The organism is Acinetobacter sp. ANC_7655 (assembly GCF_056784015.1).
This window is the reverse complement of record NZ_JBWYJB010000010.1, coordinates 57,672-115,342: the sequence shown is the minus strand read 5'-3', so window position 1 is coordinate 115,342 and position 57,671 is coordinate 57,672. Positions and strand designations below refer to the sequence as shown.

At 39.1% G+C, this 57,671-nt stretch carries 57 protein-coding genes, 2 tRNA genes and 1 pseudogene (2 of these 60 cut by a window edge); 20 read left to right on the top strand and 40 right to left on the bottom strand.

The features are described 5' to 3' along the window. From AC1M9N_RS11295 to def, 3 genes are all read right to left on the bottom strand, one after another. Positions 1–1,180 carry the 5' portion of a TonB-dependent copper receptor gene (locus tag AC1M9N_RS11295; RefSeq protein ID WP_481954789.1) on the bottom strand. Its footprint begins 866 nt before the window's first position, so the window shows 1,180 of its 2,046 coding nt (coding positions 1–1,180); the start codon lies at positions 1,178–1,180; its stop codon lies beyond the left edge, outside the window. Positions 1,181–1,250: 70 nt separating this feature from the next. After that, on the bottom strand, positions 1,251–1,706 hold the full coding sequence (locus AC1M9N_RS11290) for a DUF2946 domain-containing protein (protein ID WP_481954788.1): 456 nt from the start codon (positions 1,704–1,706) through the stop codon (positions 1,251–1,253). Positions 1,707–1,792: 86 nt separating this feature from the next. After that, on the bottom strand, positions 1,793–2,323 hold the full coding sequence (gene def / locus AC1M9N_RS11285; protein WP_035268228.1) for a peptide deformylase: 531 nt from the start codon (positions 2,321–2,323) through the stop codon (positions 1,793–1,795). Between the two features lie 122 nt (positions 2,324–2,445). Here def and AC1M9N_RS11280 point away from each other — a divergent pair, with 122 nt between their 5' ends. The 3 genes from AC1M9N_RS11280 to tsaC are packed head-to-tail and all read left to right on the top strand — an operon-like array spanning position 2,446 to position 5,426. Next, complete coding sequence (locus AC1M9N_RS11280) at positions 2,446–3,597, top strand: LysM peptidoglycan-binding domain-containing protein (RefSeq protein ID WP_481954787.1); 1,152 nt, start codon at positions 2,446–2,448, stop codon at positions 3,595–3,597. A gap of 14 nt (positions 3,598–3,611) precedes the next feature. Beyond that, complete coding sequence (dprA, locus tag AC1M9N_RS11275) at positions 3,612–4,808, top strand: DNA-processing protein DprA (RefSeq protein WP_481954786.1); 1,197 nt, start codon at positions 3,612–3,614, stop codon at positions 4,806–4,808. A 48-nt stretch (positions 4,809–4,856) separates the two neighbouring features. Then, the gene (gene tsaC / locus AC1M9N_RS11270) at positions 4,857–5,426 is read left to right on the top strand and encodes an L-threonylcarbamoyladenylate synthase type 1 TsaC (RefSeq protein WP_035268223.1); all 570 of its coding nucleotides are present in this window, start codon (positions 4,857–4,859) and stop codon (positions 5,424–5,426) included. A gap of 385 nt (positions 5,427–5,811) precedes the next feature. Here the strand turns inward: tsaC and AC1M9N_RS11265 are convergent, their stop codons facing one another. Next, the gene (locus tag AC1M9N_RS11265) at positions 5,812–6,720 is read right to left on the bottom strand and encodes a DMT family transporter (protein ID WP_481954785.1); all 909 of its coding nucleotides are present in this window, start codon (positions 6,718–6,720) and stop codon (positions 5,812–5,814) included. Between the two features lie 340 nt (positions 6,721–7,060). On the opposite strand from AC1M9N_RS11265, the gene AC1M9N_RS11260 reads away from it, so the two are divergent. The 4 genes from AC1M9N_RS11260 (at position 7,061) to AC1M9N_RS11245 (ending at position 10,122) form a co-directional block, all read left to right on the top strand. Next, positions 7,061–7,582, top strand: coding sequence for a hypothetical protein (locus AC1M9N_RS11260; RefSeq protein WP_092767874.1), 522 nt, complete (start codon positions 7,061–7,063; stop codon positions 7,580–7,582). Positions 7,583–7,697: 115 nt separating this feature from the next. Beyond that, on the top strand, positions 7,698–8,240 hold the full coding sequence (locus tag AC1M9N_RS11255) for a glutathione peroxidase (protein ID WP_481954784.1): 543 nt from the start codon (positions 7,698–7,700) through the stop codon (positions 8,238–8,240). A 194-nt stretch (positions 8,241–8,434) separates the two neighbouring features. Next, positions 8,435–9,019, top strand: coding sequence for a hypothetical protein (locus AC1M9N_RS11250; RefSeq protein ID WP_481954783.1), 585 nt, complete (start codon positions 8,435–8,437; stop codon positions 9,017–9,019). Positions 9,020–9,108: 89 nt separating this feature from the next. Continuing rightward, complete coding sequence (locus AC1M9N_RS11245) at positions 9,109–10,122, top strand: pirin family protein (protein WP_481954782.1); 1,014 nt, start codon at positions 9,109–9,111, stop codon at positions 10,120–10,122. 6 nt (positions 10,123–10,128) lie between these two features. Here the strand turns inward: AC1M9N_RS11245 and AC1M9N_RS11240 are convergent, their stop codons facing one another. Next, positions 10,129–10,578, bottom strand: a complete 450-nt coding sequence (locus AC1M9N_RS11240; protein ID WP_035268213.1) for a hypothetical protein — start codon at positions 10,576–10,578, stop codon at positions 10,129–10,131. Positions 10,579–10,671: 93 nt separating this feature from the next. On the opposite strand from AC1M9N_RS11240, the gene AC1M9N_RS11235 reads away from it, so the two are divergent. Further along, positions 10,672–11,118: an AAA family ATPase gene (locus tag AC1M9N_RS11235; protein WP_035268211.1), complete on the top strand. Its 447-nt coding sequence runs from the start codon at positions 10,672–10,674 to the stop codon at positions 11,116–11,118. Between the two features lie 35 nt (positions 11,119–11,153). On the opposite strand, the gene AC1M9N_RS11230 is transcribed toward AC1M9N_RS11235, so the two are convergent. The 11 genes from AC1M9N_RS11230 to AC1M9N_RS11180 all read right to left on the bottom strand — a co-directional run bounded on the left by AC1M9N_RS11230 (position 11,154) and on the right by AC1M9N_RS11180 (position 21,369). Next, the gene (locus tag AC1M9N_RS11230) at positions 11,154–12,521 is read right to left on the bottom strand and encodes an NAD-dependent succinate-semialdehyde dehydrogenase (protein WP_481954781.1); all 1,368 of its coding nucleotides are present in this window, start codon (positions 12,519–12,521) and stop codon (positions 11,154–11,156) included. 646 nt (positions 12,522–13,167) lie between these two features. Beyond that, complete coding sequence (locus tag AC1M9N_RS11225; protein ID WP_035268205.1) at positions 13,168–13,587, bottom strand: F0F1 ATP synthase subunit epsilon; 420 nt, start codon at positions 13,585–13,587, stop codon at positions 13,168–13,170. A 26-nt stretch (positions 13,588–13,613) separates the two neighbouring features. Further along, positions 13,614–15,008 (bottom strand): F0F1 ATP synthase subunit beta, encoded by a 1,395-nt coding sequence (atpD, locus tag AC1M9N_RS11220; protein WP_035268203.1) that lies wholly within the window; start codon positions 15,006–15,008, stop codon positions 13,614–13,616. Positions 15,009–15,034: 26 nt separating this feature from the next. After that, positions 15,035–15,904 (bottom strand): F0F1 ATP synthase subunit gamma, encoded by an 870-nt coding sequence (gene atpG / locus AC1M9N_RS11215; RefSeq protein ID WP_035268202.1) that lies wholly within the window; start codon positions 15,902–15,904, stop codon positions 15,035–15,037. Positions 15,905–15,993: 89 nt separating this feature from the next. Continuing rightward, a complete protein-coding gene (gene atpA, locus AC1M9N_RS11210) occupies positions 15,994–17,538 on the bottom strand; it encodes a F0F1 ATP synthase subunit alpha (RefSeq protein WP_035268197.1) in 1,545 nt (514 codons plus the stop codon). 47 nt (positions 17,539–17,585) lie between these two features. Further along, a complete protein-coding gene (locus AC1M9N_RS11205) occupies positions 17,586–18,122 on the bottom strand; it encodes a F0F1 ATP synthase subunit delta (protein WP_035268194.1) in 537 nt (178 codons plus the stop codon). An 11-nt stretch (positions 18,123–18,133) separates the two neighbouring features. Continuing rightward, complete coding sequence (locus AC1M9N_RS11200; protein ID WP_035268191.1) at positions 18,134–18,604, bottom strand: F0F1 ATP synthase subunit B; 471 nt, start codon at positions 18,602–18,604, stop codon at positions 18,134–18,136. A 38-nt stretch (positions 18,605–18,642) separates the two neighbouring features. Further along, on the bottom strand, positions 18,643–18,897 hold the full coding sequence (gene atpE / locus AC1M9N_RS11195; RefSeq protein WP_035268188.1) for a F0F1 ATP synthase subunit C: 255 nt from the start codon (positions 18,895–18,897) through the stop codon (positions 18,643–18,645). Positions 18,898–18,977: 80 nt separating this feature from the next. Next, the gene (gene atpB / locus AC1M9N_RS11190) at positions 18,978–19,853 is read right to left on the bottom strand and encodes a F0F1 ATP synthase subunit A (RefSeq protein WP_035268181.1); all 876 of its coding nucleotides are present in this window, start codon (positions 19,851–19,853) and stop codon (positions 18,978–18,980) included. A 111-nt stretch (positions 19,854–19,964) separates the two neighbouring features. Beyond that, positions 19,965–20,357: an ATP synthase subunit I gene (locus AC1M9N_RS11185; protein WP_035268179.1), complete on the bottom strand. Its 393-nt coding sequence runs from the start codon at positions 20,355–20,357 to the stop codon at positions 19,965–19,967. A gap of 169 nt (positions 20,358–20,526) precedes the next feature. Then, positions 20,527–21,369, bottom strand: a complete 843-nt coding sequence (locus tag AC1M9N_RS11180) for a metal ABC transporter solute-binding protein, Zn/Mn family (protein WP_481954780.1) — start codon at positions 21,367–21,369, stop codon at positions 20,527–20,529. 138 nt (positions 21,370–21,507) lie between these two features. Between AC1M9N_RS11180 and AC1M9N_RS11175 the strand changes: the two genes are divergently transcribed. Genes AC1M9N_RS11175 through znuB form a run of 3 tightly spaced genes read left to right on the top strand, consistent with a single transcriptional unit; the run spans position 21,508 to position 23,570 of the window. Continuing rightward, positions 21,508–21,999 carry a transcriptional repressor gene (locus AC1M9N_RS11175; RefSeq protein WP_035268172.1) on the top strand — a complete coding sequence of 164 codons (492 nt, stop codon included), beginning with the start codon at positions 21,508–21,510 and terminating at the stop codon, positions 21,997–21,999. After that, the gene (znuC, locus tag AC1M9N_RS11170) at positions 21,978–22,766 is read left to right on the top strand and encodes a zinc ABC transporter ATP-binding protein ZnuC (protein WP_035268168.1); all 789 of its coding nucleotides are present in this window, start codon (positions 21,978–21,980) and stop codon (positions 22,764–22,766) included. Before AC1M9N_RS11175 ends, znuC begins: the two co-directional genes overlap by 22 nt. Positions 22,767–22,769: 3 nt before the next feature. Beyond that, positions 22,770–23,570, top strand: coding sequence for a zinc ABC transporter permease subunit ZnuB (gene znuB / locus AC1M9N_RS11165; RefSeq protein WP_481597755.1), 801 nt, complete (start codon positions 22,770–22,772; stop codon positions 23,568–23,570). Positions 23,571–23,691: 121 nt separating this feature from the next. Here the strand turns inward: znuB and AC1M9N_RS11160 are convergent, their stop codons facing one another. After that, entirely contained in the window at positions 23,692–24,084 is a 393-nt protein-coding gene (locus AC1M9N_RS11160) for a hypothetical protein (RefSeq protein ID WP_481954779.1), read from the bottom strand. 33 nt (positions 24,085–24,117) lie between these two features. Further along, positions 24,118–24,738 (bottom strand): LysE family transporter, encoded by a 621-nt coding sequence (locus AC1M9N_RS11155; protein ID WP_481589356.1) that lies wholly within the window; start codon positions 24,736–24,738, stop codon positions 24,118–24,120. 159 nt (positions 24,739–24,897) lie between these two features. On the opposite strand from AC1M9N_RS11155, the gene AC1M9N_RS11150 reads away from it, so the two are divergent. Beyond that, complete coding sequence (locus tag AC1M9N_RS11150) at positions 24,898–25,818, top strand: Dyp-type peroxidase (RefSeq protein WP_481954778.1); 921 nt, start codon at positions 24,898–24,900, stop codon at positions 25,816–25,818. A gap of 62 nt (positions 25,819–25,880) precedes the next feature. On the opposite strand, the gene AC1M9N_RS11145 is transcribed toward AC1M9N_RS11150, so the two are convergent. The 4 genes from AC1M9N_RS11145 to AC1M9N_RS11130 all read right to left on the bottom strand — a co-directional run bounded on the left by AC1M9N_RS11145 (position 25,881) and on the right by AC1M9N_RS11130 (position 33,700). Further along, positions 25,881–26,567, bottom strand: coding sequence for a hypothetical protein (locus tag AC1M9N_RS11145; RefSeq protein ID WP_481954777.1), 687 nt, complete (start codon positions 26,565–26,567; stop codon positions 25,881–25,883). 10 nt (positions 26,568–26,577) lie between these two features. Further along, positions 26,578–28,524, bottom strand: a complete 1,947-nt coding sequence (locus tag AC1M9N_RS11140) for a peptidoglycan DD-metalloendopeptidase family protein (RefSeq protein WP_481954776.1) — start codon at positions 28,522–28,524, stop codon at positions 26,578–26,580. A gap of 16 nt (positions 28,525–28,540) precedes the next feature. Next, entirely contained in the window at positions 28,541–31,843 is a 3,303-nt protein-coding gene (locus tag AC1M9N_RS11135; RefSeq protein WP_481954775.1) for a type VI secretion system Vgr family protein, read from the bottom strand. 156 nt (positions 31,844–31,999) lie between these two features. Next, positions 32,000–33,700, bottom strand: a complete 1,701-nt coding sequence (locus AC1M9N_RS11130) for an NAD-dependent malic enzyme (RefSeq protein WP_481592185.1) — start codon at positions 33,698–33,700, stop codon at positions 32,000–32,002. A 297-nt stretch (positions 33,701–33,997) separates the two neighbouring features. Here AC1M9N_RS11130 and AC1M9N_RS11125 point away from each other — a divergent pair, with 297 nt between their 5' ends. From AC1M9N_RS11125 to AC1M9N_RS11115, 3 genes are all read left to right on the top strand, one after another. Continuing rightward, positions 33,998–34,600 (top strand): hypothetical protein, encoded by a 603-nt coding sequence (locus AC1M9N_RS11125; RefSeq protein WP_481592184.1) that lies wholly within the window; start codon positions 33,998–34,000, stop codon positions 34,598–34,600. A gap of 268 nt (positions 34,601–34,868) precedes the next feature. Further along, entirely contained in the window at positions 34,869–36,659 is a 1,791-nt protein-coding gene (gene argS, locus AC1M9N_RS11120; RefSeq protein WP_481954774.1) for an arginine--tRNA ligase, read from the top strand. Between the two features lie 132 nt (positions 36,660–36,791). Further along, the gene (locus AC1M9N_RS11115; RefSeq protein ID WP_481954773.1) at positions 36,792–37,400 is read left to right on the top strand and encodes an SPOR domain-containing protein; all 609 of its coding nucleotides are present in this window, start codon (positions 36,792–36,794) and stop codon (positions 37,398–37,400) included. 47 nt (positions 37,401–37,447) lie between these two features. On the opposite strand, the gene AC1M9N_RS11110 is transcribed toward AC1M9N_RS11115, so the two are convergent. The 4 genes from AC1M9N_RS11110 to AC1M9N_RS11095 form a co-directional block, all read right to left on the bottom strand. After that, the gene (locus tag AC1M9N_RS11110) at positions 37,448–38,059 is read right to left on the bottom strand and encodes an alpha/beta fold hydrolase (protein WP_481954772.1); all 612 of its coding nucleotides are present in this window, start codon (positions 38,057–38,059) and stop codon (positions 37,448–37,450) included. A 5-nt stretch (positions 38,060–38,064) separates the two neighbouring features. Beyond that, positions 38,065–38,703 carry a glutathione S-transferase family protein gene (locus AC1M9N_RS11105; protein WP_481954771.1) on the bottom strand — a complete coding sequence of 213 codons (639 nt, stop codon included), beginning with the start codon at positions 38,701–38,703 and terminating at the stop codon, positions 38,065–38,067. Between the two features lie 136 nt (positions 38,704–38,839). Continuing rightward, a complete protein-coding gene (locus AC1M9N_RS11100) occupies positions 38,840–39,238 on the bottom strand; it encodes an OsmC family protein (protein WP_481587720.1) in 399 nt (132 codons plus the stop codon). A gap of 22 nt (positions 39,239–39,260) precedes the next feature. Beyond that, positions 39,261–40,211, bottom strand: coding sequence for a pirin family protein (locus AC1M9N_RS11095; RefSeq protein WP_481954770.1), 951 nt, complete (start codon positions 40,209–40,211; stop codon positions 39,261–39,263). Between the two features lie 266 nt (positions 40,212–40,477). On the opposite strand from AC1M9N_RS11095, the gene AC1M9N_RS11090 reads away from it, so the two are divergent. Then, positions 40,478–41,431 carry a DUF2971 domain-containing protein gene (locus tag AC1M9N_RS11090; protein ID WP_481954769.1) on the top strand — a complete coding sequence of 318 codons (954 nt, stop codon included), beginning with the start codon at positions 40,478–40,480 and terminating at the stop codon, positions 41,429–41,431. Between the two features lie 46 nt (positions 41,432–41,477). Here AC1M9N_RS11090 and guaA read toward each other — a convergent pair whose 3' ends face one another. Both guaA and AC1M9N_RS11080 read right to left on the bottom strand, forming a co-directional pair. Beyond that, entirely contained in the window at positions 41,478–43,046 is a 1,569-nt protein-coding gene (gene guaA, locus AC1M9N_RS11085) for a glutamine-hydrolyzing GMP synthase (protein WP_481589363.1), read from the bottom strand. Positions 43,047–43,279: 233 nt separating this feature from the next. Continuing rightward, positions 43,280–43,695: pseudogene (locus AC1M9N_RS11080) on the bottom strand (DoxX family protein). 198 nt (positions 43,696–43,893) lie between these two features. On the opposite strand from AC1M9N_RS11080, the gene AC1M9N_RS11075 reads away from it, so the two are divergent. Then, complete coding sequence (locus tag AC1M9N_RS11075) at positions 43,894–44,541, top strand: DedA family protein (protein ID WP_035268957.1); 648 nt, start codon at positions 43,894–43,896, stop codon at positions 44,539–44,541. 73 nt (positions 44,542–44,614) lie between these two features. Here the strand turns inward: AC1M9N_RS11075 and AC1M9N_RS11070 are convergent, their stop codons facing one another. From AC1M9N_RS11070 to AC1M9N_RS11050, 5 genes are all read right to left on the bottom strand, one after another. Next, positions 44,615–45,205 carry a LysE family translocator gene (locus AC1M9N_RS11070; RefSeq protein WP_092767920.1) on the bottom strand — a complete coding sequence of 197 codons (591 nt, stop codon included), beginning with the start codon at positions 45,203–45,205 and terminating at the stop codon, positions 44,615–44,617. A 199-nt stretch (positions 45,206–45,404) separates the two neighbouring features. Continuing rightward, complete coding sequence (locus AC1M9N_RS11065) at positions 45,405–45,794, bottom strand: hypothetical protein (protein ID WP_481593780.1); 390 nt, start codon at positions 45,792–45,794, stop codon at positions 45,405–45,407. Positions 45,795–45,829: 35 nt separating this feature from the next. Then, on the bottom strand, positions 45,830–46,666 hold the full coding sequence (locus AC1M9N_RS11060) for a ParA family protein (RefSeq protein ID WP_481954792.1): 837 nt from the start codon (positions 46,664–46,666) through the stop codon (positions 45,830–45,832). A 79-nt stretch (positions 46,667–46,745) separates the two neighbouring features. Continuing rightward, on the bottom strand, positions 46,746–47,138 hold the full coding sequence (locus AC1M9N_RS11055) for a SirB2 family protein (protein ID WP_481954768.1): 393 nt from the start codon (positions 47,136–47,138) through the stop codon (positions 46,746–46,748). Between the two features lie 26 nt (positions 47,139–47,164). After that, positions 47,165–47,473, bottom strand: a complete 309-nt coding sequence (locus AC1M9N_RS11050) for a BolA family protein (protein WP_481954767.1) — start codon at positions 47,471–47,473, stop codon at positions 47,165–47,167. 227 nt (positions 47,474–47,700) lie between these two features. On the opposite strand from AC1M9N_RS11050, the gene AC1M9N_RS11045 reads away from it, so the two are divergent. From AC1M9N_RS11045 to AC1M9N_RS11035, 3 genes are all read left to right on the top strand, one after another. After that, positions 47,701–47,773: transfer RNA gene (locus tag AC1M9N_RS11045), tRNA-Gly, on the top strand. Positions 47,774–47,820: 47 nt separating this feature from the next. Further along, a tRNA-Gly gene (locus tag AC1M9N_RS11040) sits at positions 47,821–47,896 on the top strand. Between the two features lie 272 nt (positions 47,897–48,168). Beyond that, positions 48,169–49,539: a phosphohexomutase domain-containing protein gene (locus AC1M9N_RS11035; RefSeq protein ID WP_481954766.1), complete on the top strand. Its 1,371-nt coding sequence runs from the start codon at positions 48,169–48,171 to the stop codon at positions 49,537–49,539. A gap of 40 nt (positions 49,540–49,579) precedes the next feature. Here AC1M9N_RS11035 and galE read toward each other — a convergent pair whose 3' ends face one another. The 7 genes from galE to AC1M9N_RS11000 form a co-directional block, all read right to left on the bottom strand. Further along, the gene (gene galE, locus AC1M9N_RS11030; RefSeq protein ID WP_481954765.1) at positions 49,580–50,599 is read right to left on the bottom strand and encodes a UDP-glucose 4-epimerase GalE; all 1,020 of its coding nucleotides are present in this window, start codon (positions 50,597–50,599) and stop codon (positions 49,580–49,582) included. Further along, entirely contained in the window at positions 50,592–52,265 is a 1,674-nt protein-coding gene (pgi, locus tag AC1M9N_RS11025; protein ID WP_481954764.1) for a glucose-6-phosphate isomerase, read from the bottom strand. Before pgi ends, galE begins: the two co-directional genes overlap by 8 nt. Then, entirely contained in the window at positions 52,265–53,521 is a 1,257-nt protein-coding gene (locus AC1M9N_RS11020; RefSeq protein WP_481954763.1) for a nucleotide sugar dehydrogenase, read from the bottom strand. Before AC1M9N_RS11020 ends, pgi begins: the two co-directional genes overlap by 1 nt. A gap of 13 nt (positions 53,522–53,534) precedes the next feature. After that, entirely contained in the window at positions 53,535–54,413 is an 879-nt protein-coding gene (gene galU, locus AC1M9N_RS11015) for a UTP--glucose-1-phosphate uridylyltransferase GalU (RefSeq protein ID WP_481954762.1), read from the bottom strand. Between the two features lie 51 nt (positions 54,414–54,464). After that, positions 54,465–56,339, bottom strand: a complete 1,875-nt coding sequence (locus AC1M9N_RS11010) for a polysaccharide biosynthesis protein (RefSeq protein ID WP_481954761.1) — start codon at positions 56,337–56,339, stop codon at positions 54,465–54,467. A gap of 64 nt (positions 56,340–56,403) precedes the next feature. Beyond that, complete coding sequence (locus AC1M9N_RS11005) at positions 56,404–56,925, bottom strand: PglD-related sugar-binding protein (RefSeq protein ID WP_481954760.1); 522 nt, start codon at positions 56,923–56,925, stop codon at positions 56,404–56,406. After that, positions 56,918–57,671, bottom strand: the 3' portion of a protein-coding gene (locus AC1M9N_RS11000; RefSeq protein ID WP_481954759.1) for an MraY family glycosyltransferase. It continues 245 nt past the right edge of the window; the window shows 754 of its 999 coding nt (coding positions 246–999); the start codon falls outside the window, past its right edge; the stop codon is at positions 56,918–56,920. Before AC1M9N_RS11000 ends, AC1M9N_RS11005 begins: the two co-directional genes overlap by 8 nt.

Sequence of the window (57,671 nt, the reverse complement as noted above, 5' to 3'; positions counted from 1 at the left end):
TATGATCATTCAATGGATATGATAATTCAGTGAACCCACCATAAGATTGAAACTTCATATCCTCTGTTAGTGGAGTATTCATCATTGGCATGCTTGAATGATACATTCCACCAGCATGTTGATTATTCTGAGTATCAACACCCGTAATGAATATTGCTTTATCCCACTCCATCGTTGTGGCTAAACGTGCATTTAAAGTACGACGTGTCACATTCATAGCCCGATCTGCGCCATCGACATCACGCAAACTAAAATTATCCATCACATGATCATTAAAGTTGTAATTGACTTGCGCCTCAACTTTTTTGACTACCTCTGAGAGATTCTTTTTCTCAAATCTTAATCCCAAGCTCTCGCGGGCAAATTTAGAACCATCCATATCTCGCCCAGCATATACAGCCTCACCATCAGCCTTACCGCCAGTTAACTCGATCCATGTATCTGCATTAGGTGTCCAGCCCAATGCTAAATCTGCATTCCATCGTTTCCAATCTGATGGTACGGTCGCCCCATTACCATCTTGATAACTATTTGAGACTGATCGGTTGCTATTGATTCGAATATATTTTTGTTCATCTCCTACCGCTGCCTCAATATTTTGGTCTAAACGCCCAAAAGAGCCCATTAATACACTTGCCTGACCTCGATAATTTTTTTCATCATTCAATTGTTCTGGGCGTCGCTCGAAAATCACTGTTGCTGCTGAACCTGTGTTGGCGTACTGGACAGTTTGGGGACCTTTAATCACCGAGATTCGATCATAGCTCTCAGGTGAGATATACGAAGTCGGTGAATCCATACGACTCGGGCATGCGCCTAAATTTTCAGTTCCATCTGTTAGAATTTTGATTCGTGATCCAAACATTCCACGAAAGGTCACATCACCGTTCGTACCTGCACCACTATTTACGCTGCTAAACCCTACAATACTTTGTAAGTAATCTGCGCCATCCGACGCAGGAATAGGCTGAATGGGTTGCTTCGGGTTTACCCGTACAATCAAGCCATTAGCATCATTACCTTGTAGAGCTGTAGCAGAAATTGGCGCTAAGTTCGTCATGTGTGTATCAGGTGTTGGATTTGAAGCTGTAGATTGGACTTCAGCAAATGAAGTTTGCGCAATAAAGGCAATGGAAATCGCAGCCGCTAGTGGCTGTAAATAGAATTTTGGCTGAGCCATGATATATTCACTCAAAATTTAAATATGACAATGCTAGAGTCATTCAAGACCCTAAAAATAAAGACAATATTTAAGAAAAGAGTGGCGGTGCCCGACCTTGAGGTAAAAGGAATAAACGCTGTAAGTCGAAATAAATATGTTTGAACGCTTTTTGGAAGACGATCAAACGTATATTTAAACGTACAAAAATTTCTTTAACATTCAGCTCAGGTGGCAAAATCAAATTACCAAATACAGTACAGTATTGGCATTGATGGTTTGGGTCATGATGATCGTGCCCACTATGCGAGGATTCAACATAGCGCTTAAACTCATGATGTTCATGTAACGCATGTGAAGTGGAAACATGATGAGCGTGATGAACGAGCGTGGTAAGACCAGAATGACTAGGTTGTTCGAATAAGGCACGGGTGATCGTTTCGCAGACCGGCGCAATTTGGTATTGCGCTGGAAGCAAAGGCTGAAGAAAAACAGCGATCTGTAATAATACTGCTGCGAAACTCAGCAGCAACCCATTGCGGAACAAATTGTCATTCCAAATAAAATTTGAGCAATTATAACAAAGCCCAATCGAAATTGGGCTTTATCAACATATTTAAAATTCTTAGAGAATTAACGCTTTACAGCAACTTTTTCTTTTTGACGCTGACGAACGACTTTTTCTACCTTTTCACGCGCTCTTTGGCGTTTTAAAGGAGATAAATAATCAACAAATAATTTTCCGTTCAGATGATCCATTTCGTGCTGGATACATACTGCCAAAAGACCATCAGCTTCTAATTCAAAAGCTTGCCCTTCTAAGTTAATTGCGTCAATTTTGACGCGTGACGGACGCTCAACTTTATCGTATATTTGTGGAACTGATAGACAACCCTCTTCATAAGGTTGGGTATCTTCAGTTAATGGGGTGACTTTAGGATTAATAAAAACCATCGGCTGATTTTTATCTTCAGACAAGTCCATGACGATAAGCTGAATATGATGATCAACTTGGGTTGCAGCTAGACCAATACCTGGTGCTTCATACATGGTTTCAAACATGTCTGCAGCAAGTTGACGAATTTCATCCGTCACTTCCTCTACAGGTTTGGCAATAGTACGCAAACGGGGATCAGGAAAACTTAAAATTGGTAATAAGGCCATGCTGCTCCTCACCGGCTATGCCATTGATCTTAAAAATTAAATGAAGTTAATGCTTCATCAAATAATACGTGTAATATGCGTATTATAGCGCAAATAGATACATAATTTTAGGAATTATGATAATGAAAAAGGTTTTCAATGGCATGGCTTTTTCACATGCTCTGGGGTTAAAGAAACATTGCCTTTCACTTGCAATTTGCATAAGTGCGGGCTTGTTTACCGCGCAAATAACACAAGCCAGTCCAAATGTAAGCCCACCATCGATTAAGGCTGGTGCTCCTCACGTTTATGTGGTCAAAAAAGGCGACACTTTGTGGGATATTTCAGGTAAATTTTTGCGCTCACCTTGGCGTTGGAAAGAAATTTGGGCATCCAATAAACATGTCAAAAATCCACACTGGATCTACCCGGGTGATCGCTTACTACTCTGTACATTAGATGGGCGTCCACTGATTGGTAAAGATGAAGGTGACGGTTGTGAAGGCGTTATTCGTCGTCATCTTGGTGCTATCAATCTAAAACCTCAAGTACGTGTAGAAAGCTTAGGGAATACCATTCCAATTATTCCCTTGGATGATATTCAACCTTGGCTAGAAAGAAGTATCATCGTTGCGCCTGATGCTTTGCAGAGCACACCTTATATTCTCGGTTCGGCAGATCGTCGTATCGTTGCTGGGGAAGGCCAAACAGTTTATGCACGTGGTCACGGGATTAATCCTGGACAAAGCTACGGTGTTTATCGTGAAGCTGAACCGTATGTTTTCTTAGATGAAAAAGGGAAAAAGTACACAGGTGCACTTGAACTGATTGAGGTAGCTACTGCAGTCGCTGTTGCCAACGAAAATGAAATTTCAACTTTAGAGCTTAAACAAAGTTTTAATGCCGAAGTTCGTCGCGGTGATTACGTTTTACCTAAATTTCAAAATGAATTACCAAGCCTCTTCTATCCAACGGCAACAACGGATATTCAGCCAGGCGGTCAAGTGATTCGTGTTATGGGCTCTATTGGTACAGCAGCTCAACATAGTGTTGTCACAATTAACCGAGGAAACGTTCACGGTGCAAAAAATGGTCACGTGTTAAGTATTTTCCAACAAGGCGAAGTGGTTAAAGATCCGAAGACCAAAGAAAATATTCAACTGCCTAATCAGCGTGTGGGCAATTTAATGATTTTTAAAACTTTCGATCAATTAAGTTACGCTTACGTGCTAGACAGCGCACTCCCAATTAAAGTGGGTGCTGTATTAGAACCATCACCAATGGTTGAAAATTAAAATTAGGTGCAGATATGTTGAGCGAGATTAACGACCATCAGTTGGCTTATATTAAACTCTGGTATCTCGTTCAACATTCACTCAGTGCTTATCAAAAACTTGTTCAGCATTTTGGTTCAGCTCAAGATGCTGTACAGCAAAATCATCTACATCAATGGCATCAGCTCAACTTACATAAAAACCATATCGAGCGTGCATCTCAATTTTTCTCTGATCAACAGCAACAAGAATTTGAGCGAATTCTGTATCAAATTCATCAACATTCTGATTTTATGCTCACTGAGCAAGATCCAGACTATCCTCAGCAATTGATGCCCTATCATGACCGCCCCCCAATTTTATTTGGGAAAGGTAAAGCACAGCACTTGTCTGAAGCACAAATTGCCATTGTTGGAAGCCGTAAACCAAGTCCACATGGCAAACAAGTCGCATATGATTTTGCGTATTATCTGAGTGATCAAGGTTTTTATATCACGAGTGGATTAGCACAAGGGATTGATGAAGCAGCCCATCAAGGTGCTTTGCAACATGGCAGAACAATCGCCGTTATCGGTACAGGATTAGATTTAATTTACCCATCACAAAATCGCCCATTACATGATCAAATCTTGAAGCAGAACGGGACCATCATTTCTGAGTTTTTACCCGGTACAAAACCGCTTCAGCATAATTTTCCACGCAGAAATAGAATCGTAAGTGGCTTAAGTTTAGGGATATTGGTGGCCGAAGCTCAATTGGGCAGTGGTTCATTAATTACGGCCCAAGCTGCTGCAAATCAAGGTAAAACGACCTTTGCAATTCCAGGTCATATTTATAGTGAATTTCATCAAGGTTGCCATCAGTTGATTCGTGAAGGTGCCATCTTAGTTGATCATCCTGAGCAGATTATTGAAGATTTAGCCCTGCCGACTCAATGGCAGCATCATCAAGCATCACTGTCACGAAAAAACAATCCTAATGAATTCCAAAATGACGAAATAGCTCATTCAGTAGACCGTCCAAAGTTAAGTAAGCATGAGGATGATGAGCATTCGATTCCTATACATTTGTTAGCTGTATTTCAACAATTAGATTGGGTTGGTCGCGATCTCGATCAAATTGCAGCAACCCTTGATTTAGACACCGCGACACTCACCAGCCACTTGATGGAGTTAGAACTTTTAGGACGCTGTATTCAACAATCTGGGTTATACCTACGTTGCCGTAATTAAAATTAAGGTTCACAATAGTCTTTTCAATCAAGAGAATGGTGAACGCTTATGTTAACAACCTCAGTTGCTGAGGCTGCTCAATGTCTAAAACAAGGTCAAGTTTTGGCTTATCCTACAGAAGCAGTATGGGGCTTAGGTTGCGACCCTTTTAATGAAAATGCTTTTAAAGAAATTTTAAGATTAAAACAACGTCCTATCGAAAAAGGGGTGATCTTATTGGCTGGTCAAGTCAGTCAGGTTGAACATTTATTATCAAAGCTTCCTCAAGACCGCCGTGATGCGGTGATTGAAAGTTGGTCACAAACATCTTATCAAGATCGCGCCACCACATGGCTTCTCCCAGCTGATGAGCAAATACCACTTTGGATTCGAGGCAAACATCCTAAGGTTGCTATCCGAGTCACCAACCATCCTCTTTGCATCGCACTGTGTAACGCATTTGATGGGTTCATTGTTTCAACCAGTGCAAATCCTGCTGGTTTAGACCCCGCTCGCTCATTGCAAGAAGTCAATCAGTACTTTGGTGCTGAATTAAATTATTTAAATGGAGATTTAGGCCTGAGCCAAGAACCTAGCCGAATATTAGATGCAGAAACAGGTGATGTCATTCGCGCTTAAAAAGCATGATATGCTGAGACTTAAAACTTATTATTTAAGACAAAAAAAAGCTCAGTCATAAAGGTATTGACTGAGCATATAAAAGGATGTGCTAATCACATCCAGAGGGTTCAGAAATTCATCTGTACAGAAAAAGAGTGTATTATCGCTTTCTCTGCAGTACGCATATTATGCTACAAAAAAAAATATTACACAATTACTAAGACTTAGAGTTTCAAATCATCATTTTTCTTATAAAGATTAATTACTAGTTCAATTGATATAATTAAGTACCTATTTTTAATTATTAATTTTACTTTTTAAAAAGCCTAATGATAGTTAATTTAGATCAATAATCTTTTATAGATTTTAAGTATAATAAAAAAATAAATCAATTGTCTGTTTTTTAAACACTCTTAGCCTTTATGAATGAAGTTTTTTTCTGTGCTAAAGCAATACCTATCAAAATCACGATTCCGCCTAAACTGTGATAAATCGTCCATGCTTCTTTTAACCAAACATAAGCAATGATGGCGGTAAAGATTGGCATTAAGTTCATAAAGATGCTGGTTCGATTTGGGCCTAAATGTTGAACAGCCAACATCCATACTAAGGGCGCAATAATCGAAGGGAAAATTCCCGCATATAACACACTTAAGCCGTTATTCAGATCAATTGCATCGAGCCCCAATACCGCAACGAATGGTAAGTGGTACAACACTGCAAAACCAATCTGAATATAAAGACTAATCATTAAAGGGAGCTCGAGTTGCCACTTTTTGAGAAATACACCATAAAAAGCATAGAAGAATACCGCGACGATCATAATCATGTCGCCCCAATGCCCACCCAGATGCATCAGTGTATCTAGACGCCCCTGGCCGATGACATAAATCAGCCCGATAAATGATAAAATACTACCCACCACTGCAAATCGAGTTGGAAACTCTTTTAAAATCATCAGTGAAACAAAAATGGTGAAAATTGGGATAAAGGCATTAATTATGCCCATATTGGTTGCAGTTGTGTAATGTGCTGCGGTGTAAGCCAACCCCTGATAAAGCACCATACCAAATGCACTCAGCACTGCTAATTTCACTATATTTTGTCTTACCAGATTCCGCTGTTTGATGACTTTAGGCAGGATAAAGGGTGTTAAAATCAAAAAGGCAATAATCCAACGATAAAAACTAATACTGACAGGTGAAATATACTCTGCAACATATCGTGTAATGGCTATATTCAACGACCAAATCAATACAGCAATGACTGGCAATGTTAAAGCCCAGAGCAAATGCTTTTTTTCAAATGTCATATTTTCATCCTAATTTTTATTTAATCGTTAAGATCAAGTTTTCATCAATTTTTAGACTTTTTCATTCCATGAAACACACTCCCCTTCATTGTTAATGACTGCAGAACAGCCATCTAAGTCTAAGATTTTTACTTAAAAAATTAAGTAGAGTGCTGTTCTATTTTAAAACACTTTTCACTTTTTTACAGGGATTCCTCTACAAAACAACACTAGAAGCTGTGTGTGAGCTATGAGATCGTAAATGCTTGAATTTTCCCATCAACGGGTTAACTGAATATTTTTTAATGTGCTTCATCGTGAATGTGAGTGCATTGAACCGAGCATATAAAAAGGATAAATTATGAAAAAACTTCTCATTGCATCACTATGCACTACAGCTGTTTTTCTAACCGCTTGTGATAAAAAGTCTAACGATCAATCCTCACCTACTGCCGCTGAAACAGTTCAAAGCAATACATTAAGTACCAATGTAAATGCAGATATTCAACATGACTTAGATTTACTGGATCAAATTTCAAATACAAAAGCTCAAGAGGCTTTGGCATTTCAAAATGAAGTGACGCAAGCTGCGCAAAACAATAACAAAGCTGAATTAGACGCAGTGGTTGAGAAGATGGATAACTATGTGGATCAATTTAATGATGATCTCGACAAACTTGCGCTCAAAAGTACTGAAGGTGCATCTCTTCGAGATAAAATGAAAGAATCGAATGAGCTTGGATTGGACCTCGCAGAAGCAGGTGTTAAAGAAAAGCCTGATATGAATGAAATCACTGAACTACAAAAGAAAGCTGTTGAGTTACAACAAAGCTTGTTACAGGACATGCAGAATCTTAAAAACCAAGTCGGGACAAAATCTTAACTCATAAAGCAGGCCGTCAGGCCTGTTTTTTTCACTGTAGACACCTTGGTGAGATCTATATGCCATGGTATTTTCAATCTACATATTTTAAGTACTTTATGATTAGGACATTGAAATGGCTTCAGTTTATAACATTCCAGTAAATACAATTCAGGGGCAGCCTGTTGATTTATCACAATACGAAGGCAAAGTATTATTGATCGTGAATGTAGCGTCTAAATGTGGCCTTACACCTCAGTACGAAGGTCTGCAAAAACTCTATAGTGAAAAAAAACAACAAGGATTCGAAATTCTTGGTTTTCCTTCCAATGACTTTCTTGAACAAGAACCAGGAAGCAATGAAGAGATTGAACAATTTTGTTCAGTAAATTATCAAGTGGACTTCCCTCTTTTTGCGAAAGTTCCAGTGGTTGGGGAGAATAAACATCCGCTATATAAAACTTTAACAAACGCCATTCCAGAGCGTATTGGTGAGGGGCCTTGGTGGAAAGATCTGGTTGATTATGGTTTAACGCCTAATAATCCCCCTGAAGTATTATGGAATTTTGAGAAATTCTTAGTTTCAAAAACAGGGGAAGTCGTTGCTCGTTTTGCACCAGACATCACTGCAGATGATGCGCGTATTGTTGATGCAATTAATGCTGAACTGGCGAAATAATCTCATCAAGATCAAGTGACGATCTTGTCACTTGATTATTTCTTATTCAATTCAATAAATATCTTCATTAATCTGTCAAAATCATAAGTTACTCTTTCACATCAAAATTTTTGTTATTGCTTTGCAAATATTCAGATTTAACTCATATTTGTATCGTATCTTGGAATGAAGTGATTAACGATTTGGTTTTATTAATGAAAGTATTTCAAAGCATTGTTACCCCTTTTGCATTATTTGGCTTCGGTGTCGTGATGTTAGGTTGTCAGCCGCAACCACAACCCGATCAAGAAAAGGAATCAACAGCAGCTAATGCTGAAGAATCTTCTCCTGTCCAAGTCACTGATCCAGCTGACTTAAAGTCAGGCAATATGTTTTATATTGTACGTGATGTGGCAGATGTACAACTGAAAGCAGGTCGATACATTGAGCAAATTCAACAGCTACAATCTGATTTAGAACAAGCTGTAAATAATAAAGATCCACAAAAGTTAGATCAGTCAGTGCAAAGTTTGAAATCTCAATTACTAGGATTTAATGAGGCATTGACAGGACTTGACCTAAAAAGCCAAGAAATTTCCCAGATTCGTTCTAATATTTTAACGGCAAATGAAAATGTATTAGCTTCACCATTACTAAACGGCCAAGTGAATTTAAACAACATCGATTTTGCAGCTTTAGAAAAGCAAATGGGTAATATCCAAGGTGAAATGGTGAAATTAGCCAATATGCTTTTGACTCAGTCCGGATCACCTACAGAAAATAATCAAGCCGAGGATTGATATACATTATTCTCACAAAATAGAGATGGTGGAGTGAGTGATTTGTCTTTAATTTGGATCTTAAATAATTCAAATATCATGGAGTCGGCATGTCTACCTCACCCATCTATAATATAACTCCTATTACTTTTCGTTTAGATTTAAAAGATCCTTTCATCTTTACTGCTCATCATATTGATCACTACCCTGCCGGGAATGCTGAAATGGGACCAGTTCATCCTGCAATCAATCAAGAATTCAATATGTATTATGGTAATGTCGTCCCTGGCTTTCCCGAACATCCGCACACGGGTTTTGAAACCATTACTTTGGTGGAACAAGGTTATGTCGACCATTTTGATTCCTTGGGGAATGGTGGACGATATGCTGCGGGCGATGTGCAATGGCTAAGTACGGGAAATGGTGTTGAACATTGTGAAATGTTCCCGTTAATTCATCAGGATCGAGAGAATCCTTTTGAATTATTTCAAATTTGGTTTAACTCATCTCCAGAACAAAAAAAACAACCTGCTGATTACAAAATGTTTTGGCGTGAACAAATTCCACATGTGAAAGCAACTGATCACCAGTCTCGCAGCATTGATGTACGAGTTATTTCAGGACAATATCAAAATCAAAATGCATTAAGTCGCCCACCACATTCTTGGGCAGCTGCAGCAGAAAATAAAGTGAATATATACTTAATTACTTTAGAAGCTGGCGCACATCTTGAAATTCCAGCTACCACCGCGACCTCCACTCGATTTGCTTACTTCTATCAGGGTTCAACTTTAAATATTGCTGATTCAACCATTCAATTCAAACATCTTGTAGAGCTTAAAGCTGACACCGAAATTCAACTTGAAGCAGGTGATCAAGAAGCGAGAATCTTATGGTTAGAAGGTGAACCTATTGGTGCACCAGTTGCAATGCGAGGGCCTTTTGTATTGAACAGCAAAGAAGAACTTGATGTTGCATTCAAACGATATCGTGAGACCCATTTTGGTGACTGGCCTTGGCCAAGCGATGCTCCAACGTTTTCACGTGAAACACCTCGTTTTGCCAGCTATGAAGGTGGTAAACGCAAGGAATATCCTGAACAAATGAGTTCAGATGGGGCTTAACAAGGTTTAAATATTACAGTATTCATCTTTGCCCAATGCTCGTTTAATATCCTGTTCAAAACGCGCATTGGGAAAAGGATAACGTTGAGGCAAATACAAGGTAAATCTTGTCAATGTAGGTGATAACTTTTCTACAGTTGCCTTATGAACATACTCACCACGTTCTGTTCGAGCAAATAGGGTTGCCATTTCAATATGCTCTTCAAGCTTATTTTCAGTAAAGACTAGGTCATCATCACGTGTGAAACCGATACATCGACGATATGCTTGTCTCAGATTTTGAAATACGCTGAGATAATCCAACTCGATTTCAGCACTTAAACCATTTTTATACGAGTTGGCAACCAAGGCCGCTTCAGTAGGTTCATTGGGCTGACTTAAATAATAATTTTGACATGCGGTGAGCTGACTGAAGGTGAATATGCTTAGCGCGATAATTAGACTTTGACCATACATTATTTTATTTGGATTTATTAGACTTATACCTGAATTGTAGCAAAGTCTAAGCCGTGATTTAATTCAGCTTTATACTTTTAATGTAATTGAACCATGCAACTGATCATCTTCACTGGAGTTCAAGCTTCGGGCAAATCAAGCTACTATCTTTTACATTTGGCACATTCACATTTAAGAATTAACTTAGACATGCTAAAAACTCGCCATCGGGAAAACATGATCTTTGAAACCTGTCTAGCCTCTAAAACCAAAACGGTGATCGACAATACCAACCCAACTAAAGCAGATCGCGCTCGTTATATTCGACGTGCCAAAGCAGCAGGTTTTGAAGTGATTTCATATTACTTTGAAACAGATTTGAAAAGTACGCTAGAACGCAATGGTCAACGAAGCGGTAAAGCCAATATTCCTGAAGTCGGTGTTCGAGCAACATATAAGAAGTTAGAAGTACCTGATTTTGAGGAAGGGTTTGATGAAATACATCATATTAAGATAAAAGGTGCAGGTGAATATCACCATTTAATCTTAGACTCCAAATAATAAAGCGACCCGAAGATCGCTTTATTTCAAAGACTCTATTGTTTCACCACCACTAATTTTTTTTGTACAAATTCATGAAAACCTAAATCTGCCAGTTCATGACCATAACCAGAATTCTTTACGCCACCAAATGGTAATTCTGGAGCAGTATCCGTTAACCAATTGATCCACACCATTCCTGTTTCAATTCTCGAAGCTAATTTTTTTGCACGCTCTATGTCTTGAGAGTGAATGACACCCCCAAGACCATAATTAGAATCATTGGCGATTTCAACGATTTCATCCTCATTTTCCGCAACATAAATCTGAGCAACTGGCCCAAAGAATTCTTCGTACCAAGCCTCATTATCTCGACTAATATTTTCTAAAATTGTCGGCTCATAGAAATAACCATCATGATCAATTGCTTTTCCACCAATAACCAATGATGCACCCTGCTGAACTGCTTTATCCACTTGTTTAATCAAGTTTTTAAGCGCACTTTCCGATGAGAGTGGTCCCAGTGTGGTACTACGGTCTAATGGGTCGCCAATTTTCAGCGCTTTAAATGCTTCAATTAAACCCGTTCTAAACTGATCAGCGATGTCTTTATGCAAAATAAATCGTTTTGCTGCAGTACACACCTGCCCTGTATTATTTACACGTGCTTTACAACCAATCTCAATCGCTTTGTTTAAGTCCGCATCATCCAGCACGATAAAGACATCATTCCCACCCAATTCAAGCGTAGACTTTTTAATGTGTTTGCCTGCTTGCGCAGCGACCGCACCACCCGCTCCTTCTGAACCAGTTAATGCAACACCACGCACACGTTTGTCTGCAATAATATCTGAGACTTGATCGGTATTGATAAATAGATTAGTCCAAACACCTTTAGGCGCTCCTGCTTCTAATACAAGTTTTTCAAATGCTTCAGCACATTGCGGAACGATACCTGCATGTTTGGCCAATACTGGATTTCCAATACCACAGTTTGGTGCAAATACACGGACCAATTGATAAAATGGGAAATTCCATGGTTCGACAGCCATGATAATACCTAATGGATGATGCTCCACCCAAGCTTCACCTAACTCAGTTTTATAGGGGACTGATTTCAGAAATTGTTCAGTATTTTTTGCATAGTACTCAGCAATTTGAGCACAGGATTCGATTTCACCTTCACTTTGCTCAATGAGCTTACCCATATCTAAAGTAATGAGTTTGGCTAATTCACTCTTTTTCTCTCTAAATAATGCTGCCAAACGTTGTAAAACTTTTACGCGATCATCTACATTTTTTACCCAATCTGATTTAAGAATAGATTCGGCTGAATCCAAAGCACGATCAATATCTTGTTGTTGGTGTGATGGATATTCTTTGTATACAGTATTGGTAAATGGGTTAATGGATTGATAACTCATAATTCTTCCCTTCATGCCAATAAATTTATTAATGCTTTGGATCAAAACAATCCTTCATTATCAAACATGAAAATAATTTATTACCCTCATGCTTACTTATCCAAGCTATCATTAAAATCTTTGAAAAAGGATGAATATTACACAATCTCTCAGTCTGTTACTTAACTATTGAATTTCAGATAACATTCATAAAAAAACCACCCTTACAGGTGGTTTTTCAATCTTGAACTGTCTTTTATTGAGCGAGGTTTTTGATTTGATTTACCATTATGAAATTAATTTTTTTTCTCAGAAAACGAATTAGTGATTTTAAATCATGTGTTTTTCTAAAAAAGTTCGGATTTTCAATTAACTGATACATGAAATAAAATGCTAGAAAAAACTTAGAAATATCTGAAATGAAATGTAAATTTCCTTGTGTCAAATTAGATATTGCTAAACACATAAAAAAAACTAACTGTAACATTAGTACAATTATTGAAATTATTTTTATGACAGGATTATCCACAATAGAATCATTGATTGTTTTCATTGTAAAACCCTTAACTTATTATCAGTAAATTATGTTTAGCACAAGTTTTTCAAACTTACAATAACCCATAAAAAAACCACCCTTTCGGGTGGTTTTTCAATCTCGAACCCTCTCTTATTGAGCGCGGTTTTTGATTTTGCGGATGGTTTCCAACTGTGCAGCTGTTTCTGCAAGCGCAGCCAAAGCAGCAGCAGCGTCCAAATCGCTCTTTTGATTTGCTAACAAAGTTTCAGCATTTTTACGTGCTTCAACGATTGCAGCTTCATCTAAATTTTCTGCACGGACTGCAGTATCTGCAAGAACCGTAACAACGTGCGGTTGAACTTCAAGAACACCACCAGATACATAGATTAATTCTTCTGTACCATTCTCCAACTGAACGCGAATCGCGCCCGGTTGAAGTAAAGTTACTAGTGGAGCATGGCCAGGCATAATACCTAACTCACCACCAGCACCTTTAGCAATTAGCATAGTTACAGTGCCTGAGTACAAAGACTCTTTAACACTTACAACGTCACATTGCATAGTCGCCATGAGAACCTCCTAAATTAGGTAGCTAATTAAAGTTTCTCGGCTTTAGCAATAACTTCGTCAATACCACCAACCATATAGAACGCTTGTTCTGGGATGTGATCGTATTCACCAGCTAGAAGACCTTTAAAGCCACGAATAGTTTCTTTAAGCGGTACAAGTTTACCAGGAGCACCAGTAAACACTTCTGCTACGTGGAACGGTTGAGAGAAGAAACGTTGGATCTTACGTGCACGGTATACAGTAAGCTTGTCTTCTTCTGACAATTCGTCCATACCAAGAATTGCGATAATGTCTTTCAATTCTTTATAACGTTGAAGAACGTTTTGAACTGAACGAGCGATTTCGTAATGCTCAGTACCAACAACTAATGGATCTAATTGACGTGAAGTAGAGTCAAGTGGATCGATCGCAGGGTAAATACCTTGTGAAGCGATGTCACGGCTCAATACAACTGTCGCATCTAAGTGAGCGAACGTAGTCGCTGGAGATGGATCCGTTAAGTCATCGGCAGGTACGTATACAGCTTGGATAGATGTAATCGAACCAGACTTAGTAGAAGTAATACGTTCTTGAAGAACACCCATCTCTTCTGCAAGTGTCGGTTGGTAACCTACTGCAGATGGCATACGGCCTAGAAGTGCTGATACTTCAGTACCTGCTAGTGTATAACGGTAGATGTTGTCTACGAACAATAATACGTCACGGCCTTTACCGTTTTCGTCTTTTTGATCACGGAAGTACTCAGCCATAGTAAGACCAGTTAACGCTACGCGTAAACGGTTACCTGGTGGCTCGTTCATCTGACCGTAAACCATTGCTACTTTGTCAAGAACGTTAGAGTCTTTCATCTCGTGATAGAAGTCGTTACCTTCACGAGTACGCTCACCAACACCAGCGAATACAGATAAACCTGAGTGCGCTTTAGCGATGTTGTTGATCAACTCCATCATGTTTACAGTTTTACCAACACCGGCACCACCGAACAGACCAACTTTACCACCTTTAGCGAACGGGCAAAGTAAGTCAATGACTTTAATACCAGTTTCTAAAAGGTCAGTAGAAGCAGCTTGTTCTGCATAAGAAGGCGCTTGACGGTGAATCGGTAAACGCTCTTCAGTTGCAACAGGACCAGCTTCATCGATCGGGCGACCAAGAACGTCCATGATACGACCAAGCGTCGCTGGACCAACTGGTACAGAGATCGGAGCGTTAGTGTTAGTTACGTTCAAACCACGCTTAAGACCTTCTGTAGATCCCATCGCAATTGTACGTACAACGCCGTCACCAAGTTGTTGCTGAACTTCTAATGTAGTTTCAGTGCCATCAACCTGAAGAGCGTCATAGATCTTAGGAACACTGTTGCGTTCAAACTCGACGTCGATAACCGCGCCGATGATCTGAATGATACGACCGCTACTCATTGCTGTCTCCTCAATTCAAAATAATGTTAAACGGCAGCGGCACCACCAACGATCTCAGAAATTTCCTGAGTAATCGCGGCTTGACGCAGCTTGTTATAAATAAGTTGTAGGTTCTTGATCAATTCACCCGCGTTATCCGTTGCAGCTTTCATTGCAACCATACGAGCAGATTGCTCACACGCGATGTTTTCGATCACACCTTGGTATACCACAGACTCGATATAACGAACCAATAAACCATTTAAAAGCTCTTCAGCTTCTGGTTCATAAATATAATCCCAACCGTATTGGCGGTTAAGAGTCTTGTCATCTTCAGCAGCTGCTAAAGGAACAAGTTGTTCGATTTTTTGATTTTGAGTCATGGCATTCACAAAGCCGTTAGACACCAAATAAATGCGATCTAATTCGCCTTTATCGTATGCATCCAACATGACTTGTACAGAACCAGACAACTGTTCAAGACTTGGAGTGTCACCCACTTGAGTGGTTGCACCAAGTACTTTACCGCCGTAGTTTTTAAAAAACGAAACCGCTTTTTGACCAATCAAAGCAAATTGAACTTCAATTGACTGCTCTTGTTGCTGTTGAACGTGTTTTACCACTTTCTTGAACAAGTTAATGTTCAAACCACCAGCAAGACCGCGATCTGATGACACGATGATATAGCCAACGCGCTTAACTGGGCGTTCAACCATATAACGATGTTTATATTCAGGGTTCGCTTGTACTAAATGAGCAATTACACGGTGCATATTTTCGGCATACGGACGGCCCTGAGCCATGCGCTCTTGCGCACGACGCATCTTAGAAGCTGCTACCATCTGCATCGCGCGAGTAATTTTCTGCGTGCTTTTGATACTAGCTACTTTGGCGCGAATTTCTTTTAAATTTGCCATACGCTTAACCTAGTATTCGAAGGCCCTTTCGAGCCCTCGAAGGTTGATTCCGTGAACCAAACCGACACTAAATTTCAACAGTTTGAAAATTAGTAAGTTTGAGTCGCTTTAAAGCTTTCAATACCAGCTTTGAATGCTGCTTCGATGTCTTTGTTCCAATCACCAGTTTCATCGATCTGTTGCATTAACGCAGCATGTTCAGAACGGAAGTAAGAAATTAATGCAGCATCAAAGTCTACAATTTTCTTCACTTCTACGTCAGCCATGTAGCCTTCGTTAGATGCATATACAGAAACAGCTTGGTCAGCAATTGAATATGGAGCATACTGTTTTTGCTTCATTAATTCAGTTACACGTTGACCATGCTCAAGTTGCTTACGAGTTGCTTCATCAAGGTCAGAAGCGAACTGAGCAAACGCAGCCAATTCACGATATTGTGCTAAAGCAGTACGGATACCACCAGACAATTTTTTGATGATCTTAGTTTGAGCAGAACCACCAACACGAGATACAGAGATACCCGCGTTCACAGCAGGACGAATACCTGCGTTGAATAATGATGTTTCTAAGAAGATCTGACCATCAGTAATCGAAATTACGTTCGTTGGTACGAATGCAGATACGTCACCCGCTTGAGTTTCAATAATCGGTAATGCAGTTAATGAACCAGTTTGGCCTTTAACTTCACCGTTAGTGAATTTCTCAACATAGTCAGCAGATACACGAGAAGCACGTTCAAGTAGACGACTATGAAGATAGAATACGTCACCTGGGTAAGCTTCACGACCTGGTGGACGGCGTAAAAGCAATGAAATTTGACGATACGCAACTGCTTGTTTAGATAAGTCATCATAAATGATTAACGCATCTTCACCGCGGTCACGGAAGTATTCGCCCATTGTACAGCCAGAGTACGGAGCAAGGAAAAGCATTGCTGCTGGATCCGCTGCCGCTGCTGCTACAACAGTCGTATACGCCATAGCGCCAGTTTCTTCTAACTTACGTACAACGTTTGCGATAGTTGATTGTTTTTGACCAACTGCAACGTAGATACATTTAATGCCAGAATTCTTCTGTGCGATGATCGCATCGATCGCCATTGCTGTTTTACCAGTTTGACGGTCACCGATGATTAATTCACGTTGGCCACGACCAACTGGAATCATTGTATCAACTGATTTATAACCAGTTTGTACAGGCTCATCTACCGATTGACGCCAAATTACGCCTGGTGCAACTTTTTCAACTGCATCAGATAATTTTGCATCAATTGGGCCTTTACCATCAATTGGGTTACCCAAAGCATCTACTACACGGCCTAAAAGTTCTGGACCAACCGGAACTTCTAATACACGACCTGTACAACGAGCTTTTTGACCTTCTTGAAGGCTTAAGTAGTTACCTAAAACAACGACGCCCACTGAATCCTGTTCTAGGTTCAGTGCCATACCGTATAAGCCGCCGTCGAATTCGATCATTTCACCGTACATTGCATCAGCAAGGCCGTGAATACGCACAATACCGTCGGAAACCATAACAATGGTTCCTTCGTTCTTAGCGGTCGCGCTGGTGTCCAGATCGCCGATACGCTGTTTAATGAGCGCACTGATCTCGGATGGATTCAGTTGTTGCATTGCGCTATACCTCAATCTTTATTAAGTTCAGTCTTCTTTTTACGCAATTATGCAAGAAGACGAGTCCGCATTTTTTCAAGCTTATTAAGCGCAGAATCATCTATCACTTGGTCGCCTGCACGAATAACAACACCCGCGATTAACGCTGGGTTAACTTCTACTGAAACATTTACAGCTGCGTTGAAACGTTTCTCTAACGCAGATGCAAGTAATTGCTCTTGTTCAGCAGAAAGTGGTAATGCAGATTCAATCACAACATCTACCACATTGTTATTTTGTGATTTAAGAAGTTCGTACTCTGCTTCAATCTCAGGTAACAAAGTTAAACGATCATTTTCAGCCAAAAGTGTCAAAAAGTTAGACACTTCAGCAGTTTGATCTGCACCTAAAACCTTAGCAAATAAACTTACTTGCTCCACAGGAGTAAGCTCAGGGCGACTCAAGTAAGCGGAAAATGCTTCATCTTGCACCGCAGCACTAAGCACTTGTAACACATTTGACCAATTGTCAGTTGCACCTTGCTCAGAAGCGAAAGCAAATGCTGCTTTAGCGTACGGGCGTGCTAACGTCAAGAGTTCAGCCATAATCGCCTCGCTTAAAGTTTAGCAGCCAGCTGAGTAAGCATGGCATTGTGAGCTGCTTCATCAACTTGTTGGTTCAGAATTTTCTCTGCACCAGCAACAGCAAGAGCTGCAACTTGTTGACGTAATTCTTCACGAGCAGCATTGATCTCTGTATCAACAGCTTCTTTCGCTTGTTGACGAATACGCTCACCTTCAGCAGATGCTTGAGTACGAGCTTCTTCAACCAATTGAGCCGCACGACGGTTCGCTTGTTCGATCAATTGAGCCGCTTGTGCTTTCGCTGCATCTAATTCAGCTTTAACTTGAGCTTGCGCATCTGCAAGATCAGCTTTCGCCTTTTCAGCTGCATTTAAGCCATCAGCAATTTTACGCTGACGCTCACTAATCGCATTGATTAGTGGAGGCCAAACGAATTTCATACAGAATGCGACAAAGATCGCAAACGCAATCGCTTGACCAAACAGAGTATAGTTAATATTCATTGCTATTCCTCAAATAGTTGATTTCGGAATTTAGCTAATTAACCTACTAGGCCGATGAACGGATTTGCAAAGATAATGAACAAACCAATACCAACACCGATCATAGGCACAGCATCAAGAAGACCCGCGATTAAGAACATACGAGTTTGAAGTTGTGGAGCCAATTCTGGTTGACGAGCAACAGCTTCAAGGAAGCGACCACCTAAAAGACCAAAACCGATCGCAGTACCTAAAGCACCGAACGCGATTAAAAGAGCAGCTGCAACAGCAGATAAGCCAACTACTAAATCCATGAAAAAATCCTCAGAGGTTGAGTTTAAATCAAACAAAAAAACTTTAGCCCAACTACATAGTGTAGTCGAGCAAATATTAATTAATGCTTCTCGCTAGCCATACTCATATACACGATCGTTAACATCATGAAGATGAATGCTTGTAACGTGATAACAAGAATATGGAAGATTGCCCAAGGCACAGACAACGCCCATTGAATCCAGAACGGTAATAATGCGATCAAAATGAAGATCAATTCACCCGCATACATGTTACCGAACAAACGGAGAGCCAATGAAATTGGACGCGCGATAAAAGTTACTAATTCAAGAAGAATATTTACTGGAATTAATAATGCTTTTAAAAATGGGTTACTTGGATTGAATGGGTTAAGCGCAAATTCTGCACCGAAACCGACAAGACCTTTTTCACGGATACTATAGAAAATAGTTAACGCAAATACTGATAACGCCATACCAAGGGTTACGTTAGGGTCAGTAGAAGGAACGATTTTGAAGTAAACATGATGCGGGTCGATACCGAATAGCCCACCAATTATGTGTTGAGCTGTATAAGGAATCCAGTCAACAGGGATAAGGTCCATCAAGTTCATGAGGAAAATCCACACGAAGATGGTAAGAGCTAGAGGCGCGATTAAACGTGATTTACCATGAAAGGTATCACGAACACTTGAGTCAACAAACTCAACGATCATTTCAATTGCAGCCTGGAACTTGGTCGGAACACCAGAGTTTGCAGCTTTCGCTACTAACCAGAACAACAAACAGAAAATGACGCCAAGGCCGATTGACCAACCCATAGAATCCAAGTGAATAGCAGTGAACCCCATCTCTTTCGCTTCTTCAGCAGTCTCAGCTAACTTCCACGTACCATCTGGTGCTTTACCATAGGTCATGTTCGTTAAGTGATGCTGAATATACTCAGACGAGGTAAGGGTATGTTCTTCAGCAGCCATAAATCACACCTGGTTAATGTCAAATACAAATTAGAGTTAACGAATATCGCGTGCTGCTTGATATCTCGTTAAACATCTAAAAAACTTTTCAATTTTTCGTTGCAATTCAACTCATTTTGATAGACGCGACGCCCAAAAAGGTGCGACCCACGACATGGTCTGAACGAGTATGAAACCACAAAACAATGCGACCGCTGACAACGGTTTCACATTGATTAAAATCAAAATGAAGCCAACAATCACAATTCCAAACTTACCGAGCAACCCCCGATACATATTCGATAGAACCTGTTTCGAAGCTCTTGCACCTGCAGCTCTGAACGACTGCCATGAAAAATAACAACTGGCTAGCCAACATACGAATGCACCTAATGCTGCACTCAAAGCCGCAGTCGAGTCTTTCAAGACCCACGCTATCAAGGCTGAAACAGGTATCATACATGCTTGCAAGATGACTAAAGCTTTCGCTAATCGTCGGTCAATCAAGCGACTAGTTCGGCTCATTTATTATCCACTCACAGCAATAATGCTTGACAAGTTTAGCTGATGATTATTTTTAATCGCAGGCATTATAGAGTTACACCCCTGAACATGCAATCTTTTCCCGACCTAAGTCTGGTATTTTTAGATCGTTTATTGCTGAGCACTTATACAATTATCGGCTGTTTTTACATCACTTTTGTGCTTTTTCTACACATGCACGTACTTGTATCGCTAGAGTCTGCCATGCTGTTATAAAATTCTGGTGTTTAGCAAAACTCTCATCAACTGCGAGAAAATTCACATGACCTAGAGACTTATATTGATTCTTATTAGCTACAGTTTCAGCCAAAAGACACATCTTTTGCTGTGGGCGATTGTCTTTTAAATATTTGATTTGAGCAATTGTAGGTGCCATATGTGGGTCTTCTGTCATCGCACCAGCGAATTTTAGCAACAGCGCACGCTCCAAGTATTGGTATGCATCATGTAATGACCAATACGGCTGAACACCATGATTGAGTTTTACACTTTGTGAAGTTTTCAGCATCTCATGTGCAAAAAGTTTAGCATTACTCCAATACTTGTCTTTAAACTCAGGTTGTTCTTGTGAGCGTAATGCCGCTATAAAAAAGCCAATACGAACTGCATTATTTGGTTCTAACCATACATGAGTATCGACAGTTCCTTTTACTACGTCCCCTCGACTATTTCTAAGCGGCAATGTTTGCAATATTCCTGTATTCAATAAGGCAACTGCTTTAGAGTTTTTCGCCAAAATACTCTCTAATGGTGCTTCATGCGCTTTACCAAGCCAAATAACCAATCCTGCATCTTGAATTAATTTACGGTGTGCAGGGGTCAGATGAACATCATGCCCTGTTTGATTTTCTAGCAACAATTTTGGTTCTTCAATACCTTGAGTGATTTCTTTTGCAATCAAATACACTGGGTGTGTCGAAACCACCAAGGGTGCTTGTGCCCAAGCCAAGGTTGTGAATAATGCTGTAAAGCATAGTGCTAGCAGACGCAACATGAAATTAATTACCACTCGAATTTTGACGTTATAATATAACAAACAGTTAAAAATGCCTATGCTGTTCGTAAGTTGCAAGGTCTCATGATACTATTTATGAGATATCCCCTTCCCTTTTCGAAGTCTTGAGGTCAGTCCATGAGCGCATGTTCACACGAACATCATGATACTTTACACGGTGTGCATGATCACCCGAATGTTGAAGCTCGTTTATTAGAAGCTGAAGCAAGCTGCGCTGCTTCAGGCGCTAAATTGACTCCGCTTCGCAAAGAAGTTTTAGAGTTAATTTTAACGGCCTCAGGGCCTATGGGCGCTTATGACTTGTTGGCGAAATTAAAAGGTAATGCTGAACGTCCAGCAGCACCTCCAACTGTTTACCGCACCCTCGATTTTTTGCTCGAAAAAGGTTTTATTCATCGTTTAACTTCAATTAATGCCTATATTCCATGTTGCCATCCTCGTGCTGGACATCAAGCCGCTTTTCTCATTTGCTCTAAATGCAATACAGTGAAAGAGGCTTCAGCTCTTGGTTTGATTCAACAACTTGATCAATTGGCTTCCTCTGATCATTTTCAGGCTCAACATAGCATTATTGAGATTTCAGGATTATGTCAGCAGTGCTCTCAGTAAGTTCTGCATTGCCATTAATTGAACTGCAGCAAATTAATGTGCGAATTGATGAAAGAGACATTTTAAAGAATGTTGACTTTCAGATTCATGACAAAGAAATTATTACCCTCATTGGTCCCAATGGGGCGGGTAAATCTACGCTTATCAAAGTGATTCTCGGAATTGTGAAGGCCAATTCTGGTCAAATTAAACATCATAAAGCCTTAAAGCTTGCTTACGTCCCTCAAAAGTTCAATCCATCCCACAGCTTGCCACTTCGAGTGAAAGATTTACTTGATTTAGAAAAGTGTGATCTTGCGATTAAACAAGAAATTATTCGAGATACTGGGATCATAAAATTACAAGATTCGAAAGTCCAACAGCTGTCTGGTGGGGAACGCCAGCGTGTACTTTTAGCACGCGCTCTACTGCGTCAACCCAACTTATTGGTACTCGATGAACCGATGCAAGGTTTAGATATTCAATCTGAAGCTGAACTTTATGATTATGTTCGAAGTCTACCTGAGCGCTACGGTTGCTCGATCTTAATCGTCTCTCATGATTTGCAGTGGGTGATGCAAGGTACACAGCGTGTGGTATGCCTCAATAAACATATATGTTGTAGCGGTTTGCCTGAAAATATTCAACAAGACCCTGAGTATCAAGCTATTTTCGGCACTAATCGAGTGTTCTACCAACATCATCACGATCATTGTGCACATGGTGATACAGCAACGCCATGTCAACACGATCCTCGTCCCCATATTCATCCAGAACCGGAAGCTTAGATCATGATGGAATGGTTACAACTTCTATTACCCGCATGGATTATGGGAACATTATTAGTGTTTCTAACTGCACCGCTCGGTTGTCTTATGTTATGGCGCCGTATGTCATTCTTTGCAGACACAATGGCTCATGGAACTCTCTTGGGTGTGGCGATTGCTGGCTTACTCACCCTCCCCTTATGGATGGGGGTTACGTTTACCGCGTTACTCTTGGTCGCAGTCCTTTGGGTATTGCATGATCCTCGCCTGCCCAACGATGCATTACTTGCGTTATGTTCAGCAACGCTGCTTTGCTCAGGACTATTGGTCATCCAACACCTCCCTGCGCTAAGACCAGAGTTGCTCAGTTATTTATTTGGCGATCTTTTAACAATATCTTGGTCCGACTTACCGACATTTGCACTGGTGATTGTCATTGCACTCTCTGTGCTCTATAAAAGTTGGCAATATCAAATTCAAATTGCGATTGATCCTGATATTGCGGTAAGTGAAGGTGTGAATGCGAAATGGCAGCGCCTTATTTTTATGCTGCTTCTTGCCTTATTTACAGTACTAGCTTTACGTGCAGTAGGTTCATTACTCATGGGTGCTTTATTGGTTATACCTGCATTAACCGCAAGACTTTTAGCACACTCACCTAAACATATGGTGCTATGGTCTTTTATTGTGGCTCAAATTGGTGTGACTGTGGGTTTATGGTCGAGTGCAGGTTTAAATATTGCGACAGGTTTAAGCATTGTATTAACCATGGCAATCGTATTTGCTGTAATTTTTATCATTCAAAAATTTAAAAAGATAGCCTGAATTATTTAGGCTATTCATTAATCTTGCTGCTTTATAAAATATTTATGAAGACAGAGAAAGATATAACAAGAGAATAAAAAAACCACCATAACCAATACATTAATGAGGCCTTTTATCCATATCACATGCCAAAAGCCAAAAGCCAAAAGCCAAAAAAGGTCTCAGGCATAAACCAATATTCAACAATATAGAAAGGCAACCATTCGAATAGTAAACCGATTGCAGCCGTCATAAATAAGACTACATTGATCCATATCAAATAAACCATTTGTTTGAAAAAAATCTTATATTGCGAAGTATCATCCACAATCATTTTTTTTATAAGGGTGGTGATCAAAATTAAAATCACTGTAAGACCAAATGTGGCGCATATGCCAACACCCGCGCCCCACATCACAAACTTGATCCATTCCCACACACTTTCAGGCTGTAAATAAAAATACGCCCAGATATAGGGGGTTGAAATTAAGCCGAGCCCCAACAGAATAGTCAAAATTAATATTATAATTTTCAATAAAATAACCCTCACTCGTTATTTTATTGTGTCTTATTGATGCACTAAACTCAATAAAAAAGCCGCACCTGCAAATAAACCTGCAAAGGTACGATTCATCACTTTTTGTTGACGAGGTGATTTAAGTAAACGCAATACCTTCGCTGCAAGACCTGTATATCCAGCCATAACGATAAGATCGATAGCAATCATTGTACAAGCCATGATGAGGTATTGTGGCCATTGAGGCTTTGAAAGATCCAGAAACTGTGGCAATACTGCCAATAAGAATACAATTGCTTTTGGATTACTCATATTGACAAAGAAACCGCTGATTACTAGCTTCATCGCTGACTTTTGCTTTAAATCAGTCTGAATTTCTATGGACTGCACTGGGGCTTTCCACTGTAAATATGCCAAATATAATAAATACCCAACCCCAAACCATTTGACGATCAAAAATGCCAAAGGAGTCGTAGCAAAAAGTACGCCTGCTCCCGCAGCGACAACTCCAATTTGAACCAAAAGTGCAAGCTGCAGACCAATTGCATTCCAATAACCTCGTTTGAATCCATAATTCAAACCACTAGACATTGATGCAATAGCACCTGCACCAGGCGAAATACTAATAACCCAACATGCAAGCATGTAGGCAAACCACATTTGATAAGACATAACGATTTGGGAGATTTATTTTGATGAGATTATATGACAATTCGACTTTTTTAAGATTTAAAATTTGAATGTTTTTTTAACGTCTGTCTGTTCAGCACTATGATGATCAGGCACAATGTGATCAGCAAAATTAGGATATTATAATTTCAGGAGCCATGAATGACTTCCCAATCCGTAATCTTACCATTACCCTCAGATCATGCTCGCTTTATCACTTTGCGTTTAAAAGATTTATCAATAGATCAACTAAAAGAAAAACTTGAAGATCTCTTTACGACTCGTGATCGCTTAATTACTCAACATCCTCATGCTCAAATTAAAACTGCGGTGGCTTTTGGACCAGAACTTTGGTCACAACTTTACCCTCACCAACCAGAAGGTTTTAAACAGCTTGAACCAATTCAAGGCTCTTTCACCATGCCTGTGGTCCCTGCTGATGTTTTAATCCATATCGCAGCACAGCGTACTGATATTTGCTTTGCCTTAAGCCAAGCTTTTTTTGAAGGAATTCAGGATTTGGTTGAGGTTTTAGATGAGCGCGTGTGCTTCCGAAATTTTGATGGTCGAGATTTAACTGGTTTTATTGATGGCACAGAAAACCCTCAATTTCCAGATGATCGTGCTGAAACAGCTTTACTAGGTGAAGATGCAGGAATTTTCACTGATGGCTCATTCGTTTTTGCTCAACGTTATCGTCATGATCTAGATAAATGGAAAAAACTTAAAGTTGATGCACAAGAGCAAGTGATTGGGCGCACCAAACTCGAAAGCATAGAGCTTGATGACGATGTTAAACCTGACAATGCACATGTGGCTCGAACCGTTGTTGAAGATGATGAAGGTGAGGAGCTTGAAATTCTTCGTCATTCTTTACCGTATGGCGATGGACGTGGTGATCAAGGTTTGTATTTTATCGCTTATACGAAAGATTTAACCCGTATTGATCGCATGCTGACACGTATGTTTGGAACTAGTGGCGATGGTATTCATGATCGTTTATTGCACTTTGTTGCGCCTTTAGATGGAGCTTATTATTTCGCCCCAAGTGAAGAGTTGCTAGAAAAGGTATTGGAAGGTTAAACAGTAGAAAGCCGACGAGAGTCGGCTTTCTTTTAAATAAATAGTATAATCACTTTTAACATTTACTTTTTTAAAACTTTAAAACCCAAACTACCACAACCAACAGAGGCTGAAACACACTTTAGATTCGAGTTCAAAACAACATCAAAATCTTCAATTTTATCGTTTTTATTCTTAATATTTGCTCTATAAATATATTTCTTTGTATTATTGTCAAATATAAACTCATCACCTGCTAAAATTTTTTCAAAATTTGAATTTAAATTATCTGATGGAGAATTAACCACAGGAACTTCCATCACACTATTAACACTTTTATTGAATATAAAAAAATTAGTCGAAAAATTTTTATATGGTCTTTTAACATAATCTATTGTGCTAAATTCTCTTATTCTCCATGCTACAAGATTTTTATCATTGTATAATATTTTTAAATCAACATTGGATTTCTCAGGAATAGTACTTTGGTAAACATCAAATACTCTATTACCAGCTTGTACTTCAACACCATATTTTTTTAAAATATAACTACCTCCAGAGTAACTTTTACTTTTATTTCCATAGTCAACTAATGTAATTTTCATCGTATTACTTATTTTTGAATATTTACCATATTGATCAATATATAAAACTGGCTCCTGAATTTGAGTTGCATCTTGTTTAAAATTTTGTGAATTTAAAGTCTTAGACTCACAGGACAGAGCAACGAATCCCAACATTACTACTGATAACTTTGAAATTTTCATCATATTGAAAATCCTATAATAATTTAGTTAAAAAAAATGGGATAGGATCAAATCTACCTGTCAAGCCTCTACCCAATATTGCTGAACTTCTAGCTTCAAAATGTAAATGCCCACCTTTTGCTATGGTTGTCATCCCTGCAGCGTTTCCAGTAGAACCTGTTTTTCCAAGTATTGTCTTAGCATCAACAGGATCTCCCTTTTCAACATCAATAGAAGATAAATGTGCATAAAAAAAGTATACAAATTTTCCGTTATTTACGTTTTTCGAGGCATATTGTTTTTGTTTAACTGGTAAATCATTAATATCAACTTGCAATACAACAATTTTCCCATAATCCCCACCCGTATTTTTTGCTTCTGCAATTACACCACTACAAACCGCAAAAACAGTCCATCCTGTATCCGAAGCCAAATCTATTCCTTGATGATTTCTGGTACCATTATTTCGAACCCTTCCAAAGGTTGCACTAGTTACACTAGCTAAGCCTGCAGTTCTCAATTTATTTACATTTAATGGGTCAACCCAACTTTCATCCCCCCCGACACTTTGTACAGGTGCAGGTGCAGGTGCAGGTGCAGGTGCAGGTGCAGGTGCAGGTGCAGGTGCAGGTGCAGCAGATTGTCCCTTTAAAATTCTAATTGTTTCATCGAGTGATAAATTAATACCTGATGTTTTTGTTTTATCTAATACATAATCATAGATATTAATATGTGCATCAACATAATTTCTCAACCAAGCCCCATAAGCAGCTTTAGCATCATTATTAAATCTTTTGAGATAATTCTCAGCATTTTTTCGCCCTTTATCACCAAATTGGGTAAACAACAAACTTTTAGCTCTATCTTGTGAAAAGGAGTTATTAATAAAAGATCGTGCTCCACCTGCTCCTTCATGATGTAATAAGTAAGAGAATTTAGCTATTGAGCTAGGTTCTTTCAGCCTTTCATAAGGTAGCCTAGACCATTTAAAATTTATTAATGCATACACTGCAGCAGCATCAATTGAAAACTCTGGATTAAATCTTAATTTTAATTTCTCTCTTTCACTCAACCTATTATTTTTTAAAACATATTGTCCAACTAAAGAGCTTTTGTTGTTACACATTTCAAGCCACGTATCTTTAAGAAATTGTGTTAACCCTGCTGCATTCGTCTTTACATTTAAGCTATCAGCATCCCACTCGCCAGTTCTTTTTTTTGCAGCTTCTGCATTAATAATCGCCGCTAAACTATGCGGATTGAAGCCATGTCTCTTTGCTGTATCAATAACAAACTTTCTGTATTTATTATTTACGGTATTTAAGATAAAATTTTCTTCTGTGAACTGGCTTGCAATAATATGAGTACTACTTCCTGAGTTTGTTCTTACCTGCTCAACCTTAGGTTTTATATCTTCAGTTTGCTTAGCAATCCTTTCAAAGTTTTCATTAATACCATCAATAACAGGTTTAGCAATCCTATATAATTGACTCTTAACCTCTTCTAATGTCACTTGTGTATTACCTTCTTTAGGATAGTGAACACCTTCAACTTTGATTTTTCTTGAGGTTAATTTTAAGGTCTTCTTCCCTACAGGTAATGATTTATGATTTGCAATTAAATCGAATTCTTGATTAATATTTTTATAGTATACTTTTAGACCTTTATTATGATCTTTAATTTTAATATCATCAATTACTCCATTATTAAACTTAATCTCATTAATTTTACCGTCATACTCTAATTTCACTGTACCTTTTTTTATCAATCGAAATGATAAATCCATTAAAATAATTTTTAAAAAAACCTCATAATCCAAGGAACTATCTATATTATTAATATAAATTTTTTGCCCTATTTTTAGTCTATGGATCATTCCCCCCGTTAAATTATTAACAGAAGCCAAATTTTTCACAGTAGTATTATATTTTTTTGAAATACCCCACAGAGTATCTCCTGCTCTCACTGTATAATAGCTCATTGTTCAACCTATTCTATTAATTATCTTCTTGATTTCCATGATTACCAATATGAAATTCTTCTTCGATATCATCATTTTCAATATCTTCTTCGAAAACACTCGACCAATCATCAAAACCAATCAGAGCTTCATATACAACAAACTCATCTTTTACTGAAATTGCGGTTTTACCTGACAAATTTGTTTTCCCACTCCACAGTATTTCCTTTGTGTTAGGTTCAAACATTTGTACTTTCGCATTATCTATGCCTTGACCACCCAAACTTGCAAAAAAGAAATCAACAGCATACGGCCCACTTTTCGGTAATTCTACAAGTTTGTAATCAACTTTCTCCCCACCCGTAAACAAATGTTGCCCTGCCTTACTCTCAAATTTTCCACCCGTCGTGCTAAATACTCCACTAGCATTAATCTTGAGTTGCGAGCCACCTGCGGTCAGTACAATTTCTTTAGGGCTCGTAATTTCAATTTTATCTTCGGTTGAAATAAGCTTAATTACCTTACGTGCAATAGCTTCAATCGCATCATCTTGCGCTTGTAATTCAACTTTACCTTTAGCTGCGAACGCTCGAAATCCTTTCTGTGCAGCAAACAAACTGATCTTGTCTTGAGCGTGCCCTACAATATTTTTTTGCGCACTTAAATTAATTGAACCCTGTGCACTCTCCGCAATATCTTGTGATGCTTGAAGAATAATGTCCTCAGGCGTTGTTAATGCAATCCCATTGGGTGAAGCCAAAAGCATGAGTGCCTGTCTAAATAAACGTCCTTGCTCTTGTTTTTTTTGATCAGAACTATTTTCTAATCCTTGAGTATATCCCTCCATAAAACCTGTCAATGTGCTTAAGGCTTTTACTGGATTAATATCATCTTTTTTGTTTGCACCACCAAAACCAGTGCATAACACAAGCTGATCTTCCATATTCAAGTCAACGCTCGAAATTGCTTTACTCACATCTTGAAGTGCTTGAAATGGGTTATCTTTAATCCCATTTTTAATACTTTCAAATTTCGTCTTTATCGCCTCAGAACCATATTCTTGTACGTTATCAATAAATTCCTTGAGATTATCAACCGCTTCTTGAGCATGCTCAAAGTAATTATTAAACTCATCCACAATCACAGCAGCATTACCACCTAAAGTACCAATATCCTTAATAAAACCACCACAATCTTTCAGTGCATTTAATGGATCGTTCGCTATTCCCTCTTTAAATAAACTCACTGTAGACTGCAAAGCTTGAGCACTACTTTTGATTTCTAGTGATTGAATAAATTTAGGTAATCTACTAATTACATTTAATGCATCCGATTGTTGTTTTACTGCAATTTCACTGAGCATTTTCATACTCTGCTCACTCTGACTCAACAATGATTGAGCCTGTGCAGCTTCAAGATGGTCAGCAATTGCTTTTTCTTGTGCATAAGTCGTAATGAGCATTCCTTTCCCTGCACGAACAGCACCATAAGCATCAGTTCTCAGCTCAAATCCTTCTCCACGTCCATCACTTTTCTCCTTATCCTTAGGATGACTCAAATTACCCAGATTCAATTGAGTTGCCGCATGACTACTTTGCAACTGAGTACTAATTTGTCCTGTCGTATCATCAAATCGGAGTTGGTTAAATCCAGAGCCACCAACTTCTGCCGTGCGAATTCCGCTGAGTTTTTTTGTATCAGGTAACTGCCCCTTAACATCAAACTTAGTTTGATGACGTTCAGCCTCATGTAAACGCCCAACAACGAAAGGTCGATCAACATTTCCATCAAAGAAATCAATGACTACAATTTCACCTATACGTGGATGGAATCTTGATCCATAACCCTCCCCAGCCCAAGAAGTTAAAACATCAACCCATGCAGAGTCTGTATCATTATCATTCGACCCGGCACCACCATCATGTTGATGATCATCATTACGTGTAAATACGAAGCGAACCTTAATACGTCCCCACTGATCCACATAGATCGTTTCACCTTCAGGACCAACCACTTTTGCCCGTTGAGGATAAGCAACTGGACGATGTTTCAATGGATCATATTCTGGAACAATAGGTATAGCTCGGCGCACTAAACTCAGTTCTGTAGATAAACGCTCATCTGTTTTTGTCTGTTTCCAACGACTCAAATCAATTAATGTTTCAATTTGATTATTTAAATCTTTAGGTAAATTATTTTGATTAAAAAATTGTTTTCCTAAAATAATAAATTGGCGATCTGCCCCTTGATGTTGATCTATTTCTGGATGACCCATAAATTCAAACCAATACCCAACATTGGCATCTCGAACGCTACTCACCGCAGTAAAGTATTTAGCCTGCAAATCTTGGTATTGATTGAGTTGTGTATTCAGTTTTTGCAGTTGTGAATTGTTTGATTGAGTGGCTTGATCTTCACCTTTTAAATCAGTAATCCAAGCAGGACTCACAGTCCATGCTTGTTCTAGACTTAAGGTTTCATTATCCAACTGGTCACTATGTTGATGAGCACTGAGTTGATAATCATCTTGATCTTGCGCAAGTATATCGCCCTGCCAACGTTGTACCTGAATTGCTGTAGATTGTATTGAGCGTTGAGCAATAAAGCTGGTAATCGTATCAAAACGTTCTGTTGCATTACTGCGATGGAATCTGAGCGTGCGTCGATCTAAAGGCTCGTACTGACTATTTTCATCTATTAGCCTTAATTTTTGTGATTGAATTTCTTTCGCTGAGAATGGCACGGTTTGATCTGTCTCATCAATCAACCAATTAATACCTTCACTCCGCCATAAGCGTGTTAGAAAATCATAGTCTGATTCGTTGGCTTGCATCACAAATGGACGTATATCATATGATGCTTTTAAACCCGCCGTTGACAGACTCAAAGCGGCACTAAATAACACGCTTTTCGTCTGCCACTCTTTAAAAATAATCTCAGTGATATCAACCACGGATTTGTTCATAAATACACGGCTGTTGCGGCGTTTGTGCCAAAGTGAGGTTGCATCCTCAACGGTCAGCTTATATAAGGTCAACGCTCCATCACTTTGACCTTGGCTCACCCCTGTCACGATCCCAGTAGTCCGAGCTAATTTTCCAAGATCCGTAACTTGATCGACAGCCACCAAACAACCAATGAATTGCTTAAGTTGTAAATGCGCATTCGTCGATAAGCATAATACTTCAGCTTTTAAGCCTTGATTAATAAAGTGTTGACCCTGAATTCGTTGAATGAAAACTTGGCTATCTAATATAGGATTAGAAAATTTAATATGTAACGCGCGCTTTTGCGGGCTAAGACCCAAGCCTTCTATAATTGAATTGATATTATTGAGCATAGAATGATTAAAGCTATTATTATGATTTTTGAAAATTGTAGCGTATTTCGCTCAATCTTGCTTTTAAATATTGTAATTATTCTAAACAAAAAATAGGAACCAACGCATTGATTCCTATTTATTTCCAATCAATTTATATTGAAAATTCAAGTTTTTTTAAAACGGAATTCGCTTATAACGGCGATATTCAGGCTTCCAGAAATTATCTTCAATACTTTTTTCGATCAGCTCATCACTCAATGGCAAGGCAACACCATCCTCAATCGCCGCTTTTGCAACCTTGAACGCGATGATCCGGGAGACTTTCTGCAAATCATTGAGATCAGGAAGTAAGTCATCGTCAGGGTTTTGCAATTTTGGAGAGCAATCTGCTAATGCCATACTTGATGCCATGAGCATATTGTCTGTAACACGCGTTGCCTGCACAGCAATCACGCCTAAGCCAATCCCTGGGAAAATATAAGAGTTATTACACTGAGAAATATTGTGTAGCTTATCTTGATAATTAACTGGCATAAATGGACTACCTGTCGCAATCAAAGCACGACCGTCCGTCCACTGAATAATATCTGCTGGCACGGCTTCTACACGCGACGTTGGATTCGACAATGGCAATACAATAGGATGCTCGCAATTGGATGCCATAGTTCGAATAATTTCTTCAGTGAATAAACCCGGTTGTCCAGAGACACCAATTAACACAGTTGGGTGTGCATTTTTTACAACATCTAGCAATGAAATGATGCCTTCCGCATCAGCCCACGCGGATACATTTTCTGAACTTTGAACCAGTTTACGCTGAAAATCTAAAAGGTTTGGTTGATTATCGGTCAATAACCCAAAACGATCGACCATATAAATTCGTGATCTTGCCTCAGCATCACTCAAACCTTCAGCCACCATTTGCGCAATGATTTGCTCAGCGATACCACAGCCCGCTGAACCAGCACCCAAGAATGCCACTTTCTGGTCACGTAATTGTTTTCCTGCAGCTCGACTTGCTGCGATTAAGCTACCGACTGCAACAGCAGCAGTGCCTTGAATATCATCATTAAAACAACAATATTGATCACGATATTTTTCCAGCAATGGCATTGCATTTTTTTGAGCAAAATCTTCAAATTGAATCAAAGCTTTTGGCCAACGGCGTTTAATCGCACGAAGTACGTCATCCACAAAGTCATAGTATTCATCGCCACTAATACGAGGCTGATTCCAACCTAAATAAATTGGATCATTTAGCAACTGTGCATTATTGGTTCCTACATCCAATGTAATGGGTAATGTATAAGCTGGGCTAATACCACCACATGCGGTATAGAGAGATAATTTTCCGATTGGAATTCCCATCCCACCAATCCCTTGGTCACCTAAACCAAGAATGCGTTCACCATCTGTGATTACAATGACTTTGACGTTATTCTTATTCACATTTTGTAAAATATCGTCAATGTTGGCACGATCAGGATATGAAATAAATACACCACGATGACGGCGGTAAATATCAGAAAATCTTTGACAAGCCTCACCTACCGTTGGGGTATAAATAATCGGCATCATTTCTGATAAATGATTTTCTATGAGGTGATAAAACAAAGTCTCATTGGTGTCTTGTATATTTCTCAGATAAATATGCTTATTAATGTCGTCATGAAATGACGTAAATTGTTGATATGAACGTTGGTGTTGCTCTTCAATCGTTTCAATCACATGAGGTAGTAAACCATTGAGATTAAAACTTGCTCGCTCCTCCTCAGTGAACGCAGAGCCTTTATTAAGGAGAGGTAGTTCAAGCAAAGTAAAGCCAGCATAAGGGGTATAAAGAGGGTGTTTCACTTCAGTGTGTTCAGTTGTCATCTCTAATCTCATGGATCAGGCCTAAATTCAGACCCTTTTCATTTCATTTTTACCATTTATTTAAGAAATAGCTTAAGCCGAAATGAAGACAAATGTATATTTATAAAATTGATAATAATATTGGCAGTATTTTTAAATTTTATAACTTCAATCCATCATTCTATTGATAGAGAAATAGATAAAACTGTCACATTTCAGGTGTATTATTCATGTTTATTAACTTTTTTTTGCAAACTAATCTGAACGATTCGGCTAATATCGGATTCAATCGTATTTTTACTTCATTATTAGATCCACATGAAAATTACAGCTAAAATTGCCATTTTGCCATTGACTATTATTTCATTGCTAAATGTGACGGGTTGTCAAACCATCACTGACACGACCTCAATGGTCGGTGATAAAGCACTTTCAATGGTGGGCTTAGCACGCGCCGATAAGACGCCTGAAATTGATAAAAAAGGCATTGTCGATATTAGTAAAACCACACTCGAGCAAATTGAGAAACTTAAACAAAATATGCCGATTGGTCAGTGGGTATATATCGAAAATGACCTTCAAGGAATTTATGATTTACAAAACAAAGCAGTTGATGGTCACATGCTGTTCCTGCGTTTAAATTGTAAGAATAGTGTCCAAAAACCAAGTCTCAGCATACAAAATGTGGAAGGTTCGGAAATTTTAAATAGTCTTCAGCCTGAAGTTGGAATGATCCAAGTACTACTCGACAATAAGAATTACGGAAATCCTTTTAGTTTGGCGAATCAAAAAAAATTAGCGACATTTCAAACTGCTGCTCAAAAGGCCAAAACCATTAAAATCTTCCATGCATCTAAGTTATACACTTTCCAAAATGGTAAAGCAGAATTACTAAATAAGCCTGTCACGTGTATGGCTTAATTTCGAGTTATAAAATTGCCTGATTTCTATTTAAATTCACATTAAATGAGATAAAGACAATCAGGCTCAATTCAATCATCGATATGCATTAGATGTAAAAGATTAATTTCATCATCGTTAATTCTGCAAATAGCGCATAGTGATTAAAAAACTTATTTTATTATTTTTTATGTCGGATAAGTTTTATTCAACGCAAATCTGCTTCGCTAATGAGCGCTAAATTTGCTATATTTGTCGTTTTTCTGCGACATTAATTTTTCGATAAATTATGAATACGGCAATACAAGCAGCTCTCGATCATGCAGTGCAATCTCTTCAAGCTGAAGGGGTCCTCCCATCTGACTTTAACAACAGCGGAAACTTAACGCGAACCAAAGACCGAAGCCATGGTGACTTCGCTTCCAATATCGCAATGATCGCCTCTAAAGCTGCAGGTATGAAGCCTCGTGATTTAGCAGAAAAAATTCTTGCTGCACTGCCAGAAGTTGCGGATATCAGTAAAGCGGAAATCGCTGGTCCTGGTTTTATCAACTTTTTCTTGAATGCAGACCAACGTTTTGCTGTTCTTGATGCTATTCAGGCACAAGCTAATGATTTTGGTCGTACGCAAGTTAATGCTACGAAAAAAATCCAAGTTGAGTTTGTCTCTGCGAACCCGACATCAAGCTTACATGTGGGTCACGGTCGTGGCGCAGCATATGGCATGACGGTTGCGAATTTACTTGAAGCAACTGGTGCTACAGTCGATCGTGAATACTATGTGAATGACGCTGGTCGTCAAATGGACATTTTAGCGACGTCTACTTATCTACGTTACCTTGAGTTAACTGGTCAAACATTAGTATTCCCTAAAAATGCTTACCAAGGCGATTACGTTAAAGAAATTGCACAAAGTATTATTGATCAAGACGGCGATGCATATGTTCGCCCTGTAGCTGATGTTTATAAAGATGTGCCAGAAGATGTGCAATATGCTGAAGAACTTGATGCCGAAGGCAACAAGGTTGTACTTTCTGGCGATAAAGAAAAACATATTGATGGTCTAATTTTTAACTCGCAGACGTTAATAGGTGAAGGTTATCGCGTTTTTCATCAAGCTGCGTTAAAAGCAATTCTTGATGATATTAAAGATGATCTTAGTGAATTTGGTGTGACTTTCAACCAATGGTTCAGTGAAGCATCATTGACTGAAAAAATTGAAGAAGCATTACAAACACTTGATCAACGCGGCTTCCTCTATGAGAAAGATGGCAACATTTGGTTCAAATCAACAGAATTTGGTGATGAAAAAGACCGTGTTGTAAAACGTCGTAATGGTCAAACCACTTACTTCGCTTCTGACATTGCTTACCATCTGAATAAACTTCAACGTGGTTATACTGACATTATTGATATTTGGGGTTCAGACCACCACGGTTATATCGCACGCGTAAAAGCAGCGATTGATGCGATGGGATATGACTCGAAAAAACTGACTGTGTTATTAGTACAATTCGTCAGCCTATGGCGCGGTGGTGAGATGGTTCAAATGTCATCTCGTTCAGGTCAATTCGTCACATTGCGTGATCTACGTAAAGAAGTCGGCAACGACGCTGCTCGCTTCTACTATGTCATGCGTAAGTCTGAACAGCACATCGACTTTGATCTAGATCTCGCGGTTTCTCAAAGTAAAGACAATGCGGTGTATTACATTCAATATGCCCATGCACGTATTTGTCGTATGCTAGAAAAAGCAAGCAGCTTGAACATCAACTTCGATGCGACCACTGCGCGTGGTTTTGCCGCAAAGCTTGAATTAGAAGCTGAAACTGAAATCTTAGCAAAACTTGCAGCATACCCTGAAATTATTGCACGTGCTGCAAATAGCCATGAACCGCATCAAGTAGGTAACTACTTAAAAGAACTTGCAGCATTGTTCCATGGTTGGTACAACGAAAATAAAGTACTCGGTGATGATGCTGATCTGACCCAAGCACGTTTGTTGTTATCGGTAAATGTTCGTCAAGTCTTGAAAAATGGTTTAGAGCTTTTAGGCGTTTCTGCACCTGAAAGTATGTAAGTCATCGAAGGTGAATCTTTTTAAAAGATTCACCTCTTTAGACTTTTATTATTGAAAAAAATGAGATAAAAATTCCATGTGATGGTAATCCAATTTTCCATTGCATGATCTTAAAATAAGAGAGGTTTCCAAGTGTTTGGAAAAACGCAGCGTGGTGTATCAGAAAGACCTAACAAACTTAAACAACCATTAATACCAAAATGGTTAGGTATGCTTGTTCTGATTTTAATTGTACTGAGTTTTGCCGTAGCCTTAATGCTATGGAAACCGTGGGCACCAGTCCAACCAAAAAGCAATGATATTCAATCTGAACATTATCAAGAAGATACGAATAAAGATTATCGCTTCTACGATTTATTGCCTCAACAACAAGTGACTCCAATCCCCGATCAAGCTGTACCTGAAAATCAGCAAGTGAACACCGCACCTGTCATCGTGGAAGCACCTGTGGTTACTGATACTACAACGACCGAGGGTGAACTGATTGAAAATGCAGAACCTCAACCCGTGGCGAGTAGCTACCTTTTACAAGTCAGAAGTTATCCAGATCCAGACAGTGCTGATGCACGTCGTGCTGAAATTATTCTCAACGGCTTATCTGCAGATGTCATTAAAACCACAGAAGGCGGACAAACTTGGTATCGCGTTGTCTCTGGACCTTATGACTCTCAAGAAGCAGCTGTTATCGCTCAGCAAACCCTACAACACAGCGGTATTGATTCAATCGTTGTAAAACGATAATCATAAAAAAGGATGCAATTAGCATCCTTTTTTAGTTTAGAGCAAACCTAAAATTTTGCTAAGTAGCGCTGAATAAAAGAAATACACTCTGGCGCATAAACTTTAGCTAAATCATGTTGTCCGTTCGGGATCACATTCAGCTCTGAATACTTAAAAGCGTGATTTAAATACTCACCTACAGCAACAGGACTAATGTCATCGTCTCCGCCCCAGATCAATAATACAGGACATTCAATTTCAGCAAGCCGTTCATCTAATTTAGTTTGATCATCAATAAACCAATGTGGCACTTCATATTCATTTTGATATTCTGCACGCCAATCTTTAACATGAAATGGTGTTAAATCAACGCCACCTGACGTAGCGACCAGCACCAAACCCTGAACCAATTTTGGATACCTCAACGCCGCTTGAACAGCAATGACCCCACCCATAGATTGAGCGATCAGAATACTTGGATGTTGAAGATGATCAAATACATAATCTTGTAAATCTGACATTGAATTTACATGTGGATGATCAGGATATTCACCAAAACTGGGATAACCCATGATGTGCGTGTCGTACTCAGATTCAAAATGTGATTGAACAGGTTTCCAAAATGCAGTACTGCCAGATGCTCCGGGCAGGAAGATTAATTTCACTGCCTGATCCGCCATCTTAATCACCCCCCCTTGATGACCGCTTGCTGATAAGCAGGTCTTTGTTTTATGCGTTTTACATAGGCATGAATGTTCGGATATTTTCCATTTAAGCGCTCATCCATCGCGATCAAGGGAAAACTCATTTGGATATCTGCAAATGAAAACTGAGATATAAAAAATTCATGTTGCGCCAAATGCTGTTCTAAAAATTCAATATGTTCAGCGAGACGCGGTTGTATAAATCCATCAGTCACCCCATCAATAATTTTATTGGCAATTGGTCGAATCACAAAAGGTACTTTAGGAGGTACAAACGAGAGAACTAAGGTCATCACTAAAAGTGGCATTAATGAGCCTTCAGCGTAATGCATCCAATACTGATATTGTGTTAAGTCCGGCTGTGACTGGGGTTTAAATTGATGCTGAGTATCATAGCGATCTGCCAAATAGTCTAAAATCACCGCAGATTCTGCGATCACTAAATTATCATCAGTAATCACTGGTGATTTCCCCAAAGGATGAACCTTCTTCAATTCTGGTGGAGCGGCATAAGTTGGCAATCTTTTATAATGTTGAATTTGGTATTCAGCACCCAACTCTTCTAGCGCCCAAATGATTCTTGAAGAACGTGATTTTTCTAAATGATGTAATGTCAGCATAAGACCACCTAATTTTATTTCTCTCTATATAGCCATTTTGAATAAAAAAAAGACATCCTGCTTTACACAAAATGTCTTCTTTTTAGCTGTAAATTACAAAAATACAGAATGTTGATGCCTATTAAATTGTCTATATTTAAACAATTGTTGTTTTAATTTCGACGCTTCTGAGCAATGTTTTAGTGACGGGTGTTTTTTGGCACACATTTAAAACTTTTTCTTGTAATGCTTCATCCAAGTTAGTTTTAAAACTTAAACGACGCTCAATCCATTCCTGCCCTTCTTTATTGGCTTTAAAATCTGCCTCGACAGTAAATTCGCCTAAATCCAGTCCTTTATGCTCTGCATACATCCGTAATGTGATCATTGTGCAGGAAATTAATCCTGAACAAATAAAATCATACGGTGCAGGCCCACGATCTAAACCTTGGAATGATTCAGGTTTATCGGTGAGAAATGTGTGCTGACCAGATTGAATCTCACCACCCCATTTTTCAGGTAGTGTGGTGACCTTTGCATTTGCGATCGTTGCCATTTTATTTTCCTTCTTTGTCTTATTATTTAGATGGACGCATGCTATCAGGCAATATCGGAGCTTTCAAACGCTCGCCTTGGTATGATGGAATTGACCCAAAACGTGGATCTTCTGCTATCCATTGATCACGTGCAATTTTGATTTCTTCTTGCGTACGTCCAACGAAATTCCACCATAATAAAATTGGCGACTCAAATGGCTCACCACCCAAAAGCAGTACACGACTATTGTCAAGGATTTCTACTTCCACATGTTCTAGCCCTGGCTCTAAAATCACCATATTGTCTTCATCTAAATGATGACCATTAATGGTTGCTGTACCTTCAAGCGCCATAAATCCATATTCAAACTTTGGATTTAAAGGTAAACGTGCTTTTGTGGCTGCTTGCGCAAATAAATCCACACCTAAAAGCTCAGTATGTACTTTGACTGGTGATACTGTATTTAGATACTCACCGACCAATACCGTAAATTCGATACCTGACTGATTAACCACGGGTAATTCAGGATAGTGATTAAAAGCTGGATCGATGGTAAGTTTGTCATCAGGCAATGCAATCCAAAGTTGGGCCGCATGCATTTTTGTTTCATTCTCTGGCGCGACTTCAGTATGTGAAATACCTCGACCTGCGGTCATGAGGTTGACTTGCTTGGGCTGAATCAGCTGATCTGTTGTCCCTAAGCTGTCGCTATGCAACATGGTCCCTTCAATCATCCAAGTAAAGGTTTGAAGACCAATATGTGGATGTGGCCCAACATCTAGACCTTGTCCAGCTTCAAATGTCACAGGACCTGCATGATCTAAGAAGCACCATGCGCCAATCATACGCTTATGGCGACTTGGTAAAGCGCGTTTGATCACTGTCCCTTGACCAATTTCTGCACGGCGCAGTGGAAATTCCTGAATAAATTGGTTGGCGTGCTTTTCACAGTCTTCTGAATGAGACAATTCGGTATAAGTATTATTGGTCATGTTGTTATCCTAAAAGTTTGGCAAATGGCTATCTTTGTTATAGATATTAACAAGGTCATGCAAATTGAACCACCTTAGACTTAATACGCTGAATACTATAGGTAGGACAATTAGAGTTTTGTATGTATTAAAAATAGAATGCTTTATTATTAGCAGGTTCTATTAATTTGGAATAAAAATGAGCTATCGATATGTTATACATATAAAAACTTTAATATTTTCAAATAATTTATAAAATTTAGAAGTAACTTTACAGGCGTAACTTCATGTTTGTTAAATATCTACCAACGGATAGAATAGAGTTTTTAGAAAATGGACTTTTCAGAATTACGCAACCTCAATACTTAAATGATCCGTCAGGTGAAGGTGTTTTTACACCATTTTTCAACATCTTTTCTGACGCTGATCTCAAGGTTGCTTATAAAAAATATCAGGGTTCAATATTTTATGATGGACCAAATGTAACAGATGAATTTCTAATAAAACACTACTTATTACCTTCAGGTCAAAGATACAGCATTGATGAATCTCCAAGCTTGAGGAGTTTTGACAAGTTTGATAGTTTTAATACGATGGAGGAATATGATCGCTCCCAAGCTATAAATTTTATTAAGCAAATAAATACAAATTTATTGGGAAAACTAAATAGCTATATAGGCATTTTTTCTCTGACTAACTCACTAATAAACCAAGAAATGTGGATACGCTACGGTCAACATGGTAAAGGTTTGGCTGTTTCATTTGATTCCAATCATCCCTTTTTTAAGAAGTACAATCCTCAAAAAATTGTATATAAAAATTCTAGAAGAGCTTCTATTTCATATTATGAAGGAGTCATACGAATCAATGGTATTACCATTCCAGATAAACTTAAAAATTTTGATGAAATATCAAATTATTATTTTCTCAATATTGATCAGCAAGATTTTTTTGAACGCTTACTTTTGACAAAAAATGAGCGATGGGCAATTGAAAATGAATATAGGATAATTTTTAAGTTATTAGATCATGATGTAATTAAGCCCAATAATATTTATCTTAAAAAAATTCCCTTTCCATGTTTTAAATCATTAACCTTCGGATGGGATATTACTGAAAAAGAAATCGATACCATAATCCAAGTTGTCAAAAAAAATCCTGAATTATCACACTTAAAATTTAATCAAGTTAAATATGGTGAATTAGAAAATTTTGACCAGTTAGAATTATGCGATTTATAAAAAAGGACGCAATTGCGTCCTTTTTTAAATAATTTCCGTCAGGAAATTATTCCCATTCAATCGTAGCAGGTGGTTTAGACGATACGTCATAAACAACACGTGAAACTTCTGCAATCTCGTTCATAATACGCGTCGAAATTTTATCAACAAGATCATAAGGAAGATGTGCGAAACGAGCCGTCATAAAGTCAACCGTTTCAACCGCACGAAGTGCAATCACCCATGCATAACGACGGCCATCACCGACTACACCCACAGATTTTACTGGTTGGAATACAGCGAATGCTTGTGCAGTTTTATCATACCAACCACTTGCACGAAGTTCTTGCATGAAGATGTCATCGGCTAAACGAAGAATATCAGCATACTCTTTCTTCACTTCACCCAAAATACGAACACCAAGACCTGGTCCTGGGAATGGATGACGATAAAGCATCTCAAATGGAAGACCTAAAGTTGTACCCAAACGGCGTACTTCATCTTTAAATAAATCACGAATTGGTTCAACCAATTCAAAAGCGAGATCTTCCGGTAAACCACCCACGTTATGGTGTGATTTAATCACATGCGCTTTACCTTGTTTGCTTGCAGCAGATTCAATCACATCAGGATAAATCGTACCTTGCGCAAGGAAGTTCACGCCATCAAGCTTACGTGCTTCTTCAGCAAATACTTCGATGAACTCACGACCAATGATTTTACGTTTTGCTTCAGGATCAACTTCACCTGCCAAAGCGTCAAGGAAACGTTGTTCAGCATCAGCACGAATCACACGGATACCCATGTTTTTCGCAAACATTTCCATCACTTGATCCCCTTCATTTAAACGAAGAAGACCATTGTCAACGAATACACATGTCAATTGATCGCCAATTGCTTTGTGAAGCAATGCAGCCACAACAGATGAATCTACACCACCTGAAAGACCAAGAAGAACCTTCTGATCACCAATCTGTTCACGTAATTGTTCAACACGCAAATCAATGATGTTTTCAGAATTCCATAGGCTACGGCAACCACAGATCTTTTGTACAAAGTTCTCAAGTAACTCTTTACCTTTAGCTGTATGGGTTACTTCAGGGTGGAACTGGATACCGTAGAAACGACGAGCTTCGTCAGACACCATTGCCACTGGGCAGCTTGGTGTACTTGCAGTAATTTGGAAACCTTCTGGAATTTGAGTCACTTTATCGCCATGACTCATCCATACTTTCAATTTGTCTGCTGAATCTTCAAGATCGCCAATTAGAGCATCACGTACTTTAATATCGACTTCAGCATAGCCAAACTCATGAACTGTACCCGGTTCAACTTTACCGCCCAACTGAGCAGACATCGTTTGTAAACCGTAACAAATACCCAATACTGGTACGCCTAAGTTAAACACAACTTCTGGCGCACGTGGGCTGCCTTCAACGTGAACACTCTCAGGACCACCTGAAAGAATAATCCCTTTTGGATTAAATGCGCGGATGTCCTCTTCCGACATATCAAAAGCATACATTTCAGAATATACGCCTGATTCACGTACACGACGTGCGATCAATTGGCTATATTGAGAGCCGAAATCCAAAATCAGGATACGATCTTCGGTAATTTGAGTATTGGTAGTCATGATAACAACTATGAAAGGCTAACGAAGGATTAGCGCGCTATTCTATCATTTTTATTAAGCTTACGCACACTATTCAAATCTCTCTATATTTCAATACATTATTATTAAATATTGTCTTTTTATTCAACAATTTCAGTTGATTGCTTTGATCATGCAAGCCTTGGAGTTACATTCCGATCACGATGCAGCAGGCGAATAATTCTTTCATTTCACCTGCATTACGTATTCGTTATTTATTTTTCAAAACGCTGATCAACACTCCATTGACCTGCACCATGCAATACGAGAAAGATTAGACCACCCGCCATAGCAAAGTTTTTCATGAAATGTATCGAATCTTCAGGCGCACCATGAAAAAGAAATGCGGTAACTAAACTGAAACCAGCTAAAGCTACTGCGAATAATCGTGCTTGTACCCCAAATAACAGTGCTAAGCCTCCACCCAGTTCAACCAAAATGGTCATTGGCAATAATGCACCCGGCACACCCATCGCTTCCATATATCCAACTGTCGCGCTATAACCTGCGAGTTTGCCCATCCCGCCACAATAAAGATATATGCTAAAAGGACACGTGCGACGAGGGTTAAAGTTGCATGCACTGTGGGTTGAGCAACAATTTTTTTAATCACTTGATTTGGATTAAACATTGGGTTGACCTATCTACGTTTTGTTTTTGGTAATGACCCTAGATTAGTAGCTTTTATCTTTAGGATAAATAATCAATATAAAGAATCAGCGTTGCATAATCAGAACAATAATTCACCTATAATTTAAATCAATTGACTACTGACATCAGCGCCGATGGCTGTTAGCATTTGAACACATTTTTGCTCAGTTCACCCCTCATGGATTTAATCGATTTTATTCTGCATGTAGACGATCATCTACTTGAATTTATTACCAATTATGGCATTTGGATTTACGGAATTTTATTCCTGATTATTTTCGTAGAAACGGGCTTGGTGGTCATGCCTTTTCTACCCGGGGACAGTTTACTGTTTGCAGCAGGTGCTTTAGCAGCCTCAACAGGTGCAATGGATCCGTGGCTCTTGGGCGTGTTGTTATTCACTGCGGCAGTATTGGGTGATACCTTAAATTATCATATTGGAAAATATATCGGACCACGTGTTTTTGAGATTGAATCTCGATTTATCAATAAAAAACATTTGGTTTATACGCAAAAATTCTTCGAAAAACACGGCGGTAAAACTATTATTTTTGCACGTTTTGTCCCATTCGCGCGTACATTTGCACCCTTCGTCGCTGGTGCAGGAAGCATGAACTACAAATACTTCATTACTTACAATGTCGTTGGTGCTTTCTTGTGGATTTCTTCGTTTATCACCTTGGGTTATTTGTTCGGTAATATGCCGATCGTGAAAGACAATTTCACCCATTTAATTTTCGGAATCATTATTCTAAGCGTATTGCCGGGGATCATTGGCTTTATTCGCCACAAGTTTTTCCCAAAGAAAAATCCCGAAATGATGTAATGATCTTAGGCTTCAAAAAGCAGATTCTCCACCAAGAATCTGCTTTTTTTATCACTACAGAATATTAAATGGCTTAGAAAAATCCAATAATGACAGGTAACATACTGAGCATAAGTAACATGGCAGAACCTTTGTATAAGCGATCTGCGCTAACCACCGTCTGATTCCCTGCCAAGACTTTACGACCAAAATACATCCAAAATAAAGCACATGGAATTAAACATAAGGTGAATACACCCAAAACTAAAAAATAGTTTTGAAAAGAATCCCAAGTCCATGCTGGAAAAATACCAACTGCAAACAAAATAGATTTTGGATTTTTCAGAGTCGATTTAAAAAGATGACTGCGACTCATTCGAATGTTTTTTTGGCTCAATTGCTTAAGGTGTGAAGCTTTCCATAAATGAAAAGCCATCCAAATCACATAAACTGCACTCACCAAATGTAAGATATGAATCAGCATCGGCCAAATTGGTAGGGTTAAATGCACCAACAGTGCCCAAATGCTAATGCCGTAGATATAACCCAGTAATTCAAGAGGTACGAAATAGAATGCTTTTAATACGCCATGGTGATGTGCTGCGCTAGCCAATAATGCATTGGTTGGACCGGGAATAAGTAATACCGCGAACACTGCAAAAATATAAAGCCAACTTTCTACCATAGATTAAAATCAGAGATTTAGAGGAGGCACACCTTAAACGAAAAACGAATTTAAAGACAAGTTTTTAAAGTGAAGGAATGATGAATGTCGCGTCTATTTTCAGTTAATAATTTTATAAAATATTGATTTTAATAAATTTACATTGAAACATTTTGCTAAAAAAAAGCTGCTCAAGCTCAGTTTGAACAGCCCTTTTAAATTACTGAGCTTGCTGTTGACGCTTAGGAACATAAGGACAATTTTTAAATGTTGCCGCTTGTGAGATCGCATCTTGCTCACCATATAATCGCGACAATTCAGTATTTTTGGTATTCGATGACTGTCCCATATTGACGGAAACTGAAGGACCAAAGCCCCAACCGCCACGGCCCCAGCCACCACCAACACCTAGACCAACGCCAACACCTGTACGTTTAGGCGGTTGTACACCATTATTGATGTACTGCTGAATACGATTGAATTCAGCACCAAGTTGTACACAGTTCAATGCTTGATATTGCGTCGGAGAAACATAACTCGGTTTAACCGTTGTCGCACAAGCAGTCATCAATACAGCAACCGTACCGAATGCACTAAGTTGCATGACCATTTTCATCGCGCGTGAGTTCATACTCTTCTCAAATCTTATTTATTCTCGATTTCATTGAACAATGATTGGTAGGCCTGCGTCAATTTATGATCTGTATTTAAATAGATTAACGGCATATTTTTATGATGAGACTCTTTCATTAATACCGACGGTGGCAACATCGCATTGAGCACAGGTAGTTGTTCATCTCTAAGCTGCTGTACCACTTCACGAGGAAGCTTTGCTTGCGCTTGAAACTGGTTAACGACGATACCTTCAATTTCCAATCGATCATTATGATCATCTTGAGTTTCTATAATGTTTTCGATCAACGTGTTTAAGGCACGCTTAGAAAAGACATCACAATCAAATGGAATCAACACTCGGTCTGCTGCAATTAATGCCGACAAAGTAAAAAAATTAAATGCAGGCGGTGTATCGATATAGATCCGATCATAAGTCCCTGCTAGATGCTGAATCGCATCACGCAGCTTATAAATTTTATGTTTGGATTCGAGGCTATGCTGTAAAGCACCAAGCGAGGGACTTGCAGGCAAAACATCGAGAGATGGGAATGGTGACTGATGTATATAGGCTTCTAAGCCTTTATTTTTATTTTTGAGCAAATTCCCGATGGCTTGACCAATCAAACCTTTGCTCGACTGATTCGCCAATACATCTTCGAAAAAATTTTCAATATTGGGTTCTAGTGCAGGTTTATCGGCATTATAAGTCGCATCATCCCCCAATAGATACTGACTGGAGTTGGCCTGAGCATCGAGGTCAATGACAAGCGTCTTAAAACCCTGATGTGCACTCAGTGCAGCCAAGTTTACTGTAATACTGGATTTACCAACGCCACCTTTTTGATTAAACACCACACGTGTACGCATCATTCCCTCTAGGCTCAATTCATTATATGAATCAAGTTTAACCTAGAGGGGTGAGAGCCTAAGCGATTGTGTCTAACAATTAACCGAAAGTTGGCTTAATCATCACGATGCCGATAATGGCCATAAATGCGACACAACTAATCAATACCCCCGCACGACGTTGAATTAACAGTACAGACGCATCTTGGCGATATGCTTTAATTAATGAAGATAACATCACGATCACCAAGACCACTTTGGCATAGAACCAAGGTTGAACTTGAAAATTATTCAAAAACAATAAAATCAAGCCTGTCCCAATAACCAAAGTAAATGCCAAATGTTGAAGCGCAACATAAGCCTTACGTCCTTTCGGGTTGGGTTGTTGATTTTCGACGCCAACATATAAGGTTGTCGCACGTGCTAATACAGCAATAATCAACAAGAGCAAACTCGACATATGCACGATTTTAATGACTAAGTGTGTATCCATTTCAGCCACTCTCCTACTTTTAAAATTTAAGCTTTCGGTGCATGTGCACATTCAGGACTATTTGGCGCTTGACCAGTCCATTCAGTTGGCACATAAGCATGAATCGCCAAAGCATGAATCTTTCCTGGACTCAATAGGTCACCCGCCAGTGCATATACTTTTTGATGGCGTTGTACTAAACGTAAGCCTTGAAACACTTCACTTACAACAATGACTTTAAAATGCGATTCTTTACCAGGGAAATAGCCACCATGACCTGATGACTCATTCACCACGTCCAAGTGCACAGGAGACAATTGTTGTAAACGTTCAATTAATTGTTGCTCTAAAGTCATGCTTACATTCCACACGCATTCATTGGTTGCCAGCAGTATACCGTGAAGTTTTAGAATAAAAAGTAAATAAAACACACCGCCATTGGAGAGTTACGCTTTAATCTTGAGCTTAAGACCTATCAAAAATTAAGCGAAATACATTGAAATGCTTTAATTTTATTCAATCACACGATATTTTTTTATAAAGTTGTTGACCCTGATTTTTCATGCTGTATTATACACGGCATGCGGGAATAGCTCAGTTGGTAGAGCATAACCTTGCCAAGGTTGGGGTCGGGAGTTCGAGTCTCCTTTCCCGCTCAAAATTTTTTCATTCAGTTTTTTCACTTAAAAAATTGATAGACTCCGCGGGAATAGCTCAGTTGGTAGAGCATAACCTTGCCAAGGTTGGGGTCGGGAGTTCGAGTCTCCTTTCCCGCTCCAGATTCAAAAAAGCCCTGATATTGATCAGGGTTTTTTTATTATTAAAATTTTTTATAAATTCAATTTTTTACAACCAATAAACTTTTACTGCACTTTTTCTAAAAAAATTCATCCACTTATGAGCACTGCTTTATTTACAATTAAAAATAAGCATCATAAAGTAAATTAATTTACTGAATTTAAATGTAATTTTTCATCTCAACCCATGCCGTACTTACATAAAATCGCTATAATTTTCGTATTCAATTTGCTCAATAGACTAGAACCTTAACATGGAAAAATTAACCTGTTTCAAAGCCTATGATATCCGCGGAAAATTGGGCACAGAACTCAATGAGGATATCGCATACCGTGTTGGACGCGCTTATGGCGAAATTTATCAACCTCAAAAAGTGGTAGTCGGTTGCGATGTTCGCTTAACCAGTGAAGCACTGAAACAAGCCACCATCAATGGACTGAATGATGCAGGCGTTGATGTTTTAGATTTAGGCATGACGGGGACTGAGGAAGTTTATTTCGGTGCATTCCATCTTGATGTGCAAGGCGGGATCGAAATAACAGCCAGCCATAACCCAATGGACTATAACGGCATGAAGCTTGTACGCGAAAATGCTCGTCCGATTGGTGCAGACTCAGGTTTAAAAGATATCCAACTTCTTGCTGAAAAAAATCAGTTCAAAGCAGTCGAAATCAAAGGTACAACTCAGCATTATAATATCTTGCCCGAATTTATTGATCATTTGATGACCTATATTGACCCTACAAAAATCAAACCTTTAAAACTCGTGGTCAATGCGGGGAATGGTGCTGCAGGTCATGTGATCGATGCGATCGAAGAAAAATTTAGAACCCTGAATATTCCAGTTGAATTCATCAAAATTCACCATGAAGCAGATGGCAACTTCCCAAATGGTATTCCCAACCCCATCTTAGTCGAAAACCGTGCAAGTACCTCCAATGCTGTACTGCAACATCATGCTGACATGGGCATCGCTTGGGATGGTGACTTTGATCGTTGTTTCCTTTTTGATGAAAAAGGTCAATTTATTGAAGGGTATTACATCGTCGGTCTCTTGGCACAAGCCTTTTTACTGAAACAAAAAGGTGAAAAAATTGTGCATGATCCGCGCTTGGTGTGGAATACCTTCGATATCGTTGAACAATATCAAGGCGAAGCTGTGCAATCGAAATCAGGCCATTCTTTCATTAAAGATAAAATGCGTGAACACAATGCAGTGTATGGCGGTGAAATGTCAGCACACCACTACTTCCGTGATTTTGCCTATTGTGACAGTGGCATGATTCCATGGTTATTAGCAATCTCAGTTGTCTCTGAAACAGCAAAACCACTCTCTGCTCTAGTTGAGGAAATGATTGAAAAATTCCCATGTTCTGGCGAGATTAACTTTAAAGTTGCGGATACAAAAGAAACCATTCAAAACATCTTTGATCATTTTGCTGACCAAAAACCCAAAATTGATGAAACGGATGGCGTCAGTTTAGATTTTGGTGCTTGGCGTTTAAATGTACGTGCTTCAAATACAGAGCCTTTACTCCGTTTAAATATTGAAAGCCGTAAAGACAAAAATCCGAAGCCGATGCAAGCTTATGTCGATGAGCTCACTCAACTCATTCAGGCTTAAAACCGCATAAAAAATGGAGCGTTGTAACGCTCCATTTTTTTTATTCATGATAGCCATTTGGATTTTGTTTTTGCCAATTCCAGCTATCTGCCAACATATCTTCAAGCTTATATTGTGCAGACCAGCCCAGCTCGTTAAATGCTCGTGAACTATCTGCATAAAAGCAAGGTAAATCCCCTGCTCTTTTCTCTACAAACTCGTATGGAATTTTAACCCCATTCACTGCCTCAAAAGTTTTAACTACTTCTAAAACAGAAACTGGCACACCTGTACCAATATTCCATGCTCGACATCCTTGAGCATTTAATCGATTTTCTATCGCTAGCACATGCGCTTTGGCCAAATCGACCACATGAATAAAATCGCGTTCACATGTACCATCAGCAGTCGGATAATCTGAACCAAAAATCGAAAGTTTGTCACGACGCCCGACTGCAACCTGTGTAACAAAAGGCATTAAATTATTCGGAATCCCTTGCGGATCTTCCCCAATTTGACCACTCTTATGTGCGCCAACAGGATTAAAATAACGCAGTAAAGCAATTGACCAAAGTGGATTGGCTCGTGCTGTCTTTACTAACAGTTGCTCCACCACCATTTTGGTATAGCCATAATTATTATTGGGCATACTTAGCGGCATATTTTCCTGATACGGTGATGGATTTGTCTCACCATAAACCGTTGCAGAAGAACTAAACACCAAATTAAAGACTTGGGCACGCTCCATCGCTTGAAACAGACTAATCGAACCAGAAATATTATTCTCAAAATACTTCAATGGGATTTGCTGACTTTCCCCAACCGCTTTTAAACCAGCAAAATGAATCACGGCATTAATCTGATGATCTTGGAAAATTTGATCCAAAATCGCTTGATCAAGAATATCACCCTGGACAAAATCTAAAGATTTAGACGTTAAAGCTTGAACGCGATTTAAAGATTCTGGTGAGCTATTGGACAAGTTATCCAATACGACAACCTCGTGCCCTGCATTGAGCAATTCAACACAGGTATGCGAACCAATATAACCAGCACCACCCGTCACTAATACTTTAGGCATTGTCTTTTCCCATCAATATTTGTATTAAACCTTGTGTCGACGCATCAAGCTTGGACAAATCACTTTGTTCACCATTTAGAATCGGCAAGAGTTGATTGGCAATTTCTTTACCCTTTTCAACCCCCCATTGGTCAAAAGGATTAATATTCCAAATGACAGATTGCACAAATACTTTATGCTCATACAAAGCAATCAACATACCCAAACTATAAGGATTGAGCTCATCCATCAATATCGTCGTGCTGGGCTGATTACCTTCATATTGTTTATAGAGCGGCAATCCCTCAAGCTCTTGAGGATTTAAAGCATCATTGCCAAAGGCTAATAATCGTGACTGAGCTAAACAATTGGATAACGCGAGATAATGCTGTTGCTTAAGCGCCTCGGCATTATCCACATAGGTATATTGGTCACCATTATAACGTTTGATGGGCGCTATAAAATCACTGCTGACCGCTTGTGTACCCTGATGCAGTAACTGATAAAAAGCATGTTGCGCATTGGGGCCAACTTCACCCCATACAATCGGGCAGGTATCTAACGTAGTCTTCTCACCATTGCGTTGCACAGACTTACCGTTAGACTCCATTTCTAATTGTTGCAAATACGCAGCAAAATATTTGAGTCGTCCATCGTAGGGTAAAACTGCATGGGTTTTCATTGCTAGAAAGTTACTATTCCACACTCCCAGCAATCCCATCAACACCGGAATATTGTGTGAAAAAGCGGTGCTTTGAAAATGCTGGTCAATTGCATAGGCCCCTGCGAGCAGTTGCTTGAACCCCTCAACGCCAATACTTAATGCGATTGGTAATCCAATACATGACCATAATGAATAACGACCACCCACCCAATCCCAAAGGAGCAGTTGATTTTCAGGGGAAATTCCCCATTCGGTCATTTTCTCAGGCTTGGTTGACACCCCAATAAAATGGTGTTTTAGAATAGTAAGCTCTTCACCCAATGCTTTTTCAAGCCACAAGCGCGCCGTTTGTGCATTGGATAAAGTATCAATGGTGCCAAAGGACTTGGAAGAGATAATGAACAACGTCGTTTCAGGACGAAGTTTGTGTAATAAGTCAGACAGCTGACTTCCATCCATAGTCGATACAAAATGCACATTCAGAGGTTTTTGAGTGGTTTGTTTAAAATCCGAGAGCGCATGGCTGACCATCAATGGACCTAGGTCCGATCCACCCACTCCAATATTGACAACATCTTGAATCACTTCACCTGATGCACCACGATACTGCCCCATATGTATCTTCTCAACCAAAGCATACATACGATCAAGTTGCTGATGCACTTGATTGGCGATCTGTGAATGCTCAGCATGATCTTGCGGCAAGCGTAATGCCCAATGCATGGCTGCTCGACTTTCAGTATAGTTGATCCGCTCTTCAGAAAATAAGCGCTTAATCCAACCCGCTAAGTCACAGCTTTGAGCTAGATTGACCAAGGCATCCAGCACAGAGCGATCAACACGCTGCTTACTATAATCGAAAATGAGTGGCTCGAAATGAATCGCACAATTTTGAAAGCGATTAAAATCTTGCTGAAAAAAATCACGTAAATGTTGACGTGTAAGTTGTTTTTTTAAAAGCTCGAGATTAGAAAACGCTTGTTCAACAGCAACTGAATTACATTCCTGATTTGGCTGTTCCATTAACGCCCTACTCCTTTATAAGCAAAGCCTTGCGACTTCACATATTCGGGATTTAAAATATTACGACCATCTAAAATTAAAGCATGTTGCATGATTTTCTTAAGGATTTGATAGTTTGGACACCAATACTGTTTCCACGCTGTGAGGATACAAAGCGCATGCGCATCATCTACTGCTTCATATTGATCTTGGCAATAAATTAAATCATCGCGCTGACCATATACCTTTTCAATTTCACTCAAGGCTTGTGGATCATGAAGTTTCACGATCACCCCTTGTGCCCATAAAGCTTTTAACATGGCATGAATGGGGGATTGTTGAATACGAGCCGTATTTTCTTTAAAAGAAGCCCCCCAAATCGTCACGACTTTGTCTTTCAGATCCCCTTGAAAATGATTCCATAATTTTCGAAAGAGGATTTCCTTTTGTTGTTCGTTAATTTCCCAAACTTGTGCTAAAAGCTGACTCTTGGCCCCAGTACCAGAAACGGTGCTCGCCAAGGTTTGCACATCATGCGAGAAATTTTCCCCACCAAACCCTGCACCTGGATATAAATAAGAAGGACCAATACGACTATCTGCCGCTAAGCCTTGGCGTACATGCTCGATATCGATACCTAATTTTTCGGCGACAACAGCTAAATCATTGATATAACTGATTCTGGTCGCCAGCATGCCAGATACGCTTAACTTGGTAAATTCCGCATCTAACACAGGCATAAATAGATATTGTTGCTCACGTGGAAAGAGCGGTCGTAATAACTCTTGTAATACACGCTTAGCACGATCACTCTCACAACCAACGACCAGTTGTGAGGTTTGCGTCAGGCTACGTAATGCATTTCCTTCTTGGATCACATCGGGTACATAAACCCAATCATCTTCAGGCAATAGTTCAGCAAACTTTTGGGTTCCATGTAAACCTAATGTGGATGCATTAATCATTAATTTAGGATGACTGATTGTGCGATGTTTGAGGGCTTTGAGTATTTCAATGCCTTGCAATTGCTCAGTCGGATTAAAACTAAAAAAATAGGCATCCACATCAAGGGGAATCGCTGCAAATGTACAGTATTTTATTGCACCAGACTGATGTAATTTCTCAAGCAGCTGTTGTACAGATTGATCTTGAGCATACACCTGTTCCGATGCTGGTTTTTTTAAAAGATCACACCAGAAGACTTGATGGCCATATTCAGCCAACAATGCTGCCATCACCCCTGCATACAAGGTCTGACCAAATACTGCAATATTCATAGCGATACTCGTTTTAAAGTTTTAAGTCTTTAATCATGACTTTAAAAGCTTCGCCTAAACTTGGGTGATCCATACCGTAATGCAATACCGCTTTTAAATAACCCAGCTTGCTTCCACAGTCAAAGGTTTGACCCTTCATACGATAGGCTTCTACCACATCTGTTTGTTGAAGCATCGCGATTGCATCGGTGAGTTGGATTTCATTGCCCGCACCTTTTGGTGTTTGTTCAAGCAATTGCATGATTTTTGCAGGTAAAATATAACGCCCTACTACAGATAAGTTCGATGGTGCTGTACCCACTGCAGGTTTTTCAACAATACCTTGCATTTGGATACTTTGCCCCTCAAGCGGTGACTCAGCCACATCCACAATCCCATATTGATCGACCATCTGGTCAGGGACAGCTTCAACCATAATTTGTGATGCTTTTGATTCGTTATATCGCTGAATCATCAAGCTCAAGTCATTAGCCGCTGACGAATCTTTGACTAAAACATCTGGAAGTAATACTGCAAAATCATCATCACCTACCACATCTTTTGCACACAGTACGGCATGCCCTAAACCTAAAGGTTGTGGCTGACGCACACTGATCACGCTCACATGCGCGGGCAAAATTTCGGTAATTTCTTTGAGTAAATCAAATTTCTTTTTTTGTTCTAAGGTCGTTTCCAGCTCAAAACTACGGTCGAAGTAGTTTTCAATAGATGCTTTTGAAGCATGTGTGACTAAAATAATTTGTTCAATACCCGCAGCAATCGCTTCTTTGACCACATATTCAATCGCAGGACGATCGACCACCGTCACCATTTCCTTAGGAATCGATTTGCTCGCAGGTAAAAAACGTGTACCAAGACCGGCTACAGGCAAAACTGCTTTCTTAATTGACATAATACAACTCTTCAAAATTTTGATAATTGCAAATGTCAATTTGCAATTATTTTAGTTTACGCGAATTTCAGCACCGCGTTGATATCCATCTACATAGTATTCTAGTTGAGTTAACACCCAATCAACATCTTCATGTGTTGCGGTTAAATCATAGAAACGGTCAAATATGGGTAAAATTTCATCCAAAGGATACGATTTTTCAAACGATCTTAGAATCCGACTATGCTCGGTAATCTGTGTATCTTCTTGATCGATTAATAATTCCTCATATAACTTTTCACCTGGACGTAAACCTGAATACTGAATCGCAATATCACCTGTTTGTGATCCTTCTTCACGGACGGTTAATCCACTGAGTGAAATCATTTGTCGCGCCAAATCTTGAATACGGACTGGCTCCCCCATATCCAACAAGAATACGTCTCCACCCTCACCTAAAGCGCCGGCTTGAATCACCAACTGAGAAGCTTCTGGAATGGTCATAAAGTATCGTGTAACTTCAGGATGCGTCACTGTAATTGGACCACCCTTCGCAATCTGTTGCTTGAAAAGCGGAACCACTGAACCCGATGAGCCGAGCACATTGCCAAAACGTACAATACTCACCTGAGTGTGATCTTGAGCCTCTGCCATCGCTTGACAATAGAGCTCCGCCATACGCTTAGTAGCCCCCATGACATTGGTAGGACGAACCGCTTTATCCGTTGAAATTAGCACAAATGTTTCCACTTGATTTCGTACAGCTGCATTTAAACTAAAGGCCGTACCGACTGCATTATTTTTTACACCTGCAATCGGGTTACACTCCACCAAAGGGACATGTTTGTATGCCGCTGCATGATAAACAGTTTGTACTTGATATTGTGCGATGACACGCTCGAGCTTCTGCTGATCCAGTACTGTGCCTAAGATTGGAATAATGGTTAACTCTGTTTTTTGGCGCAATTCTTTATCGATGCTATACAGTGCAAATTCAGTCAATTCATATAAGACCAAAAGCTTAGGTTGATTTTTGATAATTTGACGACATAGTTCAGACCCAATCGACCCACCCGCACCAGTAACCATCACAATTTTATTGGTGATATTTTTTGAAAGTAGATGGGCGACAGGAGGTACAGGATCACGACCGAGCAAGTCAATAATATCGACTTCTTGAATATCCGACAGTCGTATTTCACCATCAACCAGTTTTGTTAAGCCTGGAATCTCGGTAATTTTTAAATGTGCAGGTTCTAAATTTTTAATAATTTCTGTTTTACGTTGACGCCCCACCGAAGGCAAAGCAATCAGAATTTCATTGACTTGATGCTTGTTCAGCACTTTTTCCGCATCTGCTGCATGATAGACTTTTAATCCACCAATATTCTTCGCGGCAAGCGTAACATCATCATCTAAAAAAAGCACAGGTAAATGTTCATCAGAATTATTCAGCATGGCTGCCACTTGTTGACCTGCAAAACCTGCTCCATAAATGGCAATTCTTTTTCTTGGGATATCTGCATGTAATACATATTTAACTAAAGCCCTAATGATCCCTCGACTGAGCCAAATCCATGCAAACATCATAAATCCAAACATCAACGGAATTGAGGTCGGAATAAATGCATGAGTAAAATAAGCTAAAGCGTATAGTGCTAAAACAGTGAGTGTTGTCGCTAAACCTAACTGGAAAATGAAGGCTTCGTTAAAGGCTCTTACAATAAAACTATAGATTCGTGCTAAGCCCAATGCACAAACTGCAATCAAAGATACCCAAAGAGATCCAAAAGCCAGATTCGGCACAACTTCTACGCCTAAATCAAACTGGCGAATGGCATAACATAGCCAAATCAGAATAGGAAAAATAAACAAATCTAAAGCCACTAAAAATATTTGTTTTAATGCTCTAGAACTCGCTGCTAAGCTTATAATTAAATTTTTCACATAGACCTTCTTTCATATTGATCGTTATGCATTAATTGATGAGTGATTTGAATATATCAATGTATTACTTCAAAATCGCATTCTCTTCAATTAATTCTCCCCCAGCGCATTTAACGCCAACACTTAAATGTGCATATTCACTGACCACGACATCATGGTCAAGAAGTACACCTAAATTTAATAAGACACCATTTTTAATAATCACATTGGAGCTTAATATACAACCCGCCATAATTGAAACGCCCTTTCCAATTTTTACACTCGGACTGATAATTGTGCTTGGATGTATGATAGTAGCCAAAGGTATATCATGCGCCATAAGAATTTCATGCCATTTGCGTCTAATTTGATTATTTCCTACAGCAGCAATGCCCTCAACATACTTATTTTCAATCCATTCTTTTAAACCCACTATATTTGAAACAACTTTAAATCCATTGATTACCTTCTTGTTCGGCCATTGATCATCCACAAAATAGATATTAGACCACCGATTTAACAATTGTGCGACTTCAGCCAATGCTTGACCATAACCACCAGCGCCTAGAATGAGTAATTCAGGTAAAGTTGTATTTTGCTCAGGCATCAGGATTCCCTGCTTTTAGGAAAACTGCTATGAGTACCAAAGGTAAATAAGCAATTAAAACACCCAGTTCAGGCATAACAAAATATTCTTGAACTGTGAAGTAAGCGATTGGGAATAGCCATAAGATATTAATCAATAGAACACCCATGGTCACTGGCGTATGACTTCCCCATTTGCGTGATAAAATTTGATAGCCATGACTTCGATGCGCGTCATACATTTTGTAGCCACTCAATACACGTTTAACAAGTGTATATGTTGCATCTACAATAAAGACACCTAGGCAAATAATCCATGCACAAAACAGCCCTAAATTTTCTTTTAAAGCAATAAGGGCCAAAATACCTAATGTTAAACCTAAAAAGCCGCTACAGGCATCACCCATAAAAATCTTAGCTTTGGGAAAATTCCATAATAAAAAACCAAATACAGAAGCTGCGAGTAATAAAAGAAGATCCGTATTTAAAGATGAACTCAGAACATAGTATAAAATTGCCATGCTGACTGTCGTGGTGATTGCTTCAACACTGGCGATACCATTAATACCATCCATAAAGTTGTATAAGTTTAATAACCACACCAAAAAAAGAGCAGCAATAATATTGGCGATAACGCCAAGCTCTAAACCATTAAAGACAGTGACTTCACTAAAACCGCCCAAACTTATTACAACACCAATTGCAACCAAAAAATGGATTGCTAAACGTAGCATGGAGTTGATATGCCCATGGTCATCGAGAAAGCCC

Excerpts from the sequence above, each read along its gene's own strand:
- atpD (WP_035268203.1), bottom strand. The coding sequence starts at position 15,008 with ATGAGTAGCGGTCGTATCATTCAGATCATCGGCGCGGTTATCGACGTC.
- AC1M9N_RS11260 (WP_092767874.1), top strand. The coding sequence starts at position 7,061 with ATGAAAAAACTTCTCATTGCATCACTATGCACTACAGCTGTTTTTCTA.
- AC1M9N_RS11255 (WP_481954784.1), top strand. The coding sequence starts at position 7,698 with ATGGCTTCAGTTTATAACATTCCAGTAAATACAATTCAGGGGCAGCCT.
- AC1M9N_RS11205 (WP_035268194.1), bottom strand. The coding sequence starts at position 18,122 with ATGGCTGAACTCTTGACGTTAGCACGCCCGTACGCTAAAGCAGCATTT.
- AC1M9N_RS11075 (WP_035268957.1), top strand. The coding sequence starts at position 43,894 with ATGGATTTAATCGATTTTATTCTGCATGTAGACGATCATCTACTTGAA.
- znuB (WP_481597755.1), top strand. The coding sequence starts at position 22,770 with ATGATGGAATGGTTACAACTTCTATTACCCGCATGGATTATGGGAACA.
- znuC (WP_035268168.1), top strand. The coding sequence starts at position 21,978 with ATGTCAGCAGTGCTCTCAGTAAGTTCTGCATTGCCATTAATTGAACTG.
- AC1M9N_RS11100 (WP_481587720.1), bottom strand. The coding sequence starts at position 39,238 with ATGGCAACGATCGCAAATGCAAAGGTCACCACACTACCTGAAAAATGG.
- atpE (WP_035268188.1), bottom strand. The coding sequence starts at position 18,897 with ATGGATTTAGTAGTTGGCTTATCTGCTGTTGCAGCTGCTCTTTTAATC.
- pgi (WP_481954764.1), bottom strand. The coding sequence starts at position 52,265 with ATGGAACAGCCAAATCAGGAATGTAATTCAGTTGCTGTTGAACAAGCG.
- AC1M9N_RS11175 (WP_035268172.1), top strand. The coding sequence starts at position 21,508 with ATGAGCGCATGTTCACACGAACATCATGATACTTTACACGGTGTGCAT.
- AC1M9N_RS11240 (WP_035268213.1), bottom strand. The coding sequence starts at position 10,578 with ATGTATGGTCAAAGTCTAATTATCGCGCTAAGCATATTCACCTTCAGT.
- guaA (WP_481589363.1), bottom strand. The coding sequence starts at position 43,046 with ATGACTACCAATACTCAAATTACCGAAGATCGTATCCTGATTTTGGAT.
- AC1M9N_RS11265 (WP_481954785.1), bottom strand. The coding sequence starts at position 6,720 with ATGACATTTGAAAAAAAGCATTTGCTCTGGGCTTTAACATTGCCAGTC.
- AC1M9N_RS11225 (WP_035268205.1), bottom strand. The coding sequence starts at position 13,587 with ATGGCGACTATGCAATGTGACGTTGTAAGTGTTAAAGAGTCTTTGTAC.
- AC1M9N_RS11185 (WP_035268179.1), bottom strand. The coding sequence starts at position 20,357 with ATGAGCCGAACTAGTCGCTTGATTGACCGACGATTAGCGAAAGCTTTA.
- AC1M9N_RS11145 (WP_481954777.1), bottom strand. The coding sequence starts at position 26,567 with ATGATGAAAATTTCAAAGTTATCAGTAGTAATGTTGGGATTCGTTGCT.
- galE (WP_481954765.1), bottom strand. The coding sequence starts at position 50,599 with ATGCCTAAAGTATTAGTGACGGGTGGTGCTGGTTATATTGGTTCGCAT.
- atpB (WP_035268181.1), bottom strand. The coding sequence starts at position 19,853 with ATGGCTGCTGAAGAACATACCCTTACCTCGTCTGAGTATATTCAGCAT.
- def (WP_035268228.1), bottom strand. The coding sequence starts at position 2,323 with ATGGCCTTATTACCAATTTTAAGTTTTCCTGATCCCCGTTTGCGTACT.
- AC1M9N_RS11005 (WP_481954760.1), bottom strand. The coding sequence starts at position 56,925 with ATGCCTGAGCAAAATACAACTTTACCTGAATTACTCATTCTAGGCGCT.
- argS (WP_481954774.1), top strand. The coding sequence starts at position 34,869 with ATGAATACGGCAATACAAGCAGCTCTCGATCATGCAGTGCAATCTCTT.
- AC1M9N_RS11110 (WP_481954772.1), bottom strand. The coding sequence starts at position 38,059 with ATGGCGGATCAGGCAGTGAAATTAATCTTCCTGCCCGGAGCATCTGGC.
- AC1M9N_RS11070 (WP_092767920.1), bottom strand. The coding sequence starts at position 45,205 with ATGGTAGAAAGTTGGCTTTATATTTTTGCAGTGTTCGCGGTATTACTT.
- AC1M9N_RS11200 (WP_035268191.1), bottom strand. The coding sequence starts at position 18,604 with ATGAATATTAACTATACTCTGTTTGGTCAAGCGATTGCGTTTGCGATC.
- AC1M9N_RS11125 (WP_481592184.1), top strand. The coding sequence starts at position 33,998 with ATGAAAATTACAGCTAAAATTGCCATTTTGCCATTGACTATTATTTCA.
- AC1M9N_RS11055 (WP_481954768.1), bottom strand. The coding sequence starts at position 47,138 with ATGGATACACACTTAGTCATTAAAATCGTGCATATGTCGAGTTTGCTC.
- AC1M9N_RS11050 (WP_481954767.1), bottom strand. The coding sequence starts at position 47,473 with ATGACTTTAGAGCAACAATTAATTGAACGTTTACAACAATTGTCTCCT.
- AC1M9N_RS11135 (WP_481954775.1), bottom strand. The coding sequence starts at position 31,843 with ATGCTCAATAATATCAATTCAATTATAGAAGGCTTGGGTCTTAGCCCG.
- AC1M9N_RS11130 (WP_481592185.1), bottom strand. The coding sequence starts at position 33,700 with ATGACAACTGAACACACTGAAGTGAAACACCCTCTTTATACCCCTTAT.
- AC1M9N_RS11180 (WP_481954780.1), bottom strand. The coding sequence starts at position 21,369 with ATGTTGCGTCTGCTAGCACTATGCTTTACAGCATTATTCACAACCTTG.
- atpG (WP_035268202.1), bottom strand. The coding sequence starts at position 15,904 with ATGGCAAATTTAAAAGAAATTCGCGCCAAAGTAGCTAGTATCAAAAGC.
- AC1M9N_RS11140 (WP_481954776.1), bottom strand. The coding sequence starts at position 28,524 with ATGAGCTATTATACAGTGAGAGCAGGAGATACTCTGTGGGGTATTTCA.
- galU (WP_481954762.1), bottom strand. The coding sequence starts at position 54,413 with ATGTCAATTAAGAAAGCAGTTTTGCCTGTAGCCGGTCTTGGTACACGT.
- AC1M9N_RS11105 (WP_481954771.1), bottom strand. The coding sequence starts at position 38,703 with ATGCTGACATTACATCATTTAGAAAAATCACGTTCTTCAAGAATCATT.
- AC1M9N_RS11280 (WP_481954787.1), top strand. The coding sequence starts at position 2,446 with ATGAAAAAGGTTTTCAATGGCATGGCTTTTTCACATGCTCTGGGGTTA.
- AC1M9N_RS11230 (WP_481954781.1), bottom strand. The coding sequence starts at position 12,521 with ATGAGTTATCAATCCATTAACCCATTTACCAATACTGTATACAAAGAA.
- AC1M9N_RS11095 (WP_481954770.1), bottom strand. The coding sequence starts at position 40,211 with ATGACCAATAATACTTATACCGAATTGTCTCATTCAGAAGACTGTGAA.
- AC1M9N_RS11035 (WP_481954766.1), top strand. The coding sequence starts at position 48,169 with ATGGAAAAATTAACCTGTTTCAAAGCCTATGATATCCGCGGAAAATTG.
- AC1M9N_RS11060 (WP_481954792.1), bottom strand. The coding sequence starts at position 46,666 with ATGCGTACACGTGTGGTGTTTAATCAAAAAGGTGGCGTTGGTAAATCC.
- AC1M9N_RS11250 (WP_481954783.1), top strand. The coding sequence starts at position 8,435 with ATGAAAGTATTTCAAAGCATTGTTACCCCTTTTGCATTATTTGGCTTC.
- dprA (WP_481954786.1), top strand. The coding sequence starts at position 3,612 with ATGTTGAGCGAGATTAACGACCATCAGTTGGCTTATATTAAACTCTGG.
- AC1M9N_RS11090 (WP_481954769.1), top strand. The coding sequence starts at position 40,478 with ATGTTTGTTAAATATCTACCAACGGATAGAATAGAGTTTTTAGAAAAT.
- tsaC (WP_035268223.1), top strand. The coding sequence starts at position 4,857 with ATGTTAACAACCTCAGTTGCTGAGGCTGCTCAATGTCTAAAACAAGGT.
- AC1M9N_RS11155 (WP_481589356.1), bottom strand. The coding sequence starts at position 24,738 with ATGTCTTATCAAATGTGGTTTGCCTACATGCTTGCATGTTGGGTTATT.
- atpA (WP_035268197.1), bottom strand. The coding sequence starts at position 17,538 with ATGCAACAACTGAATCCATCCGAGATCAGTGCGCTCATTAAACAGCGT.
- AC1M9N_RS11245 (WP_481954782.1), top strand. The coding sequence starts at position 9,109 with ATGTCTACCTCACCCATCTATAATATAACTCCTATTACTTTTCGTTTA.
- AC1M9N_RS11150 (WP_481954778.1), top strand. The coding sequence starts at position 24,898 with ATGACTTCCCAATCCGTAATCTTACCATTACCCTCAGATCATGCTCGC.
- AC1M9N_RS11020 (WP_481954763.1), bottom strand. The coding sequence starts at position 53,521 with ATGAATATTGCAGTATTTGGTCAGACCTTGTATGCAGGGGTGATGGCA.
- AC1M9N_RS11065 (WP_481593780.1), bottom strand. The coding sequence starts at position 45,794 with ATGGTCATGCAACTTAGTGCATTCGGTACGGTTGCTGTATTGATGACT.
- AC1M9N_RS11235 (WP_035268211.1), top strand. The coding sequence starts at position 10,672 with ATGCAACTGATCATCTTCACTGGAGTTCAAGCTTCGGGCAAATCAAGC.